The following is a 57671-nucleotide window of genomic DNA, read 5'->3' on the forward strand; positions in this document are numbered from 1 at the left end:
CAAGCATCTCTTCCAGATGCTTGACACGTTCTTCCAGTTTTTCTATTATCAAAAATAGCTGAGTAACAAGTTCGACGACTGCCTCAGGACCAGCATCATAAACTGCAAGTATTTCTTCCCGTTCTATACAAATCCCCTCTGATCAATAAAATCTTTTTTCTGAACGTTAAAATGAGGTCATAGTATATTGATTTTTACTTTAGTGCTGGAAGGATGGCTGAATAGTTACAGTAATTCTACCTCTGCTTTGAATTTATCACATTTTAATTTACATAACAGGAATTTATATTTTATGGTTTTATCCTGGATATATACGGATAATGCCACAAAGCCATCTGTAATTCTATATATTTATATCTTATATTTATTAGATTTGTATCATTGTCTTGAGATGCCAAGTCTTGAGCATATTTGCTTAAGGCTCATGGCATTTATCACATCATCCGGTTCTACCCATGCCCTTCTTGCAACATCTATTCCAAATGATATATTGTCAAAATGGTCAATGGCATGTGTGTCAGTGTTAATGGCAAGCATGACTCCATGCTCTTTTGCATTTCTTGCGTTGGTATCATTCAGGTCAAGTCGCCAGGGGGAAGAATTGATCTCCAGTCCTTTTTCGTTTTCCTTTGCAGCAGTGATTATTTTTTCCATTTCCACGTCATATGCGGGACGCTTGCCGAATTTCCTGCCGGTGGGATGGGCAAGTATATCCACATGTTCATTCTCAAGGGCGGCAACTATTCTTCTAGTCATCCTGGTTCTGTCCTGTTCAAGTCCTGCATGTACTGCCACAATTACAATGTCCAGCCTCTCAAGAATATCATTGCTGTAATCAAGCTTCCCGTCTGCCCTGATATCACATTCAGTTCCGGAGAGTATTCTGATGTCATCGAATTCATCATTGATACGTTCAATTTCACCCATATGTTCAATAAGTTGTTTTTCAGATAACCCGTTAGCGATACCTGTGGAATGGGAATGATCGGTTATCGCAATATACTCATACCCTCTTTGTATTGCAGCCTGTGCAAGTTCTTCAATCGTATTAATGCCGTCACTCCATGTGGAATGGACATGTAGATCGCCTTTTATATCTTTTTTTTCTATAAGTCTGGGAAGGTTACCGGTAAGACTGGCTTCTATTTCTCCCCTGTCTTCTCTGAGTTCAGGTGGCAGATAGTCAAGTCCCAGGAAATCATATATGTCTTCTTCCCTGCCACATGGTTTGAGAATACCACTGTTTTCATTTGTAAAGCCATACTCGTTAAGCCTGTAACCTTTTGAGATAGCAAGTCTTCTCAGGTGGATATTGTGTTCTTTTGAACCTGTGAAATGCTGCAGCATTGAACCTAAATGTTCTCTCTCCACAACTCTCAGGTCTATATGGAAGTTTCCGGGGTACATAACTGAAGCTTTAGAAGCACCCGCTTCCAGTATCTCTTCCACTTTTTCCATGTTTATAAAGAAGTTGATTGCTTTTTCAGGTTCATCTGAAACTACTATAAGGTCAATATCTCCGACAGTATCTTTTTTTCTCCGCAGGCTTCCTGCAATGAATACTTTTTCGATATGCGGGCTGGAACACAATTCCTGCCTGATCTCTCTTGCGATCTCTCCGGCAAGTGCTATTGGGTGTCTTCCATAGTCTTTGTCCTGCTGCAATCTTATGATTGACCTGAGTATCTTTTCTTCCAGTTTCTCACCCATTCTGGGAAGTCTTCGTATCCTGTGTTCTCTTGCAGCTTTGCTAAGTTCATCAATTGATTTGATGCCAAGTTTTTCGTAGAACAATCTTGCCATTTTGGGGCCGATGCCTGGTACGTCCATTATATCAATGATGCCATGTGGTACTTCCTTTATTGCTTTTTCATAGGCATCGAATGACCCGGTTTCCAGTATTTCCACGATCTTACTTTTTAGTACTTCGCCTACTCCCGGTATACTGTCGATTTTCCCGTTCCGGTATAATCCCATAAGCTCTTCATCAAGTCCTTTAATGCTCCTCGCAGCATTTGTGTAGGCTCTGGTCTTGAACTGGTTCTCTCCCTTAAATTCCAGGATTCTTGCCATCCGGTTGAACATCTCAGCTATCTGAACATTGTCCATGTTTCACCATTGTTGGGGTCATTATTCTTTTTTTCTTTTGATTGCGTCTTTGACAGCTTTTTTGTGTATCTCGCCGGATTCGTGGATGCCACCCATATTTCCCCTGACTGCCCTGCAGGGATATTGCTGTATGAGCAGCCCGGCTCTGGCAGGTGCTTCTTCTACTTTAGTTCCCACAAGTTCTTTTGCCATATGCCAGGTACTTCCGCACGGTGCCCCGCATAATACTTTTACAGATCCGATTATGCCTTCATCGATATCGATCTCAAGGACGGGAGTTGAAAGGTACGAACAAAGTTCTTTAGTCTCCGGCTTTTCCAGAAGGGTGCAACAGATATCCTCAACTTCAATGAGCATACCGTATTTTTTTGCTATGCCTTCAAGTTCTACTACAGGTGCTTTGGAAGCTCCTCCTGGTACAATTAAGGCTTTAACGCCGGATTTTCCTGCAAAGTGTGCTATTGCCACGGTAAGATCGGGGTGAAGTGAATAAGTGATTACAATGTCTGACATGAATACGGATCTATCAATATTGAGCCCTTCCAGGAACTCTTCAGGCTCATCAATAAAATCGGGCAGTATCTCAGGTACTGAAGTATGTGCTACCTTCATCTCAGTCTTGGAGACAATGGTCTCTATCAGACGGTTCCCATATTTTCCCCGGGTGATTACTCCTATTGTGGTCATTTTATATCCTTCACAGGGTTATTTTCCCTTGCATATATGCTTTGCCAGACATCTTCAGTCTACAATTATACAACCGATTACTATATTTATCATCGCAATTCATATTTATTAAGAGGTATGATTATGGACGACTATGATCCTATGAAAGTATATTTCAGATGCAATGTCTGTGACTTCCTGTTTATGGAAAATCCAGAACGTTTCCCGGTAATGTGCCCTCAGTGTGGCAGCGAGGATGTTTTCAGGACATGATCAAGATCATTGTATTACTCCGGAACAAATACTCTAAATAGTATTCCTTTACTTTCACTGTTGATGTCAATGAAAGGTAAGCTCATTACTCTGGAAGGTATAGACGGTTCCGGCAAATCAACGATAACGGGGCGCCTGAAATCAAACCCTGTGTTCTATGAGTTTGTTTTCACAAGAGAACCGACTACCGGATGGATAGGTGAGGCTGTTAACCGTGCCATTCATTCAGATACTGATGACCTTGCAGAGCTTTTGCTTTTCACAGCAGACCATGCGGAACATATTTCTAAACTAATTATTCCTGCCCTTAAAAGCGGGAAGAATGTAATTTCAGACCGCTATTCAGGAAGTCGTTATGCTTACCAGGGTATGACACTGAAAAACCGGTTCGCAGATCCTATGAAATGGATCCAGGACATTCACAAGAACTGGACTGTAGATCCGGATCTGACAATTCTCTTTGACATAGAACCGGGTATTGCTGTGGAGCGGTGTGGCAATCGCGGGGACAAAACCAAATTTGAGAAGATAAGTTTCCTTGAAGGTGTGAGGGCAAACTACTTGCGCCTTGCAAGGGAAAATCCGGAAAGGTTTGTGATAATAGATACTCATCGAAGTGTTGATGAGATTGAAGCTGACGTTATAAGTACAATTTTTTCACTTTTACGATAAAAACAATAATATATCAATTTTTATGCTATGTTTACTTGTAAGCTACTTATTTTTACACAATTGACTCAATAAGTGGACATGTTTAATCTATTTTTATATATGCTGGAGTCGTATATTACTATACAGCATTTATATTCGCAACCATCCTGCGAAGACCAGGTACGTCAGACAATGCTTGACTCAATAATTGTTCGGAATGCGCCAATCGGAATATGTGCTTTTGACAGGAACGATGATTTAATTTTATTTAATAATGCGATGGAATCTATTCTGGGTGTGTCTGCAGAGGATGTGATCGGAAAGAACCTCTTTTGCAACATTCCTTATCATATGTTTGAGGTCGATCCAGGTTTAAGGGAATTGTACATCAATACTAAGAGTTCCCTAAAGGAATCCTTTAAACAACGGATGCCTATGACCACTCCTCTGGGTAAACATATTTTCCTTTCTATACGCATGGTGCCTTTTTTCAATGAAAGCGGGGATTACGAAGGTATTGTTGCTTATATGGAAGAAGTGAGTGAGAATTACTACAAGGAAAAGACTCTCATCGATGAGATCTATAAGTTCAGGAACCTTGAATCTATCTATAAAAGTATACCTATTATTGCTTTTAACTGGTCAGGCCAACTGGGGTGGCCTGTTAAATACGTGTCTGAAAATATATCTCAGCTTGGATACAGTAAAGAGGATTTTGAGTCTGGCAGCCTGAAGTATATTGATATTGTTCATCCGGAAGATGTTGATAAATTGATATCGGACGTAGCTGCATTTGAAAGTACTGATCAGATATACCTTTCTGAAGACTATCGGCTGGTAAGTAAATCAGGTGATGTCATTTGGGTAAATGAAATATCTCTGCTCAGTGAGAATGGTGGTGACCATCCTTTTCGCTATGACGGCATAATTGTTGACATCACTGATAGAAAAATGAAGGAAAAGGAGCTTGAACAAAGTAAGGCGCACATTGAAAGCATATTCAGGGCAACACCTGTCGGAATAGGTGTTGTGTCAGACAGGACATTTATAGAGGTTAATGACAAGTTATGCGAAATGCTCGGTTATTCCAGGGAAGAACTCATTGGACAAAATTCAAGAATGATATATCCTGATAAAGAATCATATGAATATGTGGGTCTGGAGAAATACGGTCTGATCAGCGAGAAGGGAACAGGTGTGGTAGAGACAAGGATGGCCTGCAAAAATGGTGTGATTATTGACGTGATTTTGAGTTCGTCTCCTATTTATCCTGAATCGTTGTCAAAAGGTGTTACCTTTGCAGTGCTTGACATAACGACCATGAAAAACACAGAAAGAGAACTACAAGAGCGCACCGCAGAACTTGAGCAACTGAACCGTCTAAAAGATTTGTTTTCCGATATCATACGTCATGACCTGCTCAGCCCTGCCAGTGCTATAAGTGGTTATACGGAAGCTCTTGAGGAAATTGAAGCAGATGAGATAAAACTTCACTTCTTACACATGATCTCCAGGTGTAACAAAAAGCTTTTCAACCTGCTTGAAAGTGCTTCCAGATATGAGAAACTTAATTCTATCGAAGAAATAGATTACTATACTATAGATATTGCTGGAATTTTCAAATGTGTAATATCTGATTTCTCTCAAGAGATCAAAAATAAAGGGATCACTGTGAAGTTCTCTTGCGACAATCCATGTTATTCTCGTGTGAATCCTTTTGTCAGTGAAGTTTTTATGAATCTCCTTTCCAATGCTATAAAATACGGACCTGAAAACAGTGTTATAAGTATTGATTTCATTGATGAGGGCAATTTCTGGAAAGTCACAGTCACTGACTGTGGGAATGAAATTCCTGATTCAGATAAACCTTTTTTATTCGACCGTTTCAAACGCGCTGATAAAAAAGGTGTGAAGGGTACAGGCCTTGGGCTTGCCATTGTCAAACGTATCATGGAGTTGCATGATGGTGATTATGGGGTAGAGGCCAATCCGGAAGGAAAAGGCAATGTTTTCTGGGTAAGTTTTTATAAAATAATGGAGTGACCTTCTCAGATCACTCAAGACTGTTCTGATCCGCAAATTTGATAAGAGCCTCTCCAAGTATGCGGGCGTATTTAGGATTGAGGTTGAAACGTGCTTTTTTCTGTCCGCCTCTTTCTTTTGCGATCTCTATGTACTCGTTCTCGTATTTCTCACTGGATGCAAGGGTAATGGTCAGGAACCATCCTGCTCCCATCTTTATTTCGCCATACTTCTCGCCTATTTCTACAATCTCTTCATTTTCTGCCATTATATCACCGATGAATAAATTATTTTCAGATTATTGCTGCACCATCTGGAGAGGGATTGAACCGTTATGCAGTGCCGTTGCAACAAGTGCGCCTTTTATCCCGATCCCTTCAAGTATCTCAATGTCTTCCACATTGCGGACACCGCCGCCAAGAAGCACATTATGGTCCGAGATGGAGGCAATCTTACTTAAAAATTGTGAATCCACGCCACTTGATGTACCAACCCTGTCAAGGTCCAGGATGATTATGTCATCCAGTTCATAGTCATTCAGAAGTTCCACTATCTTAAAGGGGTCATCAGGCATTGCAGGGTCGTTTGTGAGTATCTTTCCCTTTCTTTTGTCAATACTGACGTTGATCCTTCCCGGGTATAATGAGCTTACCTGCTTTATGGTGTCAAGAGATGCTGTCTCGGTGCCAAGGACTACGGACCGGACTATTTCCATAACATCCTCCGTTTCAGAAACAGATGTAACTCCCGGGTCCAGCATTACCTTTGCCTTTTCCGAAACGGCCTGTATAATGTCGAAGTTCTTTTCTCTCTTACCTATTTTCTCAAGCATGTTGAGATCTGCGATGTATACTTCTGCCGGTTTTACTGTATCCACGATTTTCACGGCATCAGATGTGTTGCATATATGGCTGGAAAAGTGTATGGGCTTGTATTCACTACGGGTACCACCTTGTGCGTGAACTACAGTCCTGTTGAATATATCAAGAACGAAAATGATACGAAACATATATAATTGATACATCTGTCATGCTATAAAAAAGAGGTTAATACTATGAAATTACTTATCAGTCCAATCAGTCCTGAAGAGGCAATTGCGGCACACAAAGGAGGTGCTGACATCATTGATGTGAAAAACCCGAAGGAAGGCTCGCTGGGTGCAAATTTCCCATGGGTCATTAAGTCTGTTAAGGAAGCCATCAATTCTGAAAAACCAATAAGTGCCACAATAGGCGATTTTAATTTTAAACCAGGGACCGCTTCCCTTGCAGCTCTTGGAGCAGCAGTTTCAGGTGCTGATTATGTCAAGGTCGGACTCTATGATATCCAGACAGAGGAACAAGCACTTGAAATGCTTACAAACATCACAAAAGCCGTGAAGGGCCTTGACCCTGAGAAAAAGGTAGTTGCATCAGGTTATTCTGATTACAAGCGCATCAATTCCATAAATCCTCAACTGCTTCCCGCTGTCGGTGTAAAGGCAGGCGTGGATGTCGTGATGGTGGATACAGGTATCAAAGACGGTCGTTCTACATTTGAGTTCATGGATGAGGAAGAGCTCATAAGGTTCACAGGGGCTATTCGTGAAGTAGGTCTCCTATCAGCAATCGCTGGTTCACTTATTTTTGATGATATTCCTGTGCTCAAGCGCATCCAGCCCGACATCATCGGTGTGCGCGGCATGGTCTGCGGCGGCGACAGGTCATCCTGCATCCAGGCAGAGCTTGTTGAGAAGTTGAAGAACGAGATGTAACTTCGGTTACGTCTTATCTATTTTTGATTTTGCTGTTTTTCATATGTTTATGGAATAACTTCGATTAGATTCTCTTGTTTATATTTGAATATATACAATTATTGCTATCAAAATACATGAAATAATTATAAATCCTCTGTTTAAATTTAGTTTTTGTTCAGAAATAATATTATTTATTTTATCAAAGTCAATAAGCCGTATTGCATTATATGTTATGATTCCAATGATAAACGTTATTGGAATTCCCAAATTTGTGGATATCGATAAAATAAGCAATTGTATTAGTGTTGAAAAATATATACTGTTTTCAACATAGCCTACGTACTTACTTATTAAAACAACTATGCAGGCAGTGAATAAATTCAGTAAAAAATAGTTTTTTGCTATATATTGCAATCTTTTAGGCACTTCCAAGTAGGGTAGTTCAACTAGAATATATATGATTATAAAAAAAATTGCAGACATTATGTAAAAATCAGCGAGTATATTGGGGTAATTCGTTTTGAATATTGATTCGTTTTCACTGATAAAATATTGACCCGCAGAGATCATAAAGGCAATAAGGGTAACATTAACCATAATCGCATTAGTAACATTCGTATTATCTGATTTTTCTATGTTGTTATCTAGATGTTTATTTTTTATCTTCATCTTTGTCATTGATTGTGTGTTTGTTATATTGTTAGCTGCAGCGCCATTACTATCATCTTTACCTTCAATAGAAAGAACACTATCTTTTCTAATCATTGACCAACCATTGCTTTCATTTAAACAATAGAAAAAAGTCTCATCAAGCTCATATATTAATCGTACTGTTTTGGTAACATTTGAATTAGTGTTTATTTCTATAAGTGGGAAGATTGATTTATTTAGTTTAAAACGCTTATATGCACCTAGTAGATAACTAATGAAAAAAATACCTTCTAAAAAGGCAATAATCATCAGAATTGGCACCAATGTTGCATTAAAATTTGTATCTCTCAAGACAAAATAAGATATAAACATTAATAGCAGCAGTAGAGCACCAATTGCTATTAAGGATCTACTTACTTGGGTTAACGTATATTCCATACTATTTTTGTGCAAAGAAGGACGTAGGGCAAACTTATAGTAGCCGTTATTGTACGAGGTGCTTGCTATGTACCCAACTAAAGTTAATATAAATAGAACTGCACCGGCAGCAGGCAGCAAATCAATAATGTCACAACTTTGAACCATATGTATACATTATCATTCGATCATTTAATTTTTTTTGTGATGTCTCTATTCAAAATGCTTTTTAAAACCTGTTCTCTCTGATAATTTGAATCTCAAATTATCATATTTCTTCTTCTTCCCCAAAACCCCAAAGCGTTAAATCATACTTCTGCTGAATATATTATTGATGACGACCGTCGATACCGTATTTAAAAAAAGTCATGTGGTGACATGGCTTGGCAGATGAGATCACTGTAAAAGTAGGTCAGGCTTATCCAAGGATGCAGGCTGCTTGTTAAGCTAAAAAAAGATATGTTATTTCTTAAGTTGTTGTGTATCATATATCTTTTAATTCGGTACGCTACATACTTTGTGTATCATGTATGTTACACTAATATCTTTGTGTACCATATAGTTCCAAATTTGGTATGCTACTTGTTTTGTGTATCATATATGTTACACTAATCTCTTTGTGTACCATATAGTTGTGAATTTGATATGCTACTTATTTTGTGTACCATATATGTTACACTAACTTCTTTGTGTATCATATAGTTTCAAATTTGATATGCTACTTGTTTACTATAGATATCATACATCTTCAGTGATATCCATCAGCCTTCTAAAAGAATAAATAGCAGGCCGCCTACCACTGCCTTGACGGATTGTGGTAATTAGATCATTATTAGACAATTCTTTTAATATACGTACAGCAGTCATTTTAGGAATAGCCGAATTATTCGTAAACATCGTTGTATTAAATATCGGTGTTGAAAAAATAGTATCTATTGCAGAGATTGAATACTGTGAACGGGTAATTTCCGGGACTGTTTCCTTCATTTCATTGTAAAGGTGAAGAATTTTACTTGCTTTGTCACAGTTATCCTGTGACTGCTCATTCAATGCGGTTAGAAAAAAAGCGATCCAACTGTTCCAATCTTCATTTTCGGAAATACCCTGAAGCGCATCGTAATAAGCATCTCTATTCTTTTCAAGGTAGGAACTTAAATAAAAAGCCGGTTTTGATATCAAACCCTTTGAATAAAGTATAAGGGGAATTAACATCCTTCCAATCCTTCCATTACCATCTCTAAATGGATGAATTAGTTCAAACTGACCCTTTAACACAGCGAGCTGAACCAGAGGGTCTTTATCGTCACTATGTAGATAATTCTCCCATTCAGAAAGTGCATCTGGAATTCTGGTTGGAGCTGGTGGTATGAAAGTAGCTTCTTCGATTGGTGAGCCTGGAGAAGCTATATAATTTTGAATGCGTCTGATGTCACCGGGTTCTTTATCTCTTCCGCGCACGTTCGTGAGTAATATCTTGTGAAGTGCACGGATCATGTTAACATGAATCGGTCTTTCTTCCAACAATGATTCAGCTCTTAAAAGTGCTTTACGATAATTAAGAACCTCATGGATATCATCTCTTCTTTCAAAAAGGCCTGTTTCGTTAGGATCAGCTTCGTATTCAAATACATCTTCAACAGAAGCCTGTGTTCCTTCTATCCTTGAAGAAGAGACCGCTTCCTTTGTAATAAGGGGCGACAGAAAAACATTTGGATTCACGATTCCTCGCATGATTCCATCATATCTTGCAAGTGAGGCATTTGCTTTTCCAATTAAACTGACATGTGCAGCCCAGTCGATACAGTCTAATGGTAGGGCCATGGGCTCATAAGGTTCCAGCATTGTGAATCACGCACATCTTTATTATCTTATAATTTATTAAAGTTAGCAATAACTCGATTTTTTTACAAAATGTCCTTTTTTTAATCAAATTCTAAACTCTCCTTCTCCCTCCCAAAAACCCCAGAAGCGTTAAATCCAACCTCTGCTGAATATATTATTAATGAAGACCATCGACCCCGTAATTAAAGAAAACTATCAGGTGAAGCAACTTGACTGAAGAGATCACTGTCAGCGTTGGTCAGGCATATCCCCGGGATGCAGGCAGGGGAATCGCCAGGCTCGACAAGCCTCTCATGCAGCAGATAGGTGCCATAAGTGGCGATATCATAGAGATCAAGAGCAAGGAAAAGTGCTACGCCATCGTATGGCCTGGTTATCTTGAGGATGCGGGTAAGGATCTTGTGAGGATCGATGGTAACCTGCGTAACAATGCCAAGGTCGGTATCGATGAGAAGGTGACCCTGCGAAAAGTCCAGGTCACAGAAGCCGAGGCTGTGGCACTTGCTCCCACACGCGAGACCCATCTTGTCGGCGGGGCACGATTTATTCTCAGGATACTTGAAGGTCGTCCGGTAGTAAAAGGACAGAACATCCGTGTTGAGACGGTGAACAATCCCATTTCCTTTGTGGTGCTTTCCACCAAGCCATCAGGACCTGTGGTTGTTACCCGCAATACCCAGATACAAATAAGGGAGAAGGCTGCACTTGCAGAAAGCACAGCTGGTCAGGTGACCTATGAAGACATTGGCGGTCTCCAGCGTGAACTCGGACTTGTGCGTGAGATGATAGAGCTCCCGCTCAAGCATCCTGAATTGTTCAATAAACTGGGAATCGACCCTCCGAAAGGCGTTCTCCTTTACGGTCCTCCCGGTACTGGCAAGACCATGATAGCAAGAGCGGTTGCGAGTGAGACCGATGCTAATTTCATTTCAGTCAGCGGACCTGAGATAGTTTCCAAGTATTATGGCGAGAGCGAGCAGAAGCTGCGTCAGATATTCGAGGAGGCGCAGCGCAATGCACCAAGCATTATTTTTATCGATGAGGTTGATTCCATAGCTCCTAAACGTGATGAGGTCGTGGGGGAGATGGAGCGCAGGATAGTTGCACAGTTGCTGTCCCTGATGGATGGTCTTGCTTCCAGGGGAAAGGTTGTAGTTATCGCCGCCACCAATCGTCCGAATTCGATAGATGAGGCCCTGCGTCGTGGTGGAAGGTTCGACCGGGAGATCGAGGTAGGTATTCCTGATTCCAGCGGCAGGCTGCAGGTGCTTTATGTGCATACAAGAGGTATGCCTCTTGAAGAGGGGCTGAACCTGAAAGAGATAGCTGCAGTAACCCACGGTTTTGTGGGTGCTGACCTGTCATCACTATGCAAGGAGGCTGCAATGCATGCTCTGAGGCGTCTTCTTCCGGAATTGAAGATCGATGATGTCGAAGATGAGATTCCGCCCGAATTCATGGATAAACTGGAAGTCACAAGAAAGGATTTCGACGAGGCGCTGAAAAATATAGAGCCTTCTGCCATGAGAGAGGTTTTCGTTGAAGTGCCTCATGTAAGCTGGGAGGATATTGGCGGCCTTGAGGGAGCCAAACAGGAGTTGGTTGAGGCTGTTGAGTGGCCTCTGAAGTACCCCGGACTCTTTGATGCGGTGAGCACCAAGCCGCCTCGTGGTATCATGTTGTTTGGACCACCGGGGACCGGGAAGACCATGCTTGCAAAAGCTGTGGCAACCGAAAGCGAGGCAAATTTCATAAGTATCAAGGGTCCTGAACTGCTCAGCCGCTATGTGGGAGAGTCTGAGCGTGCAGTGCGTGAGACCTTCCGCAAGGCCAAGCAGGCGGCACCGACCATAGTTTTCTTTGATGAGATCGATTCTATGGCATCAGAGCGTGGCTCCAGTATAGATGCACACACCACGGAGCGCGTGGTGAGCCAGATCCTCACTGAAATAGATGGTGTTGAGGAACTGAAGGACGTTGTGATAATCGCAGCCACCAACCGTCCTGATATTGTGGACCCTGCACTGCTGCGTCCTGGAAGGTTTGACCGTCTTATCTATGTGCGTCCTCCCGACAGGCAGAGCCGTGAAAAGATATTCAACATCCACCTTGCAGATAAACCTCTTGCAGATGATGTAAATGTTAATGAGCTTGCAGACATAACCGAAGGCTACGTCGGTGCTGACATCGAATCCATCTGCCGTGAAGCTGCAATGCTGGCCCTGCGTGAGATAATCACTCCGGGTTTAAGCCAGGAAGAAGCCATGGAAAAAGCCGCCGGCCTGAAAATAACTGCCGAGCACTTCCTCAAAGCCAAAAAACGTGTCAAGCCAACAACTTCCCGAAGTGCCATGAATTTCTACGAACAGGCGGCTGAATCGTTTGCCAGGTATGCGGCTAACGAGGAGGAAAAAGATGTGGATGAAAGGGCGTATCAGTGAAATGACATAATTCAAAAGTTTCAAATCAAATTTGAATCAAAAAACAAAAATGTAAAAAGGGACTCTTACTTAAGCCCCTTTCCGCTCTTCTCCATCTTTGGTGCATCTTTATGCATCACAACGTCCTCTTTGGCAAGGACGAACTGGTTTACCATTTCCTGCATTGCAACAGCCATTCCTGCGAGTTCCTGTGAGCTTTGTGCCAGTTCCTGCATGGAAGCATTCTGCTGTTCTACAGATGCGGATGTTTCTTCTGTTCCTGCTGCGGTTTCCTGGGAAATTGATGTAACTTCCTCAACAGAAGCTGTGATCTCTTCAATGGAAGCAGATTGTTCCTGGGCAGCAGCAGCAATGTCCTGTACCATTTCAGCGACTTTGACAGAGCCCTGCACAATCTCTCTCATGGCCTTTGCCGTCTCATCAAGAGCTTTTACACCGCTGGAAACTGTGGTGTTGCCTTTCTCAACAGAATTCACCACAACGTTCGTATCTGTCTGGATCTCGGCAATAAGGCCTGATATCTGCTTTGCGGCACTGCCTGACTCTTCTGCAAGCTTGCGAACCTCGTCAGCGACAACCGCAAAACCACGGCCATGTTCACCAGCACGGGCAGCTTCAATTGCGGCATTGAGTGCAAGAAGGTTGGTCTGGTCAGCGATATTAGTAATGAGGTTAACGATCTCTCCGATCCGCTTGGACTTGGATTCCAGTTCCTTTATTGCATTTACTGAGTCCGTGGATGCCTTCTGGATCTCTTCCATCTGTTTCATCAGTTCCTCTGAGCTGTCACCGACGGCTTTTGTCCTTTCGCTTGATTCCATTGCTATCTCGGCAGATCTCTGTGCATTGGTTGCGATATCCTGCACATTTGAAGACATATCACTCATTGCGCGGGAGATGTCCTCTGCTTTTGAAGATTGTTCATGGGAACCTTTTGCAATACCTCCGATGGTTCTTGAAACCTCTTCAGATGTGGCAGTGACCTCCTCAATAGCTGCAGACATCTGTTCTGATGTGCTTGCAATGACATTCGAATTCTTGCTTATGTCAGTAATAATATCACTCAGTGATCTTAATATGTCATTCAAGCCTCTGGGTATCGCTTCAAAATCAATTCCTACCTCTGTGCTTGCCCTTCTGTCAAGTTTACCGCCAAGTGCATCGGTTGATATATGCTTGAAATCATCTACAATATTCTCAATCGGCTTTGTAATGGAACGTGCTATAAGGTAGGCTATTCCTGCCATTGCAATGATGGCGATCAAAGATATGATTATCAACTGGTTCCTGAGCTCCATCGCACCCGCAAACATCTCTTCTTCAGGAATGCTTAGCACGAAAGCAAAATCCGCAGTTTCTACGGGGTGGTAGATCATAGTCACTTCTTTGCCGGTTGTAGGGTCAATGACTTCCACATGTCCACTGATCCCATTCTTGATGTCAGATGCCATCGTGTTTATTTCAGGATCATTAAAACCAGCAAGGAATTTAGTGCCTATCCATCCCTTTTCGGTAGGGTGTGACATGAACATTCCTGAATTGCTTACCATGAATGCGTATCCTGTATCAAATACACTGACCTGTGAAACTTCTTCATCAATATAATCCAGTGAAACGTCCACACCTGCGATTCCTACGAAATCTCCATCTTTTATTATTGGGGATACGTAGCTGATCATCATTACTCCGTCATACATGAAAGGTTCAAGAATAACATCCTGTTTCAGGGATTTTGGTAACTGGTAATAATCATCTGTCTCATAACCGGCAAGCGGGTCAAGAGCAACAGAACCACCGATTCTGCTCCAGTAAGGGATAAATCGCCCGGTAGAGTCATGTCCCTGTGTGTTTGCAAATTCTGCATCATTCCCATCAAAGTCATTGGATTCGTATGCAACATATGTTCCCAATAGTCCCTGGTCCTCTTCGAGCAGGCTTTTCAGAATGGCATTTACTTCATTCCTGTTACCTGTTCCATAGTTTTCCATAGTGTTTGCAAGGGTCTGTGCAAGCAACAAGTTCGACTTCATATCGCTGTCATATTGGTATGCATAACTTTTAGCGACATTTTCAGACTCAGAATATGCCATAGCCGTTTCCTGTTCTGTCACTTTGTCAACGATGAGGTAGGTACTTAAAATCATCAGTATAGTTACGCTTGTAACGATGTATAAGAGTAATTTTGTTTTAATGTTCATTTTTTCAAAATTCATATTTCTCTCTCTCTCTTGTATAACTATCTCCAAATTGGTGTAACACCGTCACACAAAATATAAATACACGTTTTTTATATATAAAATATACTATATTTATAAGAAAATTGATTTAATATCCTCTACGTGTCTGTTTTTTCCTAACTTCGTGTTGTAATCTACATAAACTATATATTCTGTAACTTCACTTTCCTTCAGTGGAAAGCGGTAATTATCTGGTACTTATACTGATTGCCGTTCGTTTTTTTCGTTTGCACTATCAGGATATTATTTCTTATTCTGCTCTTCGTGATCTTACTTTGCATCTTACATACGTGGCTCAAGTATCGCTTTTTACACAGGGATGTTGTTCTTGATGACCTGATCAACGAAATGCTGGTTAGTCAGGAAGAAGATTACGGTATCTGCCCAGCAGCTTACAGATATTGCAAACATTCTGATAAATGTTGCAGATAGTCTAGTTGTTGACTACCAAAAATACTTTAACCCAACTATGTACATCTATATATGTAGGGCAAATCAGATTAATTGCCTCAACATGAAGGTAATCACATGCTAAGACAGCGTTTTGTTCTGGATACAACTGCATTGACCGACCTGCAGACAAGAGAGAAACTGGGGAAAGATGGTGTGTGCGAGGGAATGAAGGAGGTACTGGAGCTTATAGCTAACTCCAGGTTGAAACTTGGTATTAGTTGTTATGTGCCTTTTCCATCGGTTTATAAAGAGTTGCATGAGTTTGCCCAGAATAACGGTTGTGACAGTGATGTCATTGCAAAGATCGATACGTGGCTTGTGAAGAAGGCTCCTGATAGGTATAATGTTCAAATTCCTTCCAAGGTTTTCCATGAATATGTATCACATATGCGTGAACGTATCAACAAGGGCATGGTCATTGCCGAGGAAACCATATGGGACGCATCCACTGAGTGCCTTCTCATCGATACCAAGGCAGAATCAAAGAAAGACATTGGTTTTGATATAGAGAAAAGAGTTATTGGAGGGCATATCGGTAAATTCAGGAACAAATATCGTTCTGCTCTGCGTTATGGTATCCTTGACAGTGCTCCTGATATTGATGTTCTTATACTTGCAAAAGAACTCGATGCTGCTGTTGTAGCAAGCGATTTTGGCATACAGAAGTGGGCTGAGGAACTTGGTGTCAGGTTTGTTCCTGCAAGTACGTTTCCCATGATATTGCAGGAATATCTCAAACATGCACACTCGTTTGTCATGGAATCTTCTGAAAATGAATAGATATTAATCCGATACAATTCTTATTACATTTACAGATAAGAAAAGTCAGTGCTGGTCAGTGATCCTTGGGGGGGGTAGAACTGAGAAACATAACTGTAGATAAATTCAGGGCTGTAAGTGCTCCTGAACAATACCTTGAGATTGTGGAACGAAAAGGGCTGGGTCATCCTGATAGCATCTGCGATGCAATTATGGATAAGATATCAGTCAACTTGTGTACTGAATATCTTGAAAAGTTTGATATGATCTTGCATCACAATATTGACAAATGCCTGCTTGTTGCCGGGGAAACAGCCGGAATCTTTGGAGGAGGTATCGTGGTGGACCCAATGCTTCTCGTTATTGGCGACCGTGCAACTTTCAAGGTTGAAGAGATCGAAGTGGATGTTGCCAATATAGCAGTGGATACTGCAAGACAGTGGTTCGATGAGAATCTGCGTTTTGTGCAATCGGACTATGTAGAATATCAGGTTGAGCTCAAACCGGGTTCTGCAGAACTAACGGATATCTTCAGGCGGCAAAAGGGCATACTGGGCTCCAATGACACGTCAGCTGCTGTAGGTTATGCGCCTCTATCTTTTACGGAACAGGCGATTCTGAGTATGGAGAGACATATGAATTCCCGTGAGTTCAAGGAGGAATACCCAGAATCTGGAGAAGATGTAAAGGTCATGGGTATAAGGCGAGGAACTAAATTTGACATCACAGTTGCGATGCCGCTTATTGATTCTTTTGTGGATTCGGAGCAACATTACTTCAATATGAAAGAAGACATTTTTGGAGCAATGAATGGATTTCTGGCAGATCATATGGAACAAAAAGGTGTGCAGATGAATGCATCTATCTCCTTCAATAATCTTGATGTGCCGGGCCGTGGCATGGAAGGGATCTACACAAGCGTTACCGGTACATCAGCCGAAGATGCGGACTGCGGGCAGGTTGGTCGTGGCAATCGTGTAAATGGCATAATCCCATTGAACCGTCCGGTGAGTAGTGAGGCAGCAGCAGGAAAGAATCCGGTGAGCCATGTGGGTAAGGTATATAATGTCCTTTCTCATCACATTGCTGGAAAAATAGTGGACAAGGTTCCCGATGTAAAAGAGGCGTATGTATGGCTCTTGAGTGACATAGGTGTTTCTATTGATAAACCTAAAGTGGCAGCTGCTCAGGTAATAACCGAAAAAGGCTCAGTGGAAGCGGTGGCAAAAGAAGTTGAAGAAGTCATTGACTTTGAATTTGAACACATCCGGAATTTCTGCATGCAGCTTGCCAGGGGCATGATAACTATCTGTTGAATTCAGGCTCCTGCAATGAAGGATATGAGTGCAAAAGCCATTGCCATCTTGAACATTTTAGATGATTTTGCAGGATTTTCCTTCCTAAGTACTTCATAAACAGCAACAGCAAAAAGTATGTCCGCCATAGCAACTATGAAGAGATATCGTATGCTCATGAGTGACTGCAGATAAGGCAGGGGGCTTGCCAGCACAGCACCAAGACCTATCAATGATGCTATATATGCAGCTTTTTTAGGTCCGGTGATTATCGGTAATGTGCGTGCCCCGTCTTCCCTGTCACCTTCTATATCCTCTATATCCTTTACTATCTCTCTGGCTATGGTTGCCAGGGTTGCCAGCAGGAAGAGGACAAAAACTCCGTTAATGCCATTGTTTTCATAGAAAACAGCTCCCCCAAAAAGGAACGTGGAACCGGTTAGATATCCTACTGTAATGTTTCCCCAAAGAGCAGTGCGTTTCAGGGTGCTTGCATAGTATACAAGCAGCAGAGAGTTGATCAGGGCAATAGCACCACATATCAGGTTTATAGACACCGCAAGAAGTGTGCTGATTGCAAAAAGTGCCAGTGAAAAATATAATGCTGTTTTAAGGGCAATCTTTCCTGAAGGGATGGGTCTTTCAGGCTTGTTTATTTTATCTATTTCTACATCAAAATAGTCATTTATGGCGTTTCCAGCTCCAGTGACTAAAAATACTACCAGGAACACTTTCAAGGCATCAAAAAAGGGGAATATAATCAAATGAGAACTGAAATAAGGAATATTAGCTACAACTATGTTATATGCTATAAACACTCCAATGATTGCGGCAATGCCTGCCATGAGGCAATTGCCTGAACGCATCAGTTTCAGATATGTTTGCATAATGGGCTTACCTGGTTCTTTTAATTTCAAGCATCCTGTCAAGTGCTATCCTTGCCTTGGCTCTGATTTCTTCGGGAACAGTTATTACATGTTGCATATTTTCAAGTGAAAGCAACAATGAATCCAGGTCAATGGCTTTCATCTCCGGGCAAACCGTAAATTCGGAGGCGTTATAGAATCTCTTCTCCGGATTATCCTTTTCCAGTTTATGCAGGACACCCATTTCAGTTGCAATGATAAATTCATTTCCTGCATCCTTTACGTATTCGATCATTCCTGTGGTGCTGAAAACCTTGTCTGACAGATCAATTACATCTCTTCGGCACTCGGGGTGTGCCAGTACTTCTGCAGCAGGATGTATTTTTTTGGCTTTGAGGATGTCTGTGACGAGTATCTGGTTGTGTGTAGGACAGTATCCTTCCCAGGGAATTATTTTTTTAGTGCTGTACCTGGAAACGTAGTCAGCAAGGTTCTTATCAGGGACAAATAAAATCTCATCCTCTTTGAGGGAATTGACAACTTCAACGGCGTTTGCTGAGGTGCAACAGATGTCACTCTCTGCTTTTACATCGGCTGTTGAGTTCACATAACACACGACAGCAGCATCCGGATATTTCTTTTTCTCCTCGCGTAATGCGCTGGCTGTTATCATTGATGCCATGGGACAACCTGCATACCTCTCGGGTAAAAGTACGGTTTTTTCAGGACTCAGGATGGCTGCACTTTCTGCCATAAAATGCACTCCGCAAAAAACGATCACATCTGCTTCTTGTTCCATTGCCTGCCTGCTCAGTCCCAGGGAGTCTCCGGTAAAGTCTGCAATGTCCTGTATCTCTCCTCTTTCATAGTTGTGTGCAAGGATAACAGCATTGCGTTCGGTTTTTAATTCAAGTATCCTTTCAATGACATTTTCAATACTCTGCATGGGATCATAACCTTTTGTAACCAACTGTTTTGCCCAAACTTCCGAAAATGAAACTTTCCACATACAAGTTGCGGGATGTAGGTTTATGTTCCTGTCTGGAATGGGTCAGATATCTTTTTCAGGGTCGCTATTGCAGAAAGAGATGCAAGATAGCTGCTCTTTGGGTTTGAGGGAGATGGAACGTTCTCAACTCTTGTTGTAAACTCTCCAAATGCACCTTTCACGGATATCTCATGTATGTTGCGTGTAAGTGCCGGATTTGCCACTATCTTGACCTTTGTCTTCTCAAAACCAATGCCTGCAATGCTCAGGGTTGCAGCAACATTCACGTTTGCCGGGAATGCCTTGACTGCTTCACTTGCAGGCCCTTCAAAAATAACGGTTTTCCCGTTTATCTTATCCAGATCGATCTCATTCCTGATAATATATGGTGCTCCAGCAAGTCCACTTGGTGGTTTTTGTGTTGTAAGTGTGACAGAGTATATGTCCTCAATTGAAGATGATTTAAGTCCGTCAAGACCGACGATGGCTCCGGAGGGGAGATATACCTTACAGTTGTTATCCTTTGCAAGTCCTCTTATGGTCCTGTACAAATTCTGGTCGGCAAATGCACCTACACTCATGATCATAACGTCACAGTGTGCATGCAGAGCTGCAGGTATCACTTCATAGACTGCTTCTTGTGAAGCACATTCAACAAGAATATCTATTTCTGTTATCATTGTGGCAGCTTCCATTACCTGAGGCCTGGACCTTTTGAGAGTGGATAATAGTCTGTTCACATCATCCATATTCCTGTCGTAAATGGAAAAAAGTTCTGCTTCAATTGTACCATCATCAATGGCTTTGCATATACTGGTTCCGATTGTTCCACAGCCGATAAGTCCTATCTTAAGCATTATTTATCCCTGAAAGTTGAGCTGATTGGTTGACTTGTTGATTACTGCTTATATTGATTAGTTAAGTAGGTTTTGCTTATATGCTGAAAGCATATAAATCCCTTTACCATAATATCCAGTAGATAATATGATGTTCGCACATGAAATTGAGAGTTTTCTTGAAGAGGATCTTGGATACAACGATATTTCCTGCAAGCTTGTTCCGGAAAGGGATGTAGAAGCTATTATCTTTACTAAAGAGGATTGTATCGTTGCAGGACTTGAGGTTGCACAATCGTTCTTTGATTATTTCAGGATCCATTATACAACAGACCATACAAACGGTGACAGACTCTTAAAGGACGATATCTTATTTTCCCTAAGAGGTAGTTCTCTCTCTATTCTCAGGATAGAAAGGCTGGTTCTGAACTTCCTTGGTCACCTGTGCGGAATAGCAACAAACACAAGACAATGTGTGGATATAGCCCGTAGATATTCGGATGTGAGAATCGCATGTACCAGGAAGACAACACCGGGGCTTCGCAAATATGAGAAAATGGCAGTCATAGCCGGTGGCGGTGATCCTCACAGGTTCAGCCTTTCAGATACTATAATGATAAAGGACAACCATGTGAAAATGATGGGTGTCGAAGCCGCTCTTTTGTCTGCAAAGGAAAAGGCAGGTTTCACCCAGAAAATAGAGATAGAGGTTGAATCTTCTGCTGATGCCCTTAAAGCTGCAAGTGCAGGTGCTGATATTATCATGCTTGATAACATGGGGCCATGTGATGTCATCAACACGGTAGAATTGTTAAAGAGGTCTTCAATCCCTGAACACATAATAATTGAGGTTTCAGGTGGTATTGATATGGGTAATCTGGAAGATTATGCAAAAACCGGGGTAGATGTAATATCCATGGGCTCTCTCATTCATCAGTCCTGCTGGATAGATGTCAGTCTTGAACTAACTATTTGATGAGGATGTTAGTTTCTAAGAGGCAACAGTTTCGGCGCAAATTTTAAAATCAGGTATAATCATAAGATTTATATCAAAAACTGTGTATTTTAACTGAAAAACAAAATCAAATTCTGATTTTATGAGGAAAATATGGTTCGATCTTATCGATTGCTTGTTATTTCTGCGTGTATGGTTTTCTTTTGTCTTGCATTGGCCGGAAATGCCTCTGCGACAGTAGAATTGTATAATAAGACTATAGAAATGGGGGACGGATACCAGATCAACAATTACGTAATAGATGTTACGGATGTCTTCTCTGATGCAAACACTGCATCATTCTATGTGTACAATAACAACAATAAAGTAAAAGAATTCCTTCTCAGTACGGGTGATTCATTTGAATTTGATTTTGAGGGCGATGCCAAGGTAAAGGTCACACTTTTATCTGTTGGTAGTGGTACTCTTCCTGTGGCCAGGGTTTCAATAGTTATTTCCAATTACAAAATTTCAGATATCTATATGAATGATATTGTCGATGGTGGTCATAAGTACGCAACGTATTCTGGGACTCCCAATCTTAAGATCACAAAGACTGTCGATAAATCCGAGATTGGTGTAGGCGATCTTGTACGCGTCACTGTGACAGTTGAGAATATAGGTGATGATAGGGCAGTGGATGTTATTTTTCAGGATCCGCAACAGGCAAAATTCGTGTTATATGACACTTTTGTAACTCATACTGGCCAGACAACAGTTAATGTTGGTGAATCCAAGACTCTCTTTGTTTACCAGTTAAAGGCTACGGAATCAGGCACGTATCCACTTTTGCCCACAACGGCAAGCTTCTCAAACACAGCAAGCCTGAAATTTCCCCAGGCATCTTCCAATTCCCCCGTTGTTACAGTTGGGGCTAGTGAGAGCCTTGTAAGCGCCGAGCTTGAATTTACAACAACCCTCGATAAATATACAGTCAACAGGAATGATGATATTCAGGGTACTATCAAGATTAAGAATAACGGTGATACTCCGGCAACGGCAGTTACAGTAAGTATCCTGGTGCCAGATGGACTGGATTTTAAAGGTGGCTCGGGGATAGAAACAATTTCCGGTACTCCTACTATATATCTAGAATCTTTTGGTGTTCAGCAGGAAAAAGAAATCTCTTTCACTTTAAAGGCAGCAGATGTAGGCACCTATACTATATCTTCCAAGATCAGTTATCTTTTTAACAATGGCGTTGATACTCAATTACAGCAGGTCAGTTCTGATTCAGTTACTAACAGCATATATGTTACTAAAGGGAAGTACGATTATCTTTTTGAGCAGCCTTTATATATGTACGCGGCACCTTTAATTATAATCGGAGCTATAGCCGGATGGATATTTTACAGGCACAAACAATATAAGTTCTGATATGAGATTTACACTTAAGGGAACCAATCATAAGATTTATCAGAGTATAATTATATTATCATTCGGAGGAATTAATTGCTCAACATACTCATCGTTGGGAATGGCCAATGCGGAAACCGTATACTGGATGCCATTAACAGGGAGGCTTTTGGTAAAAAGAGCCGCTTTGCCAAGTTCTATTCCCAGCAAAAATACAAAAGCAATGTGCAAACAATTGCTATTAACACTGCAGTGAATGATCTCAGGGAGATGAAATTCACAAAAGCAAAAGACAGGATACACATTCCTCATCTGCATGGCGTCGGAGCCAACCGGAATGTGGGTAAGCATGTTTTTGATGAAAACAAGACCCACATCATGAGGCAGATTGAGGAAAGAGGTCACTTTGATGTATGTTTTGTCATGACATCCGCATCTGGCGGAACCGGTTCTTCTTTCACTCCCATGCTTGTAAAGGAGCTTAAGGAAAAATATGATTATCCGGTTTATGCCCTAGTTGTTCTTCCTTTCAGGGAAGAGGGTACACTTTATCTTCAGAATGCTGCCTTCTGCCTCAGGGATATCCGTGAAAGTGGTGCAGACGGTATTATACTTGCCGACAATCAGTATCTCAAACAAATGGGGGGCAATGTAGAATCCGCATACAATGGGATCAATGATATGATTGCCAGACGTATCCTTTTCCTGCTTGATGCACTTGACAGTGAAATGATGATGGTTACTGATCTTGGTGACTTCAAGACTGTCATGAGCGGTGGTGCAGGACTTGCAACTATTGGTTTTTATGAAGCAGAATCAGAATTGCCAGTCAGAGGTGCTATCCAGAAAGCTCTCTCACCTTCAGGCCTGTTGTTCTCCACCGATGTTTATGAAGAAGCCAGCAGGGCCATGATTATTATAAGGGGTGACAGGGAGCGTTTGAGCATTGATGAGATCTCTACAGAAGTAGAAAAATTATCAAGTGCTGTAGGTCACGTATTTAAAGGTATTATTGTCAGGGATGGTGAGCTTCCGCAAGTACTGGCAGTACTGACACTTGAATCTGCGTCTGAACTTGAGAGCCTCTATGCGATAGCTGTGGATGCTATTAAGCAGGAACGTGATAAGAAGGATCGTGTAGCCAATGTAAAGGAAGTTGATCGTGCATTCTCACAGATTGACGGAATGGACCCATCTTATTGAAGTCCATTTTGTCATATTTTATCAAGCTGAAGTAAGAAGGCCACTGTTTCAAACCCACATCAAATCAAATATTTAATGGGAATTTTCTTTCTTTCAAATGAAACAGGTGGGTAAATTGCGTCTATTCTACAAAACAAGTCTTTGTATAACTTAATAAAAACTATGATGGCGTAATACAAGGTATTGTTTCTAGATTCACATTGAATACAATGATCATGATCTTAATAATTGATGGTTGATATAAGAAAGTCTCAGCAGATTCTGTAGAATGGTGAATTTATGCAATATAAAAAAGGAAACATCGGAAGGGTATTTACAGTCCGTCTTGATCATGGGGATGATATTCTCTCAGAGCTTGAAGGGCTGGCTGTTTTAGAAGATATAAGATCAGCTATGTTCATTATGATTGGGGCTGTGAAGGAAGCACATCTTGTTGTAGGTCCAAAGACCAATGACGTTCCTCCTGATCCCAGGTGGATACAAATCAACGATGCTCATGAGCTCATAGGTATTGGCAATATCTTCCGGGAAGAGGGAAAACCCAAGATACATCTCCATTCCGCTGCAGGAAGGGGTGAATCTGTTAAGGCAGGTTGTTTGCGGGGAAAAAGTGAAGTTTTCATGGTTGTCGAGATATTCATCATGGAAATATCAGGCATATGCGCAAGCAGGGTATTTGATTCTAAAAGAGGCTTTGCACCGGTCGTTTTTTCTGATACAAATTAATTTGTATATATGGCAGTTCATTGGTTAGTGTTGCTGAGCTCCTTGAGTTGTTCAAGGGCTTCAACCATTTCCATATTTTTTCTAAGGGCTTTAGATTCAAAATTCTTGACAACTACTTCGAATGGAACAATAAGTTTGTAATATTTCACAGGTCTTCCTTTGTCTGTGTTTTTCTTCTCGCTCCTCTCTTCGATCCATCCTCTTTCCCTTAAAGGACGCATAGCTATACTGACCTCTGGCTGTCTGAGGCCTGAGGCCTGTTCAATATTTTGTGATGTCAGTTCTCCTCCGCAGACCAGGCAAGCAATGGATATGGCCTCGGTTCTGGGTACATCCAGTCCTTGCAGAAGTTCGATTATTTCATAACCTTTTCCGCTTAAAAGATCAATATCAATGCTTTTCATTTGATTACTATAATACTTTTAAGTTTATATAATTTGTGTGGATATATTTCTTTACGTTATTTTGACAGAGTAATTTTACTTTGATATAAAGATGTGAACGGTAACAATATATACGGTAATTGCAAAGTAGGTGTTATAATAAGCTAAAGGTGGAATAGGATGCCGTATATTGATGATGACAATAGTTATAAGATAAGGAAGATTCACGCACGTGAGATTCTGGATTCCAGAGGGAATCCTACAGTTGAAGTGGATGTCTATACTTCATGTGGATTCGGCAGGGCCAGTGTTCCTTCCGGGGCTTCCACGGGAACTCATGAAGCAATTGAGTTGCGCGATAAAGAAGACCGTTACAGGGGAAAAGGTGTTCTTGATGCGGTCGACAATGTGAACACCACCATAGAATGCGAATTACTGGGTATTGATGTCAGGAAACAGCGTGATATCGATGGTCTGATGCTGGCTCTGGACGGTACTGAGAACAAGATGGAACTTGGTGCGAATGCAATTCTTGGTGTTTCAATGGCAGTTGCCAGGGCTGCTGCAGACTCTATGAACATGCCTCTGTACCGTTATCTTGGTGGCATCAATGCATACACACTTCCTGTTCCTACAATGAACGTGCTTAATGGTGGAAAACATGCCGGAAATGATCTTTCCATACAGGAATTCATGATACAGCCAAAAGGTGCTGATTCTTATTCTGAGGCTCTGCGAATGGGCACTGAGACGTATCACGTACTTGGCAAGATACTTGAAGCAAAATATGGCGGTTCAGCAACAAATGTGGGCTATGAGGGTGGCTACGCACCTTCTATTGGAATGACCCACGATGCTCTTGACGCACTTGTAAGTGCAATTGAGGAAGCAGGTTACACAGAAGCCGAGATAAGTATTGGTCTTGACGCTGCAGCTTCAGAGTTCTTTGACGGTCACAATTATTCCATAGATGGAAAATTGTTAAAACCGGCCGAACTCATCGATTACTACCTTGAGCTGATAGAAACCTATCCTATCATCCTTATTGAGGATCCATTCCATGAGGAATCTTTTGAGGACTTTGCAACCCTGACCAATGATGCATGGGACACTTTTATCGTAGGTGATGACCTTTTTGTTACAAATGTCGATCGTCTGGTAAAAGGTGTGGAAATGGGTGCTGCAAACGCACTTCTATTGAAAGTGAATCAGATAGGTTCTCTGTCAGAGGCATTTGATGCAGCTAACATGGCAAACCGCAATGGATACAGTGTTGTAGTAAGCCACCGTTCCGCTGAGACCGAGGACACAACCATTGCCGATATTTCAGTGGCTATAGGTGCAGACCTCATCAAGACAGGAGCACCGGCAAGAAGTGAACGTACTGCAAAATACAACCAGCTCCTCAGGATCGAAGAGGATCTTGGTGAAGCAGCACGTTACATGCAAATTTAAAGCTGAATCCAGCTTTAAAATCCTACATTTTTATTATCGCATAATCAACTTTTATTTTTCATTCAAGCAACGGGACAGTCAGGCTTCCTTGTGGCAGGATTACCGCATAAGGCTCCTTTCCCTGTGCTTTGACTTTTTCCACTGCCATGTCAAAGGTTTCCTGTATATTCTTACATGGTTGCAGTTTTGCCATTCTGATAGTTTTGTCATCAAGGTCTGATATTGCCCACATTTCCGCATAGACACCAATCTGTGCCATCTTGGCAGCTTTGTGGTATCCAAGTTTGTATCCTTCATCTATCTTACACATTACATCCTCGCATGTATTTGCAGAACAGAGCAGGTTCAGGAACGTATCGTCACCAACACCGTCCCTGCATTTGGACACAAGGATGATCACTCCTCCTTCTTCAAGTGCAAGCTTGCCGTTTTCAAGCGCCTTCTGGGACTGGTAGAGGTCGATATCCATGGGATATGGTGCGGCAGTAAGTACAATGTTGCCCTTTCGACTGCATTTTGCACAGAATACTTCGTTTGCTTTCTCTACTGCGATATCGAAGGATTTGAAAAGGTCTCCTGCAACCATGGCATACAGCCCGTGATCTGCTGTCAGGACAGTCTGTATAGAAAATACGTTCAGGTCTTTAAGGACTTTCATTGCATCTTCCATATCTTCAGCAACAGGATTTCCCTTGATGGCAAGGGGCTGTGCAGCATCGGAGAGTGCATGTTTATGGTTCATCTCGATAGTCTTATATGATGCCACGCCTGGCAGGAATGCTTTTCTTCCACCTGTATAGCCTGCAAAATAGTGAGGTTCCACACTTCCGATGACAATAATATTCCTGCTTTCGTTCACCATTTTATTGAGGTACATCTCAGTGCCATTTGATGATACTCCAAGGTACTCCATATCCTCATCCCTGCGGGCATCGTGGACGAATATCCTGTATTTGAATTCATCATATATTTCCCCGAAGATATACCTGAACTCGTCCTCTGTGGGTCCCCTGTGTGCACCGGTTGCAACAAGGAACTTAACATCGTCATGGTCCCTGAGGATATCAAGCATCTTAACAAGCACCTTTGCAGTGGGTGTCGGTCTGGTTGCATCGTTTACCAGTATCAGGATCTTATCACTGCTTTTTACAAAATCCTCAAGCGATCCCATTTCCACAGGATTTTTAAAAGCTTCGGTGATAATTTCAGATTCATCTCCAACCTGCACCTGGTTGGGTGCAATGACCTCATGGAGTATTTTCACATCTAGGTCAACGAATTCTTTTCCATAAGGTATCTGTATTTTGATAATAATTCCTCCGGGAGTGTATCATATAATGTCTTGTACTGGTTAGTTCATAAATAAGAAGCTTTATTTATAGAATTATGCCTTCATATACAAAATCATCCGAAATTTAACTTTCAAGCTTCAACTATCTGAAAACAGGTGAGTAATTGATAGAACCGGTACAACTCTTATACTTCATTGCAGCCTCGGTAGCTCTGACACTTTTGCCGGGACCGGATATCATCTTTGTCCTCACCATGAGCATATCCCAGGGTATGAAAGCTGGGATGTCAACAGCATCGGGTCTGTGTACAGGATTATTGTTCCACACCACAGCAGCAGCATTAGGTGTTTCTGCCATATTGTACAGTTCTGCGCTTGCTTTTGCAGCGCTCAAATATGCAGGAGTTATTTATCTACTGTACCTTGCTTATAAGGCAATTCTTGAAGAAGGCAGTTTTGCTTCCATGGGAACCGTAAAAGAGACAGCTATTTCCCTCCTTTACAGGAGAGGCATCTTCATGAACCTGCTAAATCCCAAAGTTTCACTATTCTTCCTGGCGTTTTTACCTCAGTTCGTGAATGCAGACGCAGGAAGTGTTCCTATGCAGATGGCGTTTCTTGGGGCTGTGTTTCTGATCCAGGCACTTGTAGTCTTTTACCTTGTATCTATCTTTGCAGGCTTCATCGGTATGAAGATCATGGCAAGGCCAAACATGAGTAAACATATCAACAGGGTTAAAGCAGTTATATACTCATTTATTGCTGTGGAACTTGCATTTTCCCACAAGTGAGTGAAGCTTAGTATGGTCGTATATTATTTTGCTATGCCTATCCTCAAGGGTTCATAAGCACTTGTTTGAGTGGAGGTTTGAAACGATCGATTATTTAAGGTCTTTCTAACTAAAGTACGATAGTTTGTTCGTATACATACGAAAAGTATATATTCTAACAAGTAGTTTGCACACTTGCGAACGGGTATTTTGCTTGGTCTATACTTAGTACCTCTCCAATACACTCCAATGTCACCATACCTGTGCATTCAACCCCCTGCCCGTTCGCATCCCCTATGTTTTTTTATGAAGCGGTATTAATAATGTTACATGAAGATTGTGATCGAGACTCCAAAATACAGTTTTTTCAAATATAACAAAAAAGGCGCACGTTTTATCAGAGAATTCCTGTCTCCTATACCCACAATATTCAATTATGGTTTTATCGAAGGAAGTCTTGCTGCCGACGGCATGGAACAAGATGTGGTTGTTATAGGTTCGCGGATGCCACAGGGTACTGTTCTTGAAGTACCAAAAACGGATGGTGTTGTAATATTCATTGATGATTCTCTTGAGGACAATAAAGAAATCGTGTACATAGAGGGCTTTTTCTCAAAACCGGTGTTCTATTTTTATTTTCATTTGTATGCAGCATTCAAGATAATGTATTACCTGTTCCTCAAAAGAAAGGTATCTGTTTGCAGGTTTAAAGGCATAACCTGGTATAATAGGGAGCATAAAAACCTAAAAACTAAAAACACTCATTAACGGTTCATTGTTATCTGGTGGTTATAGCTTTCACCGGGTCAAGGTTGTCAGTTCTCTGTACAGAGTAGATGCCTGCTATGAGGTTCAGCAAAAAGAGAATTAAGGATTCCTACAAAGCCTTCTTTTTGAGAGTATTATGTACTAATCTTTTTCATAGATCTCTTATAAATTGTAATAATTGGCAAATACGATTTTATCTATGACTTATGGTATAAAATTCTATCAAAAACCATAAACGTATGTGTTTATCTTTAGCAATCATAGTCATTATATATGGATTTTTATTCATATCTTAATGCATCCAGAGGTTTCATCCTCGAAGCTTTCCATGCCGGATACATACCTCCTACAAGACTTGTGGCTATGCCGAAGAAGAAACCCTCCATCACATAGAACATACTGGATAACGTAAAGAGGTAAGACGTGTTCTTTACCACCAGAGCCATAACAAGATAGCTGCCTGCGATGGTGAGTATTGCTCCTGCAGTGCTGGCAATCACCCCTAGGAACAATGCCTCAAGCAGGAACATCTTCAGGATGTCCTTTCTTGAAGCGCCTACAGCTTTCATTATGCCTATTTCTTTTGTCCGTTCCATGGTTGACATTAGCATCACATTGAGTATGCTCACACCTGCAACGAGCAATGATATGGAGCCTATCCCCATGAGGAACAGGGAAATGGACTTGAACACGTCATCCAGGCTTTCAGTTATCAGGTTTGTGGCAAAGACCGTGACAAGCTCCTCTTTCTTATTAATGCGTTCTTCTATCTCATCAGCAACTTCATCTATTTTATCTATATCTTTCACGATGACTATGACGGTGTCATAACCTTCATCAGCATCGGGGTACAATTTATCGTACATCTCTGCGGAAGTGAACACACCACTGTCGGTATTGATGTCAAATCCGAGTCCTCTTTCCCTGAGTATGCCAACAACTCTGAGTTTAGTATTATCTATCTCTATCTTCTGTCCGGGAGTAAGCTCCAGGTTACTGGCTATGCTTGCACCTACAACACAGTCTGTAGAGCCTGGTTTAAAATATCGTCCCTGATCCAGCTTTGCGAGTTTCTCCAGGTCATCCTTTCCAATACTATAGACTGATACATAGGACATGAACGTGGTCCCGTCTTTCCTGTACTCTATCACTTCCCCGCTGGATGACACAGGTATTATACTCTCGATGTTCCCTACTTTTCGCATCAGGTCTACCTGCCGGTCGGTTATATAGTCCTCACCTGGTGCAGGTGAGACCACGAGCTTATCCCCAATATCTGCGAAAGAATCTGTAACAGATAGCTTCAGGCTGTTACCCAGGATGCCCATGGAAGATATTGCTATCACTCCTATGATGATTCCGATGGCTGCAAGTATGGTACGCACAGACTGCCTTTTTAGATTACGTTTTGCCAGCTCAGCATACATATTGTTCTTGAGCATAGAAGGGAGCCTTTCTGTGATCTTCATATTATGATCTCCCCGTCCTGTATACGTATAGTTGTGTGGGCGTACTCTTCCATCTTAGGGTCATGGGTTACCACGATTACGGTCGTTCCTGCAGCATTTAGCTCCTTTAGCAATTCCATGATATTGTGCCCGGTCTTAGTATCAAGATTACCTGTAGGCTCGTCGGCAAGCAATATCGGAGGGTCGTTTGCCAGTGCTCTTGCAATTGCGACCCTTTGCTGTTGTCCACCTGACATTTCATTGGGTTTGTGATCTGCAAATTCCAGCGGAAGATCTGCTTTTTTGAGAGCCTCAAGGGCTTTTTTCCTTCTATTATCAGCTGATGCACCGTTGAATATCATGGGAATCTCAACGTTCTCTATGGCTGTGAGGGTTGGTATGAGGTTGAATTGCTGAAAAATGAAACCAATATTGTTCCTTCGGATGGCTGTAAGGCCATCATCATCAAGTTTTGAGAGGTCCACGTTGTTGACCCTCACCTTACCCGAAGTTGGCAGGTCAAGACAACCTATCATATTCAAAAGGGTACTCTTCCCGGAGCCGGATGAACCCATGATGGTAACAAAATCACTTTTTTCAATTGAGAAGCTGACCCCGTTAAGAGCATATATTTTGTTATTTCCCAGTGTATATATGCGCTTAACGTCCTGCAGTTGTACTATGGGGTATGATTTACGTGCGGAGCCTGTATTACTTTTAGGATGCGGGGAAGATTTTGCCTTTTGCATGTAAGCACCGTTCAGTCGATAAGGTCGTCCTCATCAGGAGTCTCTTCTCCGTGTTCATCCTCTTGTTCATCGTTTATTTCTGATTCCTTTTCTGCTTCATCCCTGCGCTTTTTCCACGAATACCCTATAACAGCTACAATACTGATAGTAATTATCCCCGCTATCAGCCAGATGCCTACAGAACGTTCATCTTCATCACTTTTAGGTGAATAAACTGTTCCTGTACCCGACCTGATAGATATTTCCTGGGAGGTGGCAGTGTAGGCGTTGTCAGGATCCCTGAACTCGATAAGTATTGGTATTGCAGATATGTTGCCAGATGTAATCCTGGCACTGAGCTCAAAGCTACTGAAGTCATCAGTTTCCAGTGTCCCGATGAAGTAATTGGCATATGGCTGTACCGGCTCAAGGCCTTCAAGGGTGCCTACTGACACCATTACATTCTTGGCATCCGTCGTGCCAAAGTTGTTCAGGTCCCCTGAGATGGTGTACTTGTTCCCTGCGCTCTCTATCTCAATACCTGTGAATACAAGTGGGGATTGTTTTATTATCCTGACATCCTTTGATGTGTTTTCAGTGTAATGCAGGTTGTCTCCATTAAAATAGGATGCTTCAAATGAAACTGTGCTGTATTCCTGTTCACAGGACATGGTGTTCAGGGTAAAAATAGCAGTTGACTTATTTCCCTGGGGGATGCTTCCCACAAAATAATCAGATGGTGTGAAGGTCATGCCTTCTGAATGGGGTGTTACGATGACACTTTTAACATCATTTGGCCTTCGGTTTACTACTTCTATGCTGATCTTGGAGACCTCGTTCATCAGTGTTGAGGGTAAATTGGATACTATGATCTTTAGATTCCTGTCATCCACTTTCACAGGTATACGGTAGTTGAGGTCGTACATGTTGCTGCCGCCAATGATGGTGAGGTCTGCATAATGCACTCCTGTGGCAACTTTATCTTTAACTTTGACGTTGAATGTGAGTTTAAGATTGTCTCCCGGGCCAAGCATCCCCACGTTGGTGTAACTTTTGTCGAGGATCTCCAGATTACCGTTGCCGTTGAGGCTTCCACTGGCAATGTAAGCGTTCATGTCCAGTGTCTCATTATCCTCTTCTACATATATCTCCCCGGTTGCCATGTTCTTCAGAGTGACAGTGATGGTCCCCATGTCACCTGGCATGAATACCTCAGGCTCTATTTCATAGTCAAGGGAAATTGTAGGTCTGATATTTGTATTTCCGGTCCCGGTAAATGAAAATGTGGTCAGGAGTATCATGCCCACAATCAGTATTTTTGCAATTTCCTTCACGCTTATACACCAAATATTCTGAGAGTGTACAATGTGTACAGCACATATATTCCTATGGGGATTCCCACAGTCATTGCTGCGTTCTTGAAACTCAGATTCTTGGAGTACATGATACCGAAGACCCATATGTTTGCACTCCAGAGCATAAAGATGATTCCAAGTATTCCTGCTATTTTCATGGAAGGATCTGTTAGTATCATTTCTGTTATCATCGTAGGATCATCCATGTTAAAATCGATGCCTGATAACATTTTGTTGGTGAAGTAGAGACTTACAATAGAGCCGAATATGCTTGGTATAAAGCCGTAGGATACAAATTCCATAACACGTTTGAAATCTCCCTTTCCATGGAATATCATTGATATTATGTAAAAGACTGCACTGTATAATGCCCATGCGAAAACAACGCCAATTATGGCGCCAATAATTCCAAAAACTGCACCAACGCCTGCAAAAGCCGCTGCTTCCTCTGGTAGTGACTCCATTACTTTCATCATTGTTACGTAGGCACTTAAAGCACCTATTATTGCATAAACAGCCATGATGATAAGCGGTGTCTTCCACTCTGTTTCTTCGTTAATCTTTCGTTTGAAGAACCCGTTAGGGTCGGTTAATACTTCCAGCATCCATTCCACATCCATTAAAGTTGTAAATCTGCAAGTCATATGTTTGATAATCAAATCAGTCGATATTTAGTCAAGTACTCATATACTCCGCAATATTTATAGTTTATTATTTAAACGTGGAAATTGTTCATTCTGTCTCACGGAACTGTATGGTTTGCGCAAATCCTGTAAAATACATTTTTATAAGTTCAGCTCCGAATTACTTTAAAGCCTGAAATGAATATAATTGTAGTATTTATCCAAATGCTGAATAGTAGTATAATTAAGAATGCTTCCGGGTGGGTAAACAATGGCTGAAGATAATGTCGATAGTCTAAAAGTCCTGGATAATGTTCCTGTAATAGAACTTGTCAGCATCTGCAAGGGTTACCATGTGGCAGACATGGATGTACCTATACTCAAAAGCGTGGACCTTAGGGTGATGCCTGGGGAGTTCATTGCCATAATGGGTCCTTCTGGTTCTGGAAAGAGCACACTGATGAATATGATAGGATGTCTGGACAGGCCGAGTTGTGGTCAGGTACTTTTAATGGGTAAGGATGTGAACACCCTCTCTGATCCCGAACTTGCCAAGCTTCGCGGGCTGGAGATAGGCTTTGTTTTCCAGAATTTCAACCTTGTTCCGCGGCTTACAACGCTCCAGAATGTTGAACTTCCTACATATGCTAATAGAAAATCCGGCGTCGATGCCAGGAAAAAGGCAAAGGAACTCGTTGAAATGGTAGGGCTGAAAGATCGTATGAACTACAAGCCATCGGAGATGTCAGGTGGACAGCAGCAGAGAGTTGCAATAGCAAGGGCAATGATCAACGATCCGTCCCTCATCCTTGCGGATGAGCCTACAGGTAACTTGGATTCTGTAACTGGGGATGATATTATGAAGATATTTTCGGCCCTCCACAAAAAAGGAAGGACAATAGTCATGATAACACACGACCAGGACCTTGCGGAATATGCAGACAGGGTCGTACACCTCAAAGACGGAGTTATTGAGAGCTGAAAGGCTAAGGAAATGAAGAAAACTGAGGACAAATGAGGAAAGAGTATGTTGGGGAAAAAGAAGCCTATTTTAGTTTTTATCGCTTTATTATTTTTATCACTTCTATCACCGCTGAATGCATCAGCAGCAGATGGTGCCGATCTTAAGGTAAGCATCCTTAGGTACGAACCTATCCCGGCAGAGATCGGGGAATATGTGAGTGTCTGGGTTAAGGTAGAGAACCTGGGATACGCAAAAGCCAGTTCCCTCTCTGTAAGGATGGTCCCTGAGTATCCTTTTTCAATAAGTTCGGAAACTGCCCAGATCAATATTGGGATACTGACACCCAACAATGCTGCAGTGCATGAATTCCGGCTCTACACTGACGCTGGTGCAAAACAGGGCCCAGGTACCTTTGAAGTATGGTATCAGGAGAGTGCCGGAGGCACATGGTTTAAAAAGGAGTTTGAGATAAGGGTCGGTTCTGACACCTTCGACAGTAAAGGAACTGTACAGCTTATGGGGGATGCAGTGAAAGAACCCGAGGTCTTCATGCCAGGTGACAGGGGTACTATCTCGTTCACACTCCTCAACAGCGCCACAGATAATTCCGTCACAATCGGGGGAGAGCAATACGATACTTATGCCAGGATACAATCCGCATCTTTGGATGGGGTAGAAGGTATAAGAGTGACAACAGGCACTTACTATGGGAACGGTCTCATTGGTCCCGGCGAGTCAGTGGATCTTACATACAATGTGGAAGTAGCGGAAGATACTCCTGATGGGACATACTATCTTGATTTTTCAATTGTTGGCAGTTCTCACTCATACAATAATAACTGGAGAATACCTGTAAAGGTGGATTCATCTTCCATCCGGGTAATCCCCTCAAAGCCTCTGGTACTTGAGAACGGGGCAGGGACACTTGAGTTCGATGTAGCTAACATCCATCCCAATATGCTTTCCTCTGTCAGTGTAAGACTGGAATCAGAAGGTATTGAATTCTCCCCAGCTGAATATTTCATAGGCTCTATGGATCCGGATGAGCTTTTCACCATAGAGATCAATGCCAAGGCCCTTGAAAATGATATCTCCTTTCCTGCAGACCTTGTCATTAACGCGGATTTCAGGAACGGCCTGAATCAGTATACACAGCAGGTAGATGTCCGCCAGTTGAAGCATCAGGTTGTTGAAAAGGAAAATGGACTGGGTGTCTACATCTTGCTGCTGCTCCTTGTTGCCGCAGGTGCTGGTGCTTACCTCCTCCGCAGGCGTAGGATGAATAAAGAGTAGGACTAATCAGGCAGGGATGTACATTCTATGTTAAGTCTGGCTCAGGCTGTAAATATATCCCTGGGTAGCATTGGCAGTTCCAAACTAAGGTCTGCTCTCACTACTCTGGGAATTATCATCGGTGTAGCAGCAGTGATAGCTAACGTATCACTAGGGGCCAGTTTCAACCAATATTTCAATGATGAGATAGGTGCGGTTGGATCTAACTTCGTGGTCATTTACAGCCAGAATATCGATGTGTTCTTTGAAAAAGATCTGGAAATTATAAAGAACACTCCTGGAGTAGAAGGTGTTTCTCCCATAAACCAGCAGATGGCAAAGGTTACTTACATGTCTGTTTCAAGGCAGATCGATATACAGGGGGTTACTGAGGACTATGATGAAGTAGCAAACTTCAAAATGGATTCAGGAACATTTCTCACAGACAAGGACCAGTATGTTGCAGTCATAGGTGCCGATGTTGCCTACAAGAAGTTTGATAAGAAGATATCTATCAAGAATCCTATTGATATTACATTCCGGAGGGAGGATGGTGGTGTTGTAACAAAGACTTTCATTGTCAAAGGCGTTATTCAGGATCCTAATACCACTTTTGCACAAACCGGGGTAGAACCTGAGATACGTATCTTTATCCCCATAGGGACCATGAATGAGATACTCGGCAGGGACGATTATGGGGGATTTTTTGTAAAGGCCCAGAGCCTTGATGTTGTCCGGGAGACCGCAGATGAGATAGACAGGCGCCTTGCACGCAGTCTGGGTATTCCGGGCAGGGACCTTGAGAATGATGATGCAAAACCCTACGTCATGTTCGACCAAATAGAGATCCTGGAGCAAACCAACCAGCTTTCTGCAGCTCTCACATCACTTCTGACCTCAGTTGCCCTTATCTCACTGATAGTCGGCTCCATAGGGATAATGAATATCATGCTTGTGACAGTTGCAGAAAGGACACGGGAGATCGGCCTTTTGAAATCGCTTGGGTTTAGTGAAAAGGATGTCCTTTCACTCTTTATAATAGAATCAATGGCCTTGGGTCTTATAGGTGGGATATTCGGTACTGCTCTTGGGATCGGGGTGGCCTCGATCGCAAATCGTTTTCTGGGCCTGCAAAACATTTTTCCTGTCAGCCTGATATTGATGGGATTCTTCGTATCCCTTATTGTGGGACTTGTAGCAGGTGTTTACCCTGCAAGAAAGGCTGCACGTATGGATCCTGTTGAAGCATTGCGGAAGGAGTGAGCATGATAGATCTAAAACATGTGTTTGTTATTGCCCTTGGAAGTATAGGCAGTTCTAAAATGCGCTCTACCCTTACAGCTCTTGGTATCATAATAGGTGTTGCTGCTGTTGTAGCAAATGTCTCACTTGGTGCAAGCTTTAACCAGTATTTTACAGATGAACTTGGTTCACTTGGTTCCAATTTCATTATCATATACAGCCAGGATGTTAACATTTTTTATGAAAATGAACTGGAACTTATCAGGAACACTCCGGGTATAGTGGGAGTTTCTCCATTTAACCAGCAAACAGCAGCAGTTTCATATCTGTCGGCTACACGGCAGATAGATGTACAAGGTGTGTCTGAAGATGCTCAATACATATCCAACCTCCAGGTTGAAGAGGGTAGTTTTCTCACAGATAAGGATAAATTTGTAGCAATCCTGGGAAACGATGTTGCAGAGGAGAAATTTGAGAAGGATATCTCCATCAAGAACTATGTAGACATAACTATCAAACGCCAGGATGGAACAAGTGTGACCCGGAAATTTAGGGTAAAAGGCATACTTGCAGGGGAGGACAATACCTTTGTAACGGGTGGTCCAGACCGTGATGTCATAATTTACATCCCTATCGCAACATTAAATGAGATGCTGAATGTTACTGATTACGGAGGTTTTTCCGCAAAGACCGGAAGTGCCGAATCTGTGAGGGAAGTTTCAGATGAGATTGACAAACGTCTTGCAAGGTCACTGGGTGTACCTTCCAGGGATCTTGACAATGATGATGCAAAACCCTACCGCATCTTTAATCAGGCAGAGATAATCGAACAGCTGGATACTCTTGCAAATTCACTTACTATACTCATTACACTTGTAGCACTTGTGGCTCTTATTGTAGGCTCAATAGGCATAATGAACATTATGTTGGTCACTGTTACTGAGAGGACACGGGAGATCGGCCTTTTGAAATCATTGGGATTTACAAAATCAGGCATTCTTCTGCTCTTTATTGTAGAGTCTATGATAGTGGGGGTAATTGGTGGTATCCTTGGAACTCTTCTGGGGCTGGTGGGTTCCTATCTGGTAGAGACCTATCTGAATATCCCGCCTGTGTTCCCGTTCTACCTTATTTTTATGGGTTTTTTCATATCCGTATTTGTCGGATTGGTGGCTGGGGTCTACCCGGCTAACAAGGCGGCAAACCTGAATCCGGTCGAAGCTCTGCGCCACGAATAAGATAGTCATGGTGGTGCTACTCTCTTTTTAGAAGGATTTAGTATATCTACAATTCTTACTATCCTCGCCGGTCTATGTGTAGAAAGGTTTAAGTATTCTCGTCTCATTGTCCAACCTGACGATAAATAGTCAAGTTGGTTCAATTAGAGGTGAATGTAAATGGCTGGTTACAATGGATACGTTTCTGATGATGACAATGTAATTGATATCTCGGATCTGAAAAAGAGTTATTTTCTGGGTGATATGGAAGTACCTATCCTGCACGGTATAGACATGTGTATTAAAAAAGGAGAGTTCGTTGCAATCATGGGCCCTTCCGGTTCAGGAAAAAGTACCCTGATGAATATGATCGGCTGCCTTGACAGACCTAGTACGGGCAAGGTCAGACTCATGGGGAAGGATACAAATTCCATCTCTGATAATGAACTTGCAGAGCTTCGGGGTTTTGAAATAGGTTTTGTGTTCCAGAATTTTAACCTGATACCACGGCTGAGTGCCTATGAGAATGTGATGCTTCCAACCTATTCCAATGCAAAGAAGGGAGTAGACACAGCCCAGCGCGGCAGGGATTTGCTGAAACTTGTGGGTCTTGATGATCGTATGGGTCACAGGCCACCTGAACTGTCAGGTGGGCAGCGTCAGAGAGTTGCAATAGCCCGCTCGCTGATCAACGATCCTTCTCTCATACTTGCTGATGAGCCTACCGGAAATCTGGATTCAAAGACAGGTGAAGAGATCATGAGAATATTCTCAGACCTGCACAAAAAAGGGCGCACCATAGTTATGATTACGCATGACCCTGAAATGGCACAGTATGTGGACAGGGTTGTTTACATAAAAGACGGATATGTAGGAAATAATTGAGGGTGGTTAAAATGAAAATCATTAATGCTTTAAAGAAATCGTTTTACATTTTATTTTGTGTTGCTATGTTAAGTACTTCTTTCATGGCACCAGTTTCAGCAGCATCTGCTGCTATCATGAAAATAGATATAATCGATTATGCTCCCTTCCCGGCCCAGATAGGTGAATATGTGGACGTAAGGGTGAAGATCGAGAATACAGGTTACGGCCGGGCGGATTCAGTCTCCTTGAAGCTGGACCCCGAATACCCTTTCTCCCTGGATTCGCAGAATAATGCAGTCAAGTTCATAGGCATACTTTCTCCGGACCAGGCTGCAGTGCATGAATACCGTCTTTACGTGGATGAGGACGCAAAGGTAGGCACCGGTTCTGTGGATGTATATTACCAGTTATACGAAGATGGAGTGTGGTATAAATCATCCTTCAAGCTCAATGTAGGTTCCAGTACATTCAACAGCAAAGGGACTATCGAACTTACTGATGTTTCCTGCGACCCTGTGATCTTTATGCCGGGAGATTCAGGGACTGTCATTTTTACCCTTACCAACACCGCAACCGAAAGTTCTGTGAACATTGGAGGTGTTGATTATGATACAAATGCACGTGTGCAGTCCGCGGTGCTAAAAGGTGTTAATGGTATCGATGTCGCAAGCGACAGTTATGCTGGTTCTGGTGTTATAGGTCCTGGAGATTCCATAATCCTCAGCTATAATATTGAACTGGAGGATGATGTGACGGATGGAACCTACTACCTGGATCTCTCCATGGTGGGCAATTCCCATGCTTACAATAATAACTGGAGAATCCCTGTTAAAGTAGATTCTGCTTCTGTCAAGGTCATACCTTCAAAACCACTCGTACTTGCAAATGGTGCTGGAACCTTTGAGTTTGACGTTGCCAACATGCATCCAAATGCCTTAAGTTCTGTTAGCGTGAAGCTGAGTGCTGATGGAGTTGCCTTTTCTCCGGAGGAATACTTTGTAGGTTCCATGGGTAATGATGAACTTTTTACCATAGAGATCAAGGCAAAAAGTGACAGTGAACTATCCTCAGTTCCGGTAACCATCACCGTTGATTATAGGAATGGCATAAATCAGCACAGCAGCGAGGTGGCTGTTCGTGAACTTACTCTTGTCACGGAAGAAGAGAGCAATAATGTAGCCACCCTGACAACAGTTATTGCTCTTGCATTAATGCTTGGTGTTCCTGCTGTTGTATTCATGAAGCGCAGGAAGCAGAACAACTAAGGTGCTAAATCGAAAGAAGTGATATTTATGCTGAGTCTGAAACATTCCTTTAGGATGGCAATTGCAAGCATTGGCAGCTCAAAGCTGAGGTCTGCATTGACAACACTTGGTATTGTCATAGGCGTTGCAGCTGTCATTGCCAACGTTTCACTGGGCGCTAGCTTCAGCCAGTACTTCACCGAAGAGATAGGCTCTGTGGGAAACAATTTCATCATAATACAGGGTAAGACTGCAAACCTTTTCCATGACAGTGAACTAGATATTGTGAAGAATACTCCTGGGATAGTTGGTGTATCTCCTCTAAGCCAGGAGGTGGCCCAGGTCAAGTATATTTCCACTACCAGACAGATAGAGGTTCAGGGTGTCTCAGAGGACTATGAGGGAGTAGCCAACATCCAAATGGAAAGCGGGACTTTCATTGATGACAAGGACAAGTATATGGCTGTGCTGGGTCATGATGTGGCATACGAGAAGTTCGATCGCAAGATATCTGATAAGAATACTATTGAATTAACCTTTACAAGGGCGGACGGAAAAACCATTACCCAGCAATTCAAGGTAAAGGGAATCGTAGCCAATCCGGAGACCACATTCGTCCAAAGTGGCATTGAGCCGGATGTACGGATATTCATCCCCATCGCCACCATGAACGAGATAATGGGTGAGGACTACTACTGGGGATTTTTTGCAGCCGCGGCGAGTATGGAGTCAATAGATGATGTCACCGATGAGGTTGACAAGAGGCTTGCAAGGGGCCTTGGTGTTCCTTTCAGGGACCTGGATAACGAAGATGCAAAACCATATCTCCTTGTAAATCAGGGCGAGATATTGGAGGAAGTTGATAAGCTGTCTGCTGCTCTGGGTTCATTGCTCACATCAGTTGCCTTGATATCTCTTATCGTAGGTTCTATCGGAATCATGAATATCATGCTGGTGACTGTAACGGAGAGGACAGGAGAGATAGGGATAATGAAGTCCCTTGGGTACAAGAATTATGAGATACTGTCCTTGTTCATGGTGGAATCTATAGTAGTCGGGCTTTTTGGGGGTATACTGGGAATTATCCTTGGTGTGGCCGGTGCCTATCTTGTAGATAGTGCAATGAACCTCCCTTATGTATTTCCTGTAGATATGATCTTCATAGGTATGTTTGTGTCATTGGTAGTTGGTTTGCTTGCCGGTATCTATCCGGCTAACAAGGCTGCCAGAATGAACCCTGTAGATGCTCTTCGGCATGAATGATCAAAGTGAATAATAATTACTATGACTGTAAAGATTAATACGCGGAGTGTGTGGTATGTTTGATATGTTCTTTGGATTTTCCTTCCTTATGTTCTTCCTTTTTGGAATAGGGCTACTTGGGACTTTGTTCTGGCTTTGGATGCTTATTGATTGTGCTACAAAAGAACCCTCTGAGGGAAATGATAAATTGATATGGGTGATCGTTATCATCTTTACTCATCTGTTGGGTGCACTTGTCTACTTCCTTGTCAGAAGGCCAAAACGTATTGAAGAGTATGGTAAGTAGATTTCAGTATACAGTAAACATTAGATATTATAAAATAACTTCAGAAAACGGCAGGTATCTGCCAACAGTAAAAACGAGGCGAAGAAATGACTGAAATAGAGACTGCTCTGAGGGAGTTTGTAAAGGTTGCTTATGAGAAACAGACCTATATGAATATCCTATATTTGTTATTTTCATTCCCTCTTGGCACAGCTTACTTTATATTTCTGGTGACAGGTCTGTCCTTGGGTTTCGGACTTTTACTTGTCTGGATAGGTATTCCTGTCCTGTTGCTTGTTTTTCTTGCCTGGTGGGAGATAGCATCTTTTGAGCGCCAGATGGCCATATGGTTATTAGGTATTGATATCCCCTCCATGTCTTTAAAACCTGTTAACAAAAATAGTATTATTGGCAGGGTCATATGCAGGGTGAAGAGTCCGGTTACATGGAAAGCTCTTGTATTTCTCGTGGTGAAATTCCCACTTGGTATATTTTCATTGGTCGTTATGACCTTCCTGATAGCATTGACTATGGGAATGTTAATTAATCCGCTTCTGTATATCCTGGGAAATGGCTCTGTTGATAGTCTCCAGAAAGCTGTCCTTTTGTCTCTTTCAGGAGTGTTTGTAGGACTGGCATCCATGCATGTGCTTAATCTGCTTGCATATATTGCAGGAAGTTTTGCAAAAAAGATGTTGGGAGAATCTGAAATACAGGTTGAAGTCCGTATGATTGATGATCTGGACTCTTAATCCTTTATTTTGTTGAGTTTATTATAAAAGTCGAGTATAAGTTTTGTTTTTTCATTATCAAGGTTTAGCCGGAATGTTCTTATCTGTTTGCCAAGAGGTTTTTCGATAACAATATTGATCTTGATCAGTGGAGTTATCACTCTTGCAACGCTGGAATGTGAAAGTCCGGTTTCGTCTGCAATTCCTGAGAGATATGTTGACTCATCCTTGTGTGCAATAAGGTTCTTTAGAACTGTCATTTGGGCAGTTTTTCCAAAAATCTCTTCCAGCGCATCCATTTATATCCTTCTTAATTATTCTGTTATGGCTTATAAGATTTTCTTTTATTGGATGATCTGTTTACTAAAACAGAAACTCTCTCATATTTAGAAAGGTTTTAATAATATCATTCTTCTATATTTTATTAGCTTGTTTCAGGTAGAATTATCATGCATGCAGAAAACATTAGTGGGAAGATTCTTTCACTTCTGGAGGACAACCCCGGGATAACTATCAGGGAGATCTCTAATAAATTATCCGTTCCCTTGTCCCAGGTAGAAAGTATCTTGAAAAGTATGTCGGATGTAAGGCAGAAGATCCTGATAGTTGACGATGAGATGGATGCCCTGTTGGCCCTGAAGGTAGCACTGGAAGCCGAAGGATACAATATCGTAGAGGCTAAGGATGGGTATGAGGCCATAGATAAAGTTCATTCTGAAAAACCAGATGTTATACTGCTTGACCTTATGATTCCTGGTATTGATGGTTTTGAAGTCTGCAGTCAACTAAAATCAGATCAGCTGTACAGTCATATTCCTGTTATAATGCTCACTGCGCGTGGGGAGATTGACGACAAGGTGGAAGGTATTGAACTGGGCGCAGACGATTATGTGACCAAACCATTTAACCTGAAAGAGTTGAAAGCACGCATAAAAATGGTCCTGAGAAGGAATCAGGATATTTAATCACTTTTTGACAAATACATGTGGAACCGGAAAAGCAGATGGAATATAATTCTTTTTGCCGTAGTAGTCCTGCTTTTGATAAGTTCTATATTTTTCCTTTGGATGAAGACGAATATAGATGTCAGATCGGTCGTTGAGGAGCAATACCAGAATCAACAACTCTTATTGACACGTCAGATATCCAATAGTATAGAACGGTCCCTTAATGAAAAGGTATTGTTGCTTGAGGTTATTGCAAAAAAGGATACGGGGGTCCCTCCTGATTATTATAAGTCGGATCTTAAAAGTGTATATGATGTTGCAGGCATGTTCTATGTAGTGGAATATGTTGCAGCGAACGGAACCATAGTGTCAGGCTACCCTGACGAATATGTGCCTTATGGTCTGAATCTTTACGAATCTAATCAACATCGTGCCTTTGAAATGGTAAAGGCGAGCAAGGATGTTTATATCACAGAGCCCCTGAAACTCATGGAAGGCAATTATGGTTCTTTCATATGGATTCCGGTTTTTGAAGGTGATAAGTTCAGAGGTGCTTTTATTGCTATTATCCATGAGGCTGACCTTAAAAGCAGATACGTTGTAGAATCTAATTCATCAAGCTATGCATATCTTCTTGATGAACGGGGCAGGCTGCTATATGATGAATCAGGAAATTATAAGAGAGGCACCAATTATGCTGAGCTACTTGGTTCGGATTCTCCGGGACTGGTTGACATTATTTCAAAACAGGTTAATGGAAGTGAGGGGAATGGGAAGTACTTCGTCCTTGATAACGGCAGTGTGGTCGAGGAAAGGCTTGTATCATATTCTCCTATAAACTGGTATAACCAGAAGTGGTCACTGGCTATCACCAATCCTTCATCAGAGGTGGACAGATTGATCGTATCTGTTTACCTGAAATTGTTTATTGTGGCGGTTGTCTCGGTTATCTTTATTGTTTTTGTGAGCTCGTTTGTTGTTGTCATTATTTTCAACTGGAGCAAGAGCCTTGAAAAAGAGGTAGATGAAAAGACCCAGGAGCTTAAGGAATCAAATAAGTCACTTCTGGAAGTAAACAAGAAGCTCAAGGAGCTTGACAGGTTAAAGACGGAATTCCTTTCAATTGTTTCCCATGAACTTAAGACACCTCTGACTGCAATGAAAACATCAAGTGAGTTCTTGCAGGAGAATGATGGATGTGATGTTTCTCTGAGGCATCAGATGCTTGATATTATTATAAGGAACATCGATCGCCAGTCCCGGATGGTTGATGACCTTCTTGATATTTCAAGAATTGAATCCAACAGAATGAGATTCCATAGAGAACCAGTTGATATTGAAGAGACTATAAAAGTCTCTCTTGAAGTGCTTGACAGTATCATCAAAGAGAAACATATGACTATTTTAGTAGAGGTTCAGGATGACCTTTCTTTGATCAATACTGATAAGGACAAACTTGTACAGGTGTTTGTGAATCTTTTGAACAATGCTGTAAAGTTCAGTAAGAAAAAAGGTATTATTACAATTACTGTTGAGACTGAGGATGACATTGTAAAGATAAGCATAAGTGATAATGGAATTGGTATGAGTTCCGAAGAACTCGAAAGGATATTTGATAAATTTTATCAGATAGACAGTACTTCAACCCGCAAAGTTGGTGGAAGTGGTCTTGGCCTTTCAATTGTCAAAGGTATTATCGAAGGCCAGGGTGGCACGATAATTGCCAGAAGTGAATTGGGTAAGGGTAGTACCTTTGTTTTCACGTTGATAAAGCAGGATATTGAGGAATATAAATGATTGTAACGACAACAGGCAGAATCGATGGAAAAGAACTTGAGATCATTGGCGTGGTATTTGGGAACACCGTGCGTGCAAAACATATAGGAAGTGATATTGCAGCCGGCCTAAAGAATATCGTTGGCGGGGAATTAAAAGGTTATTCTGATATGCTCTCGCAGGCACGAAAGGAGTCATATGATCGAATGGTGGAAAGTGCAGAGAAACTTGGAGCAGATGCAATTGTGAGTGTAAGATTTACGACATCCCAGACTATGGCTGGTGCAGCCGAGCTGCTTGCTTATGGAACTGCAGTTAAGTTAAAGATGGTCTGAATGTTTTTCAGGTATCAGGGGAATTACAAAAGTAAAATTGCTTCCTTTGTTTATCTCACTTTCAACCTGTATGTTTCCGCAATGCATCTCCACGAATTCCTTCACGATCATAAGTCCAAGACCGGCACCTTCAAATTTACGGCTGAGTGAAGAATCAATTTGGGTGAACGGCTGGAATAATTTATCCATATCATATTTTTCAATGCCGATACCTGTGTCTTTGACAGATACTTTTAACATTTTTTCATCCTTGGATATGCTAATTTTGATATCTCCGTTTTCAGGGGTGAACTTAATAGCGTTATTTATAAGGTTGTAAAGAATTGTCTTTATTTTATTCTTGTCAGCGTGTATTGTTTCTATGTTTTCATCAAGTTCAAATTCCAGGTTAATCTGCTTCTTTTTTGCCATTGGTAAAGTTGAATTTTCTATATCTTTTATTATTACAGGGGCAGAAAACTCTTTTATATCTATTCTTATGTTTCCTTCTTCAATAGATGAGAGCTCTATCATAGAGTTGATCAAAAGGAGTAGACGGTTACCGCTTCGTTTGATAATATCAAGGTATTGTTTCTGACCTTCATTTGTAGTTCCTGCATAATCCTCGTAAAGAAGGTCTGAATATCCGATTATAAGGTTTAGGGGTGTTCTGAGTTCATGGCTGACATTGGAAAGGAACTGTCGTTTGGTACGATGGACATTGTCGGATATAAATTTGGCAAAAACAAGTGCTTCTTCAGCCTTTTTCTGTTCTGTGATGTCGTTTCCTGACGAAAGTACGCCTGTAATGTTATCATCATCATCCTTTAGGAATATGTTATGCCAGGCAAAGGTCCTTATCTCATTTTTAATCAGGACCGGAGCTTCAAAATAAGGGAGAATTTTGATTTTTCCTTCCATCAGGTTTAAATAGTCGTTTTTACCTTTTTCCCGGAATTCTTCCGGTAGTGATATGTCAAACCAGTTCTTTGATATAAGCTCATGCTCTTGATACCCAAACAGTTCACATCCCTTATTGTTTATTAGTTTGATTTTTCCTTCCTTGTCAATGGCAAGGATGATTACTCCCACAATACTGAGGTATTTTTGCGCCTTGTCTCTTTCTTCTTTGAGTTTGAACTCAACTCTTTTCAATCTGGCAATATCAACCATCAAGCCGTTAATACCCACGAATTTCCCATTTTTGATAAGGGGACGGGATGTTGTATGGACATAACTTATTGTTCCATCCTTTTTGATGATTCTGAACATATATGGTTTATGTTCTCCAGCAACTGTTTTTATGATGTCTTCAAGTAGTCCGGGAACATCGTCCGGGTGGACATGTTTTGTAAAAAGAGTTCCAATAACTTCTTCAACATCGTAACCGGTTATGTTCTTTATGGCAGGGTTGATGTATGTGAAATAACCGTCTGCATCTACTGAGAAAAGTACATCGTTGAGGTTGTTAAGTCTTTCAGAGTAAAACTCTTCAACATCTCTTAATTTAGATTCAGATGCTTCTAATCTGGCAGTTAACTGTTTTATTGTATCTTTGAGTTCTTTTTTTGTAGTCTGACAAATCCTGTTATCAGCTTCATTGAATGACTTCTGATCTTCTGTTATCATTTTCGAGTAGCTCGTTACATGATTATTATATTGATTTTACGGGTTATATCCATTTCAGGTTTTTATATTTTGTTCCTGGATAACGGGTGTCTATAATCACAAAGGCTTTTGATGAAATTAGTTAAGTTTTCATTGTCTGAAAAAAACTTAATTAACATGTGGCAAAGAAAGTATTAAACGCAATATCTGCGTGTTTGTTGATTTAAACCCTATATATTATGAACTGCAATTAATATCTGAGACCATTTTTGTTTTAAAAAATTCCCCATGTACCTATCTCCAATGTATTATTTTTATGGGATACTATATAAATTTTTATGTAGATTTGATAATAATTACAGGTAATTCAGATTATTCTGCATTAAATAAGAGATGTTTAAGGACAACACGCCGAGGTTGGGATTTGAACCCAAGCACTCCTTCCGGAGAAACCGGTCTCGAGCCGGTCGCGTATGGACTCCAGCGCAATTGAAACTGGATTAGTCCGCTCTGCCACCTCGGCACTTGGCACTTTGCTTTGAAGGTCTTAATCTATTAAAATGTATCGTGGGGATGTCTAAAAGTCAAAAAGGGAACTCTGGTTCTTTTTATAGGGTGTGGTATCTACTTTCTGTAATTCTTGTGGTATCTCTATGCGGCCGTACTGGCCTCCGCCGCCGGGATGAAGTATCAGTCTCTTTTCCCTGAAAGCAAGTATGGCATTTGTAATACGTTTATCTATAAAATCCATCTCGATTATCTCGGCAGTCTGGAGGACGTTCAATTCGTTGCCATATCTTTCCATGAGCTTGTTCCATGCACTTTGCACACCTTTAGTGTTTATGCTTGCGTGCCCAAGGGCCGTCATGATTACTTCGGATAGGGGCATCAGGTGTACATAAGGCGGCCGGTGTGGCGGGTGTTTTGGCTCATCAAAATCTGCAAGTTCATTTACTCTGTCCTTCACGCCTTTTTTGATAAGTCCTCCACAATTGGCACACTTCCAGTTGGTTGAAAGGCATTGTTCAAAACTGTAATGTTTAAAACATTTGATGCAGGCGGATTCATTATATTTGCCTTCATGAGGGTAGAATCCTGCATTATATGTGACTCCATAACCCTCTTTTCTCTGGATTGCTTTTCGCAGTCCTTCAAAGGAAACTTCAGGAACGTTTATTTGATTGAATTCCCGTGCAAGTTTGTTTGACCAGGGGGAATGTGCATCGGAGTTTGAAAGGAAAGTCAGCTTGTGTAGTTCTTCTATCCTGTCTGCATAGTCACTGTCAGCACTCAGGCCAAGTTCAAGGAACGAAACATAATAAGTCATATCTCCATAACAACTTTCAAGTGAATCGTGGTACGCATATAATGCAGTCCAGGGAGTGAATGCATGACAGGGCCCAATCATTGCATCTATATCTTTTGCAATCTCTGCGAGTTCACATCCGTCAAGTTTGACTGTGGGTCTTCCATCCGCCTTCAGATTGGCATATTTGCTTAATCTCTCAACAAGCTCTTCAGCTTTTGAGATGGATGGTAAAAGAAGCAAGTGGTGTACTCGGTTGTTGTCTTCAACTTCGGTAGTGATTATAAAATTGGTTTTCCCGATGGCTACAGTTTCATCATTTACTGCCGCCTTTTTAATATCCTTTAACCAATCGGGATATGTACAGTCTCCGGTTGCAATCAGATCGATACCTTTTTTCGCCGCTTCCTCTGCCATTACTGGCAGCTCCATTTTATTCGAGCAAGCCATAGAATATTTGGAATGCAGGTGAAGATCGGCATTGATCAACATTTGATTTTAACCAATATACCTTAGATCTTCGTCCCTGGCAGTGCTCATATCTGGCATTTCTTTTTGTTGCTGTTCCACTTCCTTAAGCCTTGCAACTATCTTTTCCATTTCCTTGGCACGTTCTTCAAGAGGTCCTACATCAATATCTATTTCAAATATCTTACAGATGACTTTGAGTAGCGATTGTGCACTTTTCGGATCAACAAGGTAGCCGGAAGTAAGTCCCATAAGGCATGCCGCATCAATATTCTTTAATTTGCTCATGCCAAGCAAAAGTCCGGAAGCACCAACTATTCCTCCTCCGGGCTCGTTTTCCTTGAAATTGATTCCATATTCCTTGAGTTCTTCAACAAGTTTTATGTTGTTCACTGCACCGAGTACTTCCTCAGAATATGTTAGTTGTCCGGTTGGGAATCCGCCGAGAGTATATATTCTCTGAACTCCGAATTCCTGGGCAATATCAAGGTAGAGCGTACAAAGTTTGTAATGTCCTTCTGTGGAGGAACTCTGGTGATCTCCTATGAGTGCCAGTATATCATGCTTTTCCGTCCTGCATACATACATCTCATTGTTTACCAGGTGGACCTCACTGTTCTCATCCACAAGAACCTGTGGAGGAAAATGATGGGAATATATCTCAAGTATTTTTTCAGCATCGAGTTCTTCGACCAAGTGTTCAGCAACAAGTTTTCCAACATGTCCTACACCAGGAAGTCCTACGATGAATACTGGATTCTTAAGCTGAACATCTTCTTTGATGCGAATTACTTCTATTTCCTGCATAGATCTCCCTCTTTCCTCGCTAACCTGCGATATTTTCCATAAGGGTCTTTGGGAGAAAATCTTGCAGGCTGTGGTCTAACAGTATTTAATCTACATTTCTGGCAGACGGTCTCCAAAGTATATCTGCCACAGTTCCTGCATCTGAATATATTTTGTCCCAAAGGAATCTCACGCCTTTACGGTATCATTGTGCCTGTGGAATTCGCCTTTTCCACCAAGCTTTTCGATAGTTTCGATGGCTGCTGTTGCAGACTTCTTCAATACGGATTCGGCTTTCTTATAGTCAGGAGCTATCACCTTTATGCGATATCTTGGAGCACCGGTATAACTGATGTCTACTCTGATCCCTTCTTCCTCAATGCTATTTCCAGCTTCAAGGGCTTCCTTAATAATCTCTATCCCATCGGGGAGATAGCAGTTGAGGTCTATGAATCCTGCGATATCTACAAAAGGCAATTTGATGTTGTGCTGAGCGACCTTGACAATACTGGTGACAAGTTTTTTCTTCATCTTTAATTCATTGAAAGCATCCTCTGCATTAATGACCGCTTCTTCAAATGCGGAATGAAGACTTCCAAAACTTTCCAGCAACTTGAGCTTGACCTTATCCATCTCTTCTTCGCTGGTTCCAGTTTCCTCTGCAACGAACTGAAGCCATTTGAATGCCTTCTGCTCGTTCTTCCAGTCCTGTATCTTTGCACGTTTCTGATGCTCGTTAACATCTTTAAGGGACAGATCAATGTGGCGGCGTGAAGTGTCTACATTAAGAACTTTGCAGACTACTTTCTGACCTTCACGCACATGGTCTCTTACATATTTGACCCATCCGGCCTTAATCTCCGATATGTGGATAAAACCTTCCTTTCCATCGAATTCTTCAAGGGTTGTGTATGCACCGAAGTCCGTGACGTTCTTTACGGTACAAACAACAAAATCCCCGCTTTCGGGCCAACTATTGTCATCCATTATAAATCACTTTTATTTACTCTAGAACTTCAAGTATGTGTGTTGTGATTGTTGATTTTCCGCCTGTAGGTTCAGCTAGTGTCCTTCCGCATACAAGGCATGTTACCTTGCGGCTTGCACTGCCAAATATTACCTGCTCGTTCTCACAATCATTGCATTTTACACGTAAGAATCTGCTTTTTGGTTTTTGCATCATTTAAATCACTCCGAAAAATCAAATTTCTTTGCTCTGAAGCATGGTCTCTGGTGTGCCTTGCCGCATTCTGAGCATCTGTATCTGAGCCATATCCTCTTTGTTGGTTTATCTCCACCAGGCACCTTTGAGAATTTACCACTGTTTCCAATTCCGCTCTGGCGTTTCTTCTGTCTCTCGATGTGCGTCAGTGACGATGCTTTTCCCTTCTTTACTCTCTCCACAACATGCTCGGTGTGTTTTTTGCAGGAAGGGCAATGTGTTCTGAATCTCTTTGGAATCTTCATTATCTTCACCTTGATAAGTTGGATACTTTCTATAGGATCATTTGCGCGACGTTCCGTTTGATAAGTCCTTTTGCATTAAGGGCAGGTAAAACGATAACATCTTCGCCATGTAATGTGTAATTGCGATTATCCATAGCCTTGAAAGTAGGCAGGTCCTCCAGTATTCGCACAACAACGAATTCTTTATTTATATTACTTTTGCCTATTTGCTCTTTACTACTTCTATCATCCACATGACTGATACCTATCTGCTGGTCACCTTCATAAAGGTCTGCTTGCACATTCTCTTTTTGCTGGGCACCTATATTATTCTTGTCTATGCCTAGTTTAACATGCTTCGCTTTATTTATCAGTGCCTGTGGATCCAATATCGGCTCAAGTGATTCCTTGCGTGCTGTATTGATGGCTGAAAGTACAGCATCGTATACTTTTCTTTCTTCAGGCAGCAGCTTGTTCATGTCCTGGGATGGGGACTTGCTGGAAAATGCATTGTTTGTTGCGCGGGTTACTATCTTCTTAAGGCGGCGTATAAATATCAATTCAACATCTGTGATTGCACTCTGTAATTCATCCTGAAGCATTTTTGACTCAACAGAGCGTGGATTGTTTATATTGACTATCTCTTCTTCAAGCTCCTTTACGTATTTCTCCACATCCTGAAAAAATCCAGGATGCAGCGACTTGAGTGCTGAGCTGCTTTCTTCTCTAAGTATATTCTTCAGTTCAGTGCGATCCATATTCCGCCACACCTCTGCACATAAGATATACTGCGGCATACTCCGGTACTTCCTGTATGCCTTCCTCAACCATGAGGTCCTCTCCTTTCATCTGCACAGCAAACGGTTTCATTACTTTTATTTTTACCGACTTGTCACTGAAAACAATTGCATCGTTTAAGGGTTCAAACTCTTCCAGTTCCTGGATTGTGAGCGCCGTGACCTTCATCCCCGATTTCCCGTGCAGTGATCCCGGGAGACGTATCAACCGTTTGATATCTGCGGTTACAGGCTCGTCAACACATGCAGCCATCTGGGCGATACCTTGCTTAACTATTGTTTCCAGTATCTCCTTCTTAAAGTTACCAAGAGCATCCATCTTGCCTTTTCTCATGGATTCAACACGTGATTCATCCTGAAACAACTCTATGAGTTTCTCCGCCTTCTTCTCCCCAATTCCTTTGAACCCTGTAAGTATCTTAATAGCATCCTCATCTCTGGCAAGGGATGAGATGTATGATATGAGGTAGCGGTTGATTCTCCCACCCCATCCGCCTTCATCTTCGGATGGAAATACTGCCATTTTTGCAGATTCCGTTCCGGCATCCCCTGAAATCTCCTTTTTGGAGAATATCTTTTCAAGGTCAAGGCCTTTGGAACTAACATAATCCACAATTTCTCTTCTCTCTGCACTTCCCAGTGAAAGCACAGATTCGTCACTTATGTGGAAGTGATACCCCCTACCTCCGGAAAACACGGCATGGACTTCGTTTTCCCTAAATCCGAAATCCCCGGTTAGGAATTCAAGGAGTTTTAATGTCTCTTTTTTCCCTTTCTCAAGCATATCGGCATATGAATTAATGCTGCCGGGCAGATGGTCTGAATCAATATCAAATATAAGGTCTGCCTTTAACCAATTTTTTTCCTTCATCTTCGGAGCACCAGGGTACTCATAGTATGCAACAGAATAGTATGCATGTGCGGGGCCTATGCCTCTTAAATAATCATGAAGTTCTCCTTCTGATCCAAATGCGCGGTGCCTCTTCATAAAAGTATCCTGCTCACTGGTAAACTCAATGAATCCCCATTCCCTTGAGGCAAATTCAGGCGGCAGCCTTATGTCTGCCCGGAAATAGTATTTCTGGAATGCAGATACTATATATTGTCTTGTACTCTCATTCATCTGATGCCTGTATCTCCTCGCTGGAACTCATGATCTGGTATTAATCTATTTAATGCGTCATAAACCTTATAGTCACCATCTACATTATAGTCCACGCATGAAGAAGGAAATGACAAGTGCTGATGTGGCTGCCCTTGCACTTGAGCTTAGCTCTGGTGAGACATCTATCATTGATGCCAAGATAGCTAAAATATACCAGCCAGCAACAGATGAGATCAGGATTAACCTTTTTGTTTATAATAAAGGCAGGGATAACCTTGTAATCGAGGCCGGAAAGCGAGCCCATATGAGTCAGCATCTCCGTCTCAGTCCTAAGCTTCCGCAGTCATTCCCGATGCTGCTCAGAAAACACATAATGGCAGGACGCATCACATTTGTCAAACAGTATGACTTTGACAGAATACTGGAGATTGGTATTGTACGTGGTGGTGTGAACACTGTTCTTGTTGTAGAATTATTCTCTCCGGGAAACATTGTTCTTCTGGATTCGGAACGAAATATTATACTGCCTATGAAGCCTGTGACCTTCAAAGGGAGAAGGATACGCAGTGGGGAGGTCTATCAGTATCCTGAAGCCCAGATAAGTCCGGTGGATGCAGGAGTTGAGGACCTTGAAAAAGTATTCTCCATCTCAGATGCAGATGTCGTGAGGACCATTGCTACCAGATTCAATCTGGGTGGTGTCCTTGCTGAAGAGGTATGTGCAAGATCAGGTATCAATAAGGCCCAAGTCGCAAAGGATGTGGGTCCAGATGGTATCGCAGCTATCATTGCCGCATTAAAGGATGTATTCTCACCTCTTCTGTCGGGAACCCTGAAGCCATGCGTGGTCAAAAAAGATGTCAAAGGGGAGATGCAGGTATTTGATGTGCTTCCTTTTGAGCTTGGCATTTACAGGGATTATGAAAAAGAGTTTTTTTCCACATTCAATGCTGCTCTTGATGCCTCCTTTGGGAAAATGTCCGCGGAATCTGTGCAGGAGCAGGCTACAGCAGTCAAAAAGGAAAAAGTCGATATATTTGAACGCAGGCTCCACAAACAGCAGGAAGCAATCGAGAACTTCGGGAAGGATGCTGAGAAGCAGACCCAGGTGGCAGAAAAGATATATGCATATTACGTTGAAATCGAATCGATACTCGGTGTTCTTAATCAAGCCCGCTCAAAGGGTTATTCATGGGATGAGATTAAGTCCGTTCTCAAAAAGGCAAAGGACAATGTTCATGCAGCAAAGTGGATAGTGAGCATTGACTCTGCGGCTGGGAATATTGTCCTTGATCTTGATGGTACAAAAGCTACTATAGACATCAAATTGACCATTCCTCAGAATGCCCAGGTTTATTATGATAAGGCTAAAAAACTTACCCGGAAAAAGGATGGGGCCCTGAAGGCCATAGAGGATACGAAAATTGCAATGCAAAAGAGGGAGAAAAAAGTATCAGACAAGAGAAAGGTCAATACAAAGAAATATTGGTACGAGCGCTACAGGTGGTTCATGTCCTCAGATGGCTTCCTGGTGGTTGCAGGAAGGGATGCTGATAGTAATGAGGAACTTGTGAAGAAATACATGGAAAAGCGTGATGTGGTTTTCCACACGCAGGCCGCAGGTGCTCCTATCACAATTATCAAAACCCAGGGCAATGATGTGCCGGAACAGACTCTGCAGGAAACTGCACAGTTTGTGGTGTCTTATTCAAGTGTCTGGAAATCCGGGCAGTTCAGTGGTGATTGTTACTGGATAAAGCCTGAGCAGGTATCAAAAACACCAGAATCAGGCGAGTATCTTAAAAAAGGTTCCTTCGTTATCCGTGGTGAGCGAAATTACTTCCGGGATGTGCCAGTAGGTGTGGCCATTGCCCTTCAGCTTGAAGGTAATACTCGGGTTATAGGAGGGCCGTTGTCTGCTGTCAGCAAATATGGGCAACATGTTGTGGAGGTGGCTCCGGGCAAGTTCAACCAGAATGACGTAGCGAAAAAGATATACAAAATATACGTCGATAAATTAAAGGAATCCAATTTTGTAAAACAAATTGCTTCCCCTGACAAGATATCAATGATGCTCCCACCAGGTGAATCTGATATCAAGGGGCAGTAATGGACTTTATATTTTATCCGTACACTGAGTAGAATAAAAATATCCGAAGGTGTTACAATGAGGGTGGTAAAAAGATATTTGAAAGGCAGAGAAGGTGAAATAACACTTGTTCCTGAAACACTGGATGACCTATGGCACCTGAAGTATATTATCGAGAAAGGTGACTTCGTTTTTGCCCTGACCAAACGAAAAGCTGATGCTGTTGCTGACAAGCTTAGGCCGGAAAAGGTCGAGAAAAAGAATGTGAGGCTTGGCATTAGGGTAGAGGAACTTGAGTTTCACAGATTTTCAAATCGCCTGAGAATACACGGTCTTATTGAACAGGGGATGGATGCTGGTCATTATCATACTTTCAATGTGGAGGAAGGCCTTGATCTTTCTATTACAAAGACCTGGAAAAAAGACCAGCTCGAACGTATCGATGAAGCAGAGGCAAGTTCAAAACGCCCGAAAGTTGTCATAGTTGCCATTGAAGAGGGGGATGCAGATATCGGTCTTGTGCGCCACTATGGTATAGAGGTATATTCTCATATAAGTCAGTCCTCTGGAAAGGGCGAAGGCTCTCTCAGGGATGTATTCTTTCAGGAAATTGCCGGGCACCTCATCCATGCGGCATCAGAGTCTGAAGCTATTGTAGTTGCAGGTCCTGGATTTACAAAAGAGGATTTCCTTAAATACCTGCAGCCCAAAGAACCAGAGTTGTTCTCAAGAATCGTTACTGAAGATACGTCTTCCATTGGAATGTCCGGTTTCCAGGAGGTATTGAGGCGCGGGGCAGTTGATCGTATAATGGAAGAATCACGTATTGCCCGTGAGTCCCGTCTGATGGACGAGTTACTCAAGCAAATAGCCATAGATGGTAAGGTTGCCTATGGTATCGAAGAAGTAAAAATAGCCCTTGATTATGGCTCTATCGAGACGCTTCTTGTGGCCGATGAAATGTTGAGGATGGAACGTGAAAAGGGTGGTATTGACTCTTTTTTACAGGAAGTGGAGAATACGCAGGGTAAAATAGTTGTTTTCAGTACAATATTTGAGCCAGGCCAGAAATTGCTTGCACTTGGTGGTATTGCTGCACTGCTGCGTTTCAAGATATAAGTAAGTTTCAAGTAATGTTTCTGATCAGTCGGATTTGATACGTTACTTATTTTAAACGAAGGCAACATTATATTCTATGCTGTTATATAATCTTTTCGGGTCTGTTTTGTGTGGTTTGTACACAACAGTTCGAAAGATTGCTATTTGTGTTTATATATTTGTACTGTAATGAATTTTTAACATCTACTAGGTTTTTTTTAGTGTTTTAACACAAAAAAAGGTTTATCTATACTTTATATCTTTTTTCAAGCTATTTAAACGGTTTATTTCGTAAATAAACTCTCTTTTTTTATTATCCCATTTTGTAATAATCAAAAATGATATATACTTCTATTCTAAAGTCCTTATCTGGAGGTGAAATTGGTAACACTTGAAGGAGGTAGCAAGCAGTTACAGTATTTACAAAATTCGATGGAGATAATATTTCTGGCAGTTTATTTAAAGTCAGTATAAACAGTTATAATACAATCAAAATTAATTAACAGTTATATAATACTTATATTAGGGAAGTGATATACTATGGAAGGAGAAATTACAATTAAAGATACTACTGCAAGTCCTGCCCCACTGGGCTTCTTCGGTCTAGGATTTGCAGCTACATTCCTTGGATTAATGGTAATGGGAATATTCGCTGATTCTGTAATGGTTGTTTCAACGGCAATATTCCTGGGTGGATTTGCTCAGTTGATTGCCAGCCTTGAACTCTGGAAAAAAGGAGACACTTTTGGTGCATCTGCATTCGGTGCATTTGCTCTGTTCTGGTTCTCCTGGGCATTTATCCAGATAGCTACATCAATAGGAATGTTTGGCGGAATAATGCCTGCTATGAGTTCAGCAGCAGGTTTCTGGTACCTTATAATATGGGGTATCATAGCAACACTATTGACTATCGTAACCTTTAAGATCGGCGTAAAGGCAATAATCTTGACCTTCATACTGTTGGACCTTACTTTCTTCAGCATTGCTCTTGTTGGCGGAATGGTTGCAGGGATAATAACCCTTCTCCTTGGTCTTGCTTCACTCTACACTGCAATCGCATTGATAATGGATGAAGTCGGTAAGATAAAGCTGCCATACTAAGGACATGAATATTTTAGCATAAAAGGCCGGCAATATGCCGGCAAAACTTTTTAGATATTTGTGCAGAATCTATGTATTCTTGTTTAACGGATGCACAAAGCGGCTATATTGAAAAAAAGTTTAATAACTTCAGCCGTGCGATTTTTCAATTATCCTATATATCCTTCTGATAGCTTATATTTATTTTAAACCAACGTTCACTTTGCTGATAGACGTGCCTCTCTTTTTATAAATACAGTCTTTTGAATCATTAACACATACGTATGGCTCTTTCCGTTGACTCGATATGTATAAGTTCCTTTCCGTCCATGTAGATGTGCATAACTCCTCCAGATTCCGAAACAGTTATTGCAATAGAAACCGTATCTCTGGTAATTGCAGCAGCCGATACGTGGCGGCCTCCAAGGCCTTTTTCAACAGAAAT

56 protein-coding genes and 1 tRNA gene (1 of these 57 running past the window's edge) are annotated in these 57671 nt (G+C 41.7%); 29 read left to right on the forward strand and 28 right to left on the reverse strand.

Annotation, left to right across the window (positions count from 1 at the left end):
* Positions 1–378: 378 nt before the first annotated feature.
* The gene (gene polX, locus BB781_RS04260; RefSeq protein ID WP_094227265.1) at positions 379–2109 is read right to left on the reverse strand and encodes a DNA polymerase/3'-5' exonuclease PolX; all 1731 of its coding nucleotides are present in this window, start codon (positions 2107–2109) and stop codon (positions 379–381) included.
* Between the two features lie 21 nt (positions 2110–2130).
* A complete protein-coding gene (locus BB781_RS04265; RefSeq protein ID WP_094227266.1) occupies positions 2131–2796 on the reverse strand; it encodes a DUF166 domain-containing protein in 666 nt (221 codons plus the stop codon).
* A gap of 123 nt (positions 2797–2919) precedes the next feature.
* Here BB781_RS04265 and BB781_RS16315 point away from each other — a divergent pair, with 123 nt between their 5' ends.
* From BB781_RS16315 to BB781_RS04275, 3 genes are all read left to right on the forward strand, one after another.
* Positions 2920–3048 (forward strand): hypothetical protein, encoded by a 129-nt coding sequence (locus BB781_RS16315; RefSeq protein ID WP_277985480.1) that lies wholly within the window; start codon positions 2920–2922, stop codon positions 3046–3048.
* Between the two features lie 69 nt (positions 3049–3117).
* On the forward strand, positions 3118–3720 hold the full coding sequence (gene tmk, locus BB781_RS04270) for a dTMP kinase (RefSeq protein ID WP_094227267.1): 603 nt from the start codon (positions 3118–3120) through the stop codon (positions 3718–3720).
* Between the two features lie 171 nt (positions 3721–3891).
* Positions 3892–5742 carry a PAS domain-containing sensor histidine kinase gene (locus tag BB781_RS04275; RefSeq protein WP_164997768.1) on the forward strand — a complete coding sequence of 617 codons (1851 nt, stop codon included), beginning with the start codon at positions 3892–3894 and terminating at the stop codon, positions 5740–5742.
* Between the two features lie 10 nt (positions 5743–5752).
* Here BB781_RS04275 and BB781_RS04280 read toward each other — a convergent pair whose 3' ends face one another.
* Together BB781_RS04280 and BB781_RS04285 are read right to left on the reverse strand one after the other, a co-directional pair.
* Positions 5753–5989, reverse strand: a complete 237-nt coding sequence (locus BB781_RS04280; protein WP_094227269.1) for a hypothetical protein — start codon at positions 5987–5989, stop codon at positions 5753–5755.
* 30 nt (positions 5990–6019) lie between these two features.
* A complete protein-coding gene (locus BB781_RS04285; protein WP_164997769.1) occupies positions 6020–6730 on the reverse strand; it encodes a HisA/HisF-related TIM barrel protein in 711 nt (236 codons plus the stop codon).
* 45 nt (positions 6731–6775) lie between these two features.
* Here BB781_RS04285 and BB781_RS04290 point away from each other — a divergent pair, with 45 nt between their 5' ends.
* Positions 6776–7474: a (5-formylfuran-3-yl)methyl phosphate synthase gene (locus BB781_RS04290; RefSeq protein ID WP_094227271.1), complete on the forward strand. Its 699-nt coding sequence runs from the start codon at positions 6776–6778 to the stop codon at positions 7472–7474.
* Positions 7475–7552: 78 nt separating this feature from the next.
* On the opposite strand, the gene BB781_RS04295 is transcribed toward BB781_RS04290, so the two are convergent.
* Both BB781_RS04295 and BB781_RS04300 read right to left on the reverse strand, forming a co-directional pair.
* Positions 7553–8692 carry a hypothetical protein gene (locus BB781_RS04295; RefSeq protein WP_094227272.1) on the reverse strand — a complete coding sequence of 380 codons (1140 nt, stop codon included), beginning with the start codon at positions 8690–8692 and terminating at the stop codon, positions 7553–7555.
* Positions 8693–9262: 570 nt separating this feature from the next.
* Positions 9263–10366, reverse strand: a complete 1104-nt coding sequence (locus BB781_RS04300) for a Fic family protein (RefSeq protein WP_164997770.1) — start codon at positions 10364–10366, stop codon at positions 9263–9265.
* 209 nt (positions 10367–10575) lie between these two features.
* Here BB781_RS04300 and BB781_RS04305 point away from each other — a divergent pair, with 209 nt between their 5' ends.
* Positions 10576–12807 carry a CDC48 family AAA ATPase gene (locus BB781_RS04305; RefSeq protein ID WP_094227273.1) on the forward strand — a complete coding sequence of 744 codons (2232 nt, stop codon included), beginning with the start codon at positions 10576–10578 and terminating at the stop codon, positions 12805–12807.
* A 65-nt stretch (positions 12808–12872) separates the two neighbouring features.
* Here the strand turns inward: BB781_RS04305 and BB781_RS04310 are convergent, their stop codons facing one another.
* Complete coding sequence (locus BB781_RS04310) at positions 12873–15020, reverse strand: methyl-accepting chemotaxis protein (protein WP_094227274.1); 2148 nt, start codon at positions 15018–15020, stop codon at positions 12873–12875.
* Between the two features lie 552 nt (positions 15021–15572).
* On the opposite strand from BB781_RS04310, the gene BB781_RS04315 reads away from it, so the two are divergent.
* Positions 15573–16277 carry an RNA ligase partner protein gene (locus BB781_RS04315; protein WP_094227275.1) on the forward strand — a complete coding sequence of 235 codons (705 nt, stop codon included), beginning with the start codon at positions 15573–15575 and terminating at the stop codon, positions 16275–16277.
* An 80-nt stretch (positions 16278–16357) separates the two neighbouring features.
* A complete protein-coding gene (locus BB781_RS04320) occupies positions 16358–17572 on the forward strand; it encodes a methionine adenosyltransferase (RefSeq protein WP_094227345.1) in 1215 nt (404 codons plus the stop codon).
* A gap of 2 nt (positions 17573–17574) precedes the next feature.
* Here the strand turns inward: BB781_RS04320 and BB781_RS04325 are convergent, their stop codons facing one another.
* The 3 genes from BB781_RS04325 to BB781_RS04335 are packed head-to-tail and all read right to left on the reverse strand — an operon-like array spanning position 17575 to position 20262.
* Entirely contained in the window at positions 17575–18438 is an 864-nt protein-coding gene (locus BB781_RS04325; RefSeq protein ID WP_094227346.1) for a geranylgeranylglycerol-phosphate geranylgeranyltransferase, read from the reverse strand.
* A gap of 7 nt (positions 18439–18445) precedes the next feature.
* On the reverse strand, positions 18446–19426 hold the full coding sequence (gene nadA, locus BB781_RS04330; RefSeq protein ID WP_277985481.1) for a quinolinate synthase NadA: 981 nt from the start codon (positions 19424–19426) through the stop codon (positions 18446–18448).
* Between the two features lie 20 nt (positions 19427–19446).
* Positions 19447–20262: an aspartate dehydrogenase gene (locus tag BB781_RS04335; RefSeq protein WP_094227276.1), complete on the reverse strand. Its 816-nt coding sequence runs from the start codon at positions 20260–20262 to the stop codon at positions 19447–19449.
* A gap of 130 nt (positions 20263–20392) precedes the next feature.
* Between BB781_RS04335 and nadC the strand changes: the two genes are divergently transcribed.
* From nadC to BB781_RS04355, 4 genes are all read left to right on the forward strand, one after another.
* Positions 20393–21217, forward strand: a complete 825-nt coding sequence (gene nadC, locus BB781_RS04340; protein ID WP_094227277.1) for a carboxylating nicotinate-nucleotide diphosphorylase — start codon at positions 20393–20395, stop codon at positions 21215–21217.
* 132 nt (positions 21218–21349) lie between these two features.
* Positions 21350–22612: a BatD family protein gene (locus BB781_RS04345; RefSeq protein WP_094227278.1), complete on the forward strand. Its 1263-nt coding sequence runs from the start codon at positions 21350–21352 to the stop codon at positions 22610–22612.
* A gap of 75 nt (positions 22613–22687) precedes the next feature.
* A complete protein-coding gene (locus tag BB781_RS04350) occupies positions 22688–23794 on the forward strand; it encodes a hypothetical protein (protein WP_094227279.1) in 1107 nt (368 codons plus the stop codon).
* A 279-nt stretch (positions 23795–24073) separates the two neighbouring features.
* Positions 24074–24520 carry a PPC domain-containing DNA-binding protein gene (locus tag BB781_RS04355; RefSeq protein WP_094227280.1) on the forward strand — a complete coding sequence of 149 codons (447 nt, stop codon included), beginning with the start codon at positions 24074–24076 and terminating at the stop codon, positions 24518–24520.
* 17 nt (positions 24521–24537) lie between these two features.
* Here the strand turns inward: BB781_RS04355 and BB781_RS04360 are convergent, their stop codons facing one another.
* Positions 24538–24924 (reverse strand): transcriptional regulator, encoded by a 387-nt coding sequence (locus tag BB781_RS04360; protein WP_094227281.1) that lies wholly within the window; start codon positions 24922–24924, stop codon positions 24538–24540.
* Positions 24925–25083: 159 nt separating this feature from the next.
* On the opposite strand from BB781_RS04360, the gene eno reads away from it, so the two are divergent.
* Positions 25084–26358, forward strand: a complete 1275-nt coding sequence (eno, locus tag BB781_RS04365) for a phosphopyruvate hydratase (RefSeq protein ID WP_094227282.1) — start codon at positions 25084–25086, stop codon at positions 26356–26358.
* A gap of 58 nt (positions 26359–26416) precedes the next feature.
* On the opposite strand, the gene larA is transcribed toward eno, so the two are convergent.
* Positions 26417–27673 (reverse strand): nickel-dependent lactate racemase, encoded by a 1257-nt coding sequence (larA, locus tag BB781_RS04370; RefSeq protein ID WP_207205239.1) that lies wholly within the window; start codon positions 27671–27673, stop codon positions 26417–26419.
* Between the two features lie 140 nt (positions 27674–27813).
* Between larA and BB781_RS04375 the strand changes: the two genes are divergently transcribed.
* Both BB781_RS04375 and BB781_RS04380 read left to right on the forward strand, forming a co-directional pair.
* Positions 27814–28440: a LysE family translocator gene (locus BB781_RS04375; RefSeq protein ID WP_094227284.1), complete on the forward strand. Its 627-nt coding sequence runs from the start codon at positions 27814–27816 to the stop codon at positions 28438–28440.
* 309 nt (positions 28441–28749) lie between these two features.
* On the forward strand, positions 28750–29187 hold the full coding sequence (locus BB781_RS04380) for an inorganic diphosphatase (protein ID WP_094227285.1): 438 nt from the start codon (positions 28750–28752) through the stop codon (positions 29185–29187).
* A 281-nt stretch (positions 29188–29468) separates the two neighbouring features.
* Here BB781_RS04380 and BB781_RS04385 read toward each other — a convergent pair whose 3' ends face one another.
* The 4 genes from BB781_RS04385 to BB781_RS04400 are packed head-to-tail and all read right to left on the reverse strand — an operon-like array spanning position 29469 to position 33323.
* Positions 29469–30656 (reverse strand): ABC transporter permease, encoded by a 1188-nt coding sequence (locus BB781_RS04385; protein ID WP_164997771.1) that lies wholly within the window; start codon positions 30654–30656, stop codon positions 29469–29471.
* Positions 30653–31384 (reverse strand): ABC transporter ATP-binding protein, encoded by a 732-nt coding sequence (locus BB781_RS04390; RefSeq protein WP_094227286.1) that lies wholly within the window; start codon positions 31382–31384, stop codon positions 30653–30655. Before BB781_RS04390 ends, BB781_RS04385 begins: the two co-directional genes overlap by 4 nt.
* 11 nt (positions 31385–31395) lie before the next feature.
* A complete protein-coding gene (locus BB781_RS04395) occupies positions 31396–32697 on the reverse strand; it encodes a COG1361 S-layer family protein (RefSeq protein ID WP_242492523.1) in 1302 nt (433 codons plus the stop codon).
* 2 nt (positions 32698–32699) lie between these two features.
* Positions 32700–33323, reverse strand: a complete 624-nt coding sequence (locus tag BB781_RS04400; RefSeq protein ID WP_094227350.1) for a YIP1 family protein — start codon at positions 33321–33323, stop codon at positions 32700–32702.
* Between the two features lie 289 nt (positions 33324–33612).
* Here BB781_RS04400 and BB781_RS04405 point away from each other — a divergent pair, with 289 nt between their 5' ends.
* From BB781_RS04405 to BB781_RS04445, 9 genes are all read left to right on the forward strand, one after another.
* The gene (locus BB781_RS04405) at positions 33613–34323 is read left to right on the forward strand and encodes an ABC transporter ATP-binding protein (RefSeq protein WP_094227287.1); all 711 of its coding nucleotides are present in this window, start codon (positions 33613–33615) and stop codon (positions 34321–34323) included.
* A gap of 45 nt (positions 34324–34368) precedes the next feature.
* Complete coding sequence (locus BB781_RS04410) at positions 34369–35598, forward strand: COG1361 S-layer family protein (protein ID WP_094227288.1); 1230 nt, start codon at positions 34369–34371, stop codon at positions 35596–35598.
* Between the two features lie 27 nt (positions 35599–35625).
* On the forward strand, positions 35626–36840 hold the full coding sequence (locus BB781_RS04415) for an ABC transporter permease (protein WP_094227289.1): 1215 nt from the start codon (positions 35626–35628) through the stop codon (positions 36838–36840).
* A gap of 2 nt (positions 36841–36842) precedes the next feature.
* Positions 36843–38057, forward strand: coding sequence for an ABC transporter permease (locus BB781_RS04420; protein WP_094227290.1), 1215 nt, complete (start codon positions 36843–36845; stop codon positions 38055–38057).
* Between the two features lie 159 nt (positions 38058–38216).
* Entirely contained in the window at positions 38217–38921 is a 705-nt protein-coding gene (locus BB781_RS04425; RefSeq protein ID WP_094227291.1) for an ABC transporter ATP-binding protein, read from the forward strand.
* 11 nt (positions 38922–38932) lie between these two features.
* Positions 38933–40168 (forward strand): COG1361 S-layer family protein, encoded by a 1236-nt coding sequence (locus BB781_RS04430; protein ID WP_242492524.1) that lies wholly within the window; start codon positions 38933–38935, stop codon positions 40166–40168.
* Between the two features lie 27 nt (positions 40169–40195).
* Positions 40196–41410 (forward strand): ABC transporter permease, encoded by a 1215-nt coding sequence (locus BB781_RS04435; protein ID WP_094227292.1) that lies wholly within the window; start codon positions 40196–40198, stop codon positions 41408–41410.
* Positions 41411–41465: 55 nt separating this feature from the next.
* Positions 41466–41696, forward strand: a complete 231-nt coding sequence (locus BB781_RS04440) for a PLDc N-terminal domain-containing protein (protein ID WP_094227293.1) — start codon at positions 41466–41468, stop codon at positions 41694–41696.
* Between the two features lie 86 nt (positions 41697–41782).
* Positions 41783–42427: a sensor domain-containing protein gene (locus tag BB781_RS04445; RefSeq protein ID WP_094227294.1), complete on the forward strand. Its 645-nt coding sequence runs from the start codon at positions 41783–41785 to the stop codon at positions 42425–42427.
* Here the strand turns inward: BB781_RS04445 and BB781_RS04450 are convergent.
* Entirely contained in the window at positions 42424–42705 is a 282-nt protein-coding gene (locus BB781_RS04450; protein WP_094227295.1) for a hypothetical protein, read from the reverse strand. The genes BB781_RS04445 and BB781_RS04450 overlap by 4 nt on opposite strands.
* Positions 42706–42855: 150 nt before the next feature.
* Between BB781_RS04450 and BB781_RS04455 the strand changes: the two genes are divergently transcribed.
* From BB781_RS04455 to BB781_RS04465, 3 genes are all read left to right on the forward strand, one after another.
* Positions 42856–43371, forward strand: a complete 516-nt coding sequence (locus BB781_RS04455; RefSeq protein WP_094227296.1) for a response regulator — start codon at positions 42856–42858, stop codon at positions 43369–43371.
* Between the two features lie 102 nt (positions 43372–43473).
* Positions 43474–45150 (forward strand): sensor histidine kinase, encoded by a 1677-nt coding sequence (locus tag BB781_RS04460; RefSeq protein WP_164997772.1) that lies wholly within the window; start codon positions 43474–43476, stop codon positions 45148–45150.
* Positions 45147–45464: a heavy metal-binding domain-containing protein gene (locus tag BB781_RS04465; protein ID WP_094227298.1), complete on the forward strand. Its 318-nt coding sequence runs from the start codon at positions 45147–45149 to the stop codon at positions 45462–45464. Before BB781_RS04460 ends, BB781_RS04465 begins: the two co-directional genes overlap by 4 nt.
* Here the strand turns inward: BB781_RS04465 and BB781_RS04470 are convergent.
* The 10 genes from BB781_RS04470 to priS form a co-directional block, all read right to left on the reverse strand.
* Positions 45450–47072: a PAS domain-containing sensor histidine kinase gene (locus tag BB781_RS04470; RefSeq protein ID WP_094227299.1), complete on the reverse strand. Its 1623-nt coding sequence runs from the start codon at positions 47070–47072 to the stop codon at positions 45450–45452. The two genes, BB781_RS04465 and BB781_RS04470, sit on opposite strands and share 15 nt — an antisense overlap.
* A gap of 388 nt (positions 47073–47460) precedes the next feature.
* Positions 47461–47574 (reverse strand) — tRNA-Ser (locus BB781_RS04475).
* A gap of 54 nt (positions 47575–47628) precedes the next feature.
* Positions 47629–48849, reverse strand: coding sequence for a TIGR00375 family protein (locus BB781_RS04480; RefSeq protein ID WP_094227300.1), 1221 nt, complete (start codon positions 48847–48849; stop codon positions 47629–47631).
* 6 nt (positions 48850–48855) lie between these two features.
* Positions 48856–49632, reverse strand: a complete 777-nt coding sequence (locus tag BB781_RS04485) for a proteasome assembly chaperone family protein (RefSeq protein ID WP_094227301.1) — start codon at positions 49630–49632, stop codon at positions 48856–48858.
* Entirely contained in the window at positions 49620–49793 is a 174-nt protein-coding gene (locus BB781_RS04490; protein ID WP_094227302.1) for an RNA-protein complex protein Nop10, read from the reverse strand. Before BB781_RS04490 ends, BB781_RS04485 begins: the two co-directional genes overlap by 13 nt.
* Before the next feature lie 7 nt (positions 49794–49800).
* Positions 49801–50598 carry a translation initiation factor IF-2 subunit alpha gene (locus tag BB781_RS04495; protein ID WP_094227303.1) on the reverse strand — a complete coding sequence of 266 codons (798 nt, stop codon included), beginning with the start codon at positions 50596–50598 and terminating at the stop codon, positions 49801–49803.
* Positions 50599–50614: 16 nt separating this feature from the next.
* Entirely contained in the window at positions 50615–50791 is a 177-nt protein-coding gene (locus tag BB781_RS04500; protein ID WP_094227352.1) for a 30S ribosomal protein S27e, read from the reverse strand.
* A gap of 8 nt (positions 50792–50799) precedes the next feature.
* Complete coding sequence (locus tag BB781_RS04505) at positions 50800–51078, reverse strand: 50S ribosomal protein L44e (protein WP_094227304.1); 279 nt, start codon at positions 51076–51078, stop codon at positions 50800–50802.
* A gap of 29 nt (positions 51079–51107) precedes the next feature.
* The gene (locus tag BB781_RS04510; RefSeq protein WP_094227305.1) at positions 51108–51815 is read right to left on the reverse strand and encodes a hypothetical protein; all 708 of its coding nucleotides are present in this window, start codon (positions 51813–51815) and stop codon (positions 51108–51110) included.
* Positions 51802–52977, reverse strand: a complete 1176-nt coding sequence (gene priS, locus BB781_RS04515) for a DNA primase catalytic subunit PriS (protein ID WP_094227306.1) — start codon at positions 52975–52977, stop codon at positions 51802–51804. Before priS ends, BB781_RS04510 begins: the two co-directional genes overlap by 14 nt.
* A 97-nt stretch (positions 52978–53074) precedes the next feature.
* Here priS and rqcH point away from each other — a divergent pair, with 97 nt between their 5' ends.
* The 3 genes from rqcH (at position 53075) to BB781_RS04530 (ending at position 57247) form a co-directional block, all read left to right on the forward strand.
* The gene (gene rqcH / locus BB781_RS04520) at positions 53075–55069 is read left to right on the forward strand and encodes a ribosome rescue protein RqcH (protein ID WP_094227307.1); all 1995 of its coding nucleotides are present in this window, start codon (positions 53075–53077) and stop codon (positions 55067–55069) included.
* 57 nt (positions 55070–55126) lie between these two features.
* On the forward strand, positions 55127–56167 hold the full coding sequence (locus BB781_RS04525) for an mRNA surveillance protein pelota (RefSeq protein ID WP_094227308.1): 1041 nt from the start codon (positions 55127–55129) through the stop codon (positions 56165–56167).
* A 519-nt stretch (positions 56168–56686) separates the two neighbouring features.
* Complete coding sequence (locus tag BB781_RS04530) at positions 56687–57247, forward strand: acetate uptake transporter (RefSeq protein WP_094227309.1); 561 nt, start codon at positions 56687–56689, stop codon at positions 57245–57247.
* Between the two features lie 250 nt (positions 57248–57497).
* Here BB781_RS04530 and BB781_RS04535 read toward each other — a convergent pair whose 3' ends face one another.
* Positions 57498–57671, reverse strand: the 3' end of a protein-coding gene (locus BB781_RS04535) for a DNA integrity scanning protein DisA nucleotide-binding domain protein (protein WP_094227310.1). Its footprint extends 699 nt past the window's final position; only the last 174 of its 873 coding nucleotides appear in the window; its start codon lies off the right edge, out of view; the stop codon is at positions 57498–57500.

This window comes from Methanolobus psychrotolerans, from assembly GCF_002243045.1.
In the GTDB taxonomy this organism is placed as follows: Archaea; Halobacteriota; Methanosarcinia; order Methanosarcinales; family Methanosarcinaceae; genus Methanolobus; species Methanolobus psychrotolerans.

Bases quoted from the DNA above. Each gene is read 5' to 3' on its own strand.
- BB781_RS04465 (WP_094227298.1), top strand. From the start codon at position 45,147: ATGATTGTAACGACAACAGGCAGAATCGATGGAAAAGAACTTGAGATC.
- BB781_RS04440 (WP_094227293.1), top strand. From the start codon at position 41,466: ATGTTTGATATGTTCTTTGGATTTTCCTTCCTTATGTTCTTCCTTTTT.
- eno (WP_094227282.1), top strand. From the start codon at position 25,084: ATGCCGTATATTGATGATGACAATAGTTATAAGATAAGGAAGATTCAC.
- BB781_RS04310 (WP_094227274.1), bottom strand. From the start codon at position 15,020: ATGAATTTTGAAAAAATGAACATTAAAACAAAATTACTCTTATACATC.
- BB781_RS04430 (WP_242492524.1), top strand. From the start codon at position 38,933: ATGAAAATCATTAATGCTTTAAAGAAATCGTTTTACATTTTATTTTGT.
- BB781_RS04460 (WP_164997772.1), top strand. From the start codon at position 43,474: ATGAAGACGAATATAGATGTCAGATCGGTCGTTGAGGAGCAATACCAG.
- priS (WP_094227306.1), bottom strand. From the start codon at position 52,977: ATGAATGAGAGTACAAGACAATATATAGTATCTGCATTCCAGAAATAC.
- BB781_RS04455 (WP_094227296.1), top strand. From the start codon at position 42,856: ATGCATGCAGAAAACATTAGTGGGAAGATTCTTTCACTTCTGGAGGAC.
- BB781_RS04505 (WP_094227304.1), bottom strand. From the start codon at position 51,078: ATGAAGATTCCAAAGAGATTCAGAACACATTGCCCTTCCTGCAAAAAA.
- nadA (WP_277985481.1), bottom strand. From the start codon at position 19,426: ATGTGGAAAGTTTCATTTTCGGAAGTTTGGGCAAAACAGTTGGTTACA.
- BB781_RS04385 (WP_164997771.1), bottom strand. From the start codon at position 30,656: ATGAAGATCACAGAAAGGCTCCCTTCTATGCTCAAGAACAATATGTAT.
- BB781_RS04450 (WP_094227295.1), bottom strand. From the start codon at position 42,705: ATGGATGCGCTGGAAGAGATTTTTGGAAAAACTGCCCAAATGACAGTT.
- BB781_RS04280 (WP_094227269.1), bottom strand. From the start codon at position 5,989: ATGGCAGAAAATGAAGAGATTGTAGAAATAGGCGAGAAGTATGGCGAA.
- tmk (WP_094227267.1), top strand. From the start codon at position 3,118: ATGAAAGGTAAGCTCATTACTCTGGAAGGTATAGACGGTTCCGGCAAA.
- BB781_RS04315 (WP_094227275.1), top strand. From the start codon at position 15,573: ATGCTAAGACAGCGTTTTGTTCTGGATACAACTGCATTGACCGACCTG.
- BB781_RS04360 (WP_094227281.1), bottom strand. From the start codon at position 24,924: ATGAAAAGCATTGATATTGATCTTTTAAGCGGAAAAGGTTATGAAATA.
- BB781_RS04295 (WP_094227272.1), bottom strand. From the start codon at position 8,692: ATGGTTCAAAGTTGTGACATTATTGATTTGCTGCCTGCTGCCGGTGCA.
- BB781_RS04420 (WP_094227290.1), top strand. From the start codon at position 36,843: ATGATAGATCTAAAACATGTGTTTGTTATTGCCCTTGGAAGTATAGGC.
- BB781_RS04290 (WP_094227271.1), top strand. From the start codon at position 6,776: ATGAAATTACTTATCAGTCCAATCAGTCCTGAAGAGGCAATTGCGGCA.
- BB781_RS04285 (WP_164997769.1), bottom strand. From the start codon at position 6,730: ATGTTTCGTATCATTTTCGTTCTTGATATATTCAACAGGACTGTAGTT.
- BB781_RS04390 (WP_094227286.1), bottom strand. From the start codon at position 31,384: ATGCAAAAGGCAAAATCTTCCCCGCATCCTAAAAGTAATACAGGCTCC.
- BB781_RS04510 (WP_094227305.1), bottom strand. From the start codon at position 51,815: ATGGATCGCACTGAACTGAAGAATATACTTAGAGAAGAAAGCAGCTCA.
- BB781_RS04265 (WP_094227266.1), bottom strand. From the start codon at position 2,796: ATGACCACAATAGGAGTAATCACCCGGGGAAAATATGGGAACCGTCTG.
- BB781_RS04495 (WP_094227303.1), bottom strand. From the start codon at position 50,598: ATGGATGACAATAGTTGGCCCGAAAGCGGGGATTTTGTTGTTTGTACC.
- rqcH (WP_094227307.1), top strand. From the start codon at position 53,075: ATGAAGAAGGAAATGACAAGTGCTGATGTGGCTGCCCTTGCACTTGAG.
- BB781_RS04415 (WP_094227289.1), top strand. From the start codon at position 35,626: ATGTTAAGTCTGGCTCAGGCTGTAAATATATCCCTGGGTAGCATTGGC.
- BB781_RS04380 (WP_094227285.1), top strand. From the start codon at position 28,750: ATGAAGATTGTGATCGAGACTCCAAAATACAGTTTTTTCAAATATAAC.
- BB781_RS04325 (WP_094227346.1), bottom strand. From the start codon at position 18,438: ATGCAAACATATCTGAAACTGATGCGTTCAGGCAATTGCCTCATGGCA.
- BB781_RS04425 (WP_094227291.1), top strand. From the start codon at position 38,217: ATGGCTGGTTACAATGGATACGTTTCTGATGATGACAATGTAATTGAT.
- BB781_RS04355 (WP_094227280.1), top strand. From the start codon at position 24,074: ATGCAATATAAAAAAGGAAACATCGGAAGGGTATTTACAGTCCGTCTT.
- BB781_RS04400 (WP_094227350.1), bottom strand. From the start codon at position 33,323: ATGCTGGAAGTATTAACCGACCCTAACGGGTTCTTCAAACGAAAGATT.
- BB781_RS04410 (WP_094227288.1), top strand. From the start codon at position 34,369: ATGTTGGGGAAAAAGAAGCCTATTTTAGTTTTTATCGCTTTATTATTT.
- BB781_RS04525 (WP_094227308.1), top strand. From the start codon at position 55,127: ATGAGGGTGGTAAAAAGATATTTGAAAGGCAGAGAAGGTGAAATAACA.
- polX (WP_094227265.1), bottom strand. From the start codon at position 2,109: ATGGACAATGTTCAGATAGCTGAGATGTTCAACCGGATGGCAAGAATC.
- BB781_RS04435 (WP_094227292.1), top strand. From the start codon at position 40,196: ATGCTGAGTCTGAAACATTCCTTTAGGATGGCAATTGCAAGCATTGGC.
- BB781_RS04530 (WP_094227309.1), top strand. From the start codon at position 56,687: ATGGAAGGAGAAATTACAATTAAAGATACTACTGCAAGTCCTGCCCCA.
- BB781_RS04405 (WP_094227287.1), top strand. From the start codon at position 33,613: ATGGCTGAAGATAATGTCGATAGTCTAAAAGTCCTGGATAATGTTCCT.
- BB781_RS04485 (WP_094227301.1), bottom strand. From the start codon at position 49,632: ATGCAGGAAATAGAAGTAATTCGCATCAAAGAAGATGTTCAGCTTAAG.
- BB781_RS04470 (WP_094227299.1), bottom strand. From the start codon at position 47,072: ATGATAACAGAAGATCAGAAGTCATTCAATGAAGCTGATAACAGGATT.
- nadC (WP_094227277.1), top strand. From the start codon at position 20,393: ATGTTCGCACATGAAATTGAGAGTTTTCTTGAAGAGGATCTTGGATAC.
- BB781_RS16315 (WP_277985480.1), top strand. From the start codon at position 2,920: ATGGACGACTATGATCCTATGAAAGTATATTTCAGATGCAATGTCTGT.
- BB781_RS04445 (WP_094227294.1), top strand. From the start codon at position 41,783: ATGACTGAAATAGAGACTGCTCTGAGGGAGTTTGTAAAGGTTGCTTAT.
- BB781_RS04500 (WP_094227352.1), bottom strand. From the start codon at position 50,791: ATGCAAAAACCAAAAAGCAGATTCTTACGTGTAAAATGCAATGATTGT.
- BB781_RS04335 (WP_094227276.1), bottom strand. From the start codon at position 20,262: ATGCTTAAGATAGGACTTATCGGCTGTGGAACAATCGGAACCAGTATA.
- BB781_RS04275 (WP_164997768.1), top strand. From the start codon at position 3,892: ATGCTTGACTCAATAATTGTTCGGAATGCGCCAATCGGAATATGTGCT.
- BB781_RS04300 (WP_164997770.1), bottom strand. From the start codon at position 10,366: ATGCTGGAACCTTATGAGCCCATGGCCCTACCATTAGACTGTATCGAC.
- BB781_RS04480 (WP_094227300.1), bottom strand. From the start codon at position 48,849: ATGTTGATCAATGCCGATCTTCACCTGCATTCCAAATATTCTATGGCT.
- BB781_RS04345 (WP_094227278.1), top strand. From the start codon at position 21,350: ATGGTTCGATCTTATCGATTGCTTGTTATTTCTGCGTGTATGGTTTTC.